Source organism: Sphingobium ummariense RL-3 (assembly GCF_000447205.1).
Classification (GTDB): domain Bacteria; phylum Pseudomonadota; class Alphaproteobacteria; order Sphingomonadales; family Sphingomonadaceae; genus Sphingobium; species Sphingobium ummariense.
The window spans coordinates 57,223-113,202 of record NZ_AUWY01000112.1 but is presented as its reverse complement, the minus strand read 5'-3'; the positions used below and the strand labels follow the sequence as shown (position 1 = coordinate 113,202).

57 protein-coding genes (2 of these 57 cut by a window edge) are annotated in these 55,980 nt (G+C 66.4%); 40 read left to right on the top strand and 17 right to left on the bottom strand.

Features of this window, described 5'->3' with window-relative positions; genetic code table 11:
* Both hemE and M529_RS41155 read left to right on the top strand, forming a co-directional pair.
* Nucleotides 1-581 carry the 3' portion of a uroporphyrinogen decarboxylase gene (gene hemE, locus M529_RS41160; RefSeq protein ID WP_021319067.1) on the top strand. It extends 481 nt beyond the left edge of the window, so 581 of the gene's 1,062 nt are visible here — the last part of the coding sequence; the start codon falls outside the window, past its left edge; its stop codon occupies nt 579-581.
* Nucleotides 581-1,021 carry a CopD family protein gene (locus M529_RS41155; protein WP_021319066.1) on the top strand — a complete coding sequence of 147 codons (441 nt, stop codon included), beginning with the start codon at nt 581-583 and terminating at the stop codon, nt 1,019-1,021. The genes hemE and M529_RS41155 overlap by 1 nt, the downstream gene beginning before the upstream one ends.
* Here M529_RS41155 and panC read toward each other — a convergent pair.
* Entirely contained in the window at nt 1,018-1,863 is an 846-nt protein-coding gene (gene panC, locus M529_RS41150; RefSeq protein ID WP_021319065.1) for a pantoate--beta-alanine ligase, read from the bottom strand. The two genes, M529_RS41155 and panC, sit on opposite strands and share 4 nt — an antisense overlap.
* Nucleotides 1,864-1,973: 110 nt before the next feature.
* On the opposite strand from panC, the gene M529_RS41145 reads away from it, so the two are divergent.
* From M529_RS41145 to M529_RS41105, 9 genes are all read left to right on the top strand, one after another.
* On the top strand, nt 1,974-2,777 hold the full coding sequence (locus M529_RS41145) for a division plane positioning ATPase MipZ (protein WP_021319064.1): 804 nt from the start codon (nt 1,974-1,976) through the stop codon (nt 2,775-2,777).
* On the top strand, nt 2,777-3,220 hold the full coding sequence (locus M529_RS41140; protein WP_021319063.1) for a J domain-containing protein: 444 nt from the start codon (nt 2,777-2,779) through the stop codon (nt 3,218-3,220). Before M529_RS41145 ends, M529_RS41140 begins: the two co-directional genes overlap by 1 nt.
* A 29-nt stretch (nt 3,221-3,249) precedes the next feature.
* Entirely contained in the window at nt 3,250-4,629 is a 1,380-nt protein-coding gene (gene pgmG, locus M529_RS41135; protein ID WP_021319062.1) for a phosphoglucomutase/phosphomannomutase PgmG, read from the top strand.
* A 427-nt stretch (nt 4,630-5,056) separates the two neighbouring features.
* Nucleotides 5,057-6,358, top strand: a complete 1,302-nt coding sequence (locus tag M529_RS41130; protein WP_021319061.1) for an OmpP1/FadL family transporter — start codon at nt 5,057-5,059, stop codon at nt 6,356-6,358.
* Nucleotides 6,359-6,410: 52 nt separating this feature from the next.
* Nucleotides 6,411-7,571, top strand: a complete 1,161-nt coding sequence (ispG, locus tag M529_RS41125) for a flavodoxin-dependent (E)-4-hydroxy-3-methylbut-2-enyl-diphosphate synthase (protein ID WP_021319060.1) — start codon at nt 6,411-6,413, stop codon at nt 7,569-7,571.
* Complete coding sequence (locus M529_RS41120; protein ID WP_021319059.1) at nt 7,568-7,837, top strand: hypothetical protein; 270 nt, start codon at nt 7,568-7,570, stop codon at nt 7,835-7,837. The genes ispG and M529_RS41120 overlap by 4 nt, the downstream gene beginning before the upstream one ends.
* Before the next feature lie 41 nt (nt 7,838-7,878).
* Nucleotides 7,879-8,817 carry a DMT family transporter gene (locus M529_RS41115; RefSeq protein ID WP_021319058.1) on the top strand — a complete coding sequence of 313 codons (939 nt, stop codon included), beginning with the start codon at nt 7,879-7,881 and terminating at the stop codon, nt 8,815-8,817.
* Nucleotides 8,814-9,290, top strand: a complete 477-nt coding sequence (locus M529_RS41110) for a GNAT family N-acetyltransferase (RefSeq protein ID WP_021319057.1) — start codon at nt 8,814-8,816, stop codon at nt 9,288-9,290. Before M529_RS41115 ends, M529_RS41110 begins: the two co-directional genes overlap by 4 nt.
* 263 nt (nt 9,291-9,553) lie before the next feature.
* Complete coding sequence (locus M529_RS41105) at nt 9,554-11,881, top strand: DNA translocase FtsK (protein WP_021319055.1); 2,328 nt, start codon at nt 9,554-9,556, stop codon at nt 11,879-11,881.
* A gap of 167 nt (nt 11,882-12,048) precedes the next feature.
* On the opposite strand, the gene M529_RS41100 is transcribed toward M529_RS41105, so the two are convergent.
* Nucleotides 12,049-13,089, bottom strand: a complete 1,041-nt coding sequence (locus tag M529_RS41100) for a hypothetical protein (protein ID WP_021319054.1) — start codon at nt 13,087-13,089, stop codon at nt 12,049-12,051.
* A gap of 86 nt (nt 13,090-13,175) precedes the next feature.
* On the opposite strand from M529_RS41100, the gene M529_RS41095 reads away from it, so the two are divergent.
* The 3 genes from M529_RS41095 (at nt 13,176) to M529_RS41085 (ending at nt 18,225) form a co-directional block, all read left to right on the top strand.
* Entirely contained in the window at nt 13,176-14,480 is a 1,305-nt protein-coding gene (locus M529_RS41095) for an aspartyl/asparaginyl beta-hydroxylase domain-containing protein (protein ID WP_021319053.1), read from the top strand.
* Between the two features lie 72 nt (nt 14,481-14,552).
* On the top strand, nt 14,553-14,810 hold the full coding sequence (locus M529_RS41090) for a hypothetical protein (RefSeq protein WP_021319052.1): 258 nt from the start codon (nt 14,553-14,555) through the stop codon (nt 14,808-14,810).
* A 412-nt stretch (nt 14,811-15,222) separates the two neighbouring features.
* Nucleotides 15,223-18,225: a TonB-dependent receptor plug domain-containing protein gene (locus M529_RS41085; protein ID WP_031295213.1), complete on the top strand. Its 3,003-nt coding sequence runs from the start codon at nt 15,223-15,225 to the stop codon at nt 18,223-18,225.
* 83 nt (nt 18,226-18,308) lie between these two features.
* Here M529_RS41085 and clpB read toward each other — a convergent pair whose 3' ends face one another.
* Nucleotides 18,309-20,888, bottom strand: coding sequence for an ATP-dependent chaperone ClpB (gene clpB, locus M529_RS41080; RefSeq protein ID WP_021319050.1), 2,580 nt, complete (start codon nt 20,886-20,888; stop codon nt 18,309-18,311).
* A 139-nt stretch (nt 20,889-21,027) separates the two neighbouring features.
* Nucleotides 21,028-22,689, bottom strand: coding sequence for a M28 family metallopeptidase (locus tag M529_RS41075; protein ID WP_031295212.1), 1,662 nt, complete (start codon nt 22,687-22,689; stop codon nt 21,028-21,030).
* A gap of 165 nt (nt 22,690-22,854) precedes the next feature.
* Between M529_RS41075 and M529_RS41070 the strand changes: the two genes are divergently transcribed.
* Nucleotides 22,855-25,731, top strand: coding sequence for a M16 family metallopeptidase (locus tag M529_RS41070; RefSeq protein WP_021319048.1), 2,877 nt, complete (start codon nt 22,855-22,857; stop codon nt 25,729-25,731).
* Nucleotides 25,732-25,759: 28 nt separating this feature from the next.
* On the top strand, nt 25,760-26,062 hold the full coding sequence (locus M529_RS41065) for a hypothetical protein (RefSeq protein WP_031295210.1): 303 nt from the start codon (nt 25,760-25,762) through the stop codon (nt 26,060-26,062).
* 129 nt (nt 26,063-26,191) lie between these two features.
* On the opposite strand, the gene pal is transcribed toward M529_RS41065, so the two are convergent.
* The 6 genes from pal to M529_RS41035 form a co-directional block, all read right to left on the bottom strand.
* Complete coding sequence (gene pal / locus M529_RS41060; RefSeq protein ID WP_021319046.1) at nt 26,192-26,707, bottom strand: peptidoglycan-associated lipoprotein Pal; 516 nt, start codon at nt 26,705-26,707, stop codon at nt 26,192-26,194.
* A 117-nt stretch (nt 26,708-26,824) separates the two neighbouring features.
* Nucleotides 26,825-28,159 carry a Tol-Pal system beta propeller repeat protein TolB gene (tolB, locus tag M529_RS41055; protein WP_021319045.1) on the bottom strand — a complete coding sequence of 445 codons (1,335 nt, stop codon included), beginning with the start codon at nt 28,157-28,159 and terminating at the stop codon, nt 26,825-26,827.
* On the bottom strand, nt 28,156-29,121 hold the full coding sequence (locus M529_RS41050) for a cell envelope integrity/translocation protein TolA (protein WP_021319044.1): 966 nt from the start codon (nt 29,119-29,121) through the stop codon (nt 28,156-28,158). The genes tolB and M529_RS41050 overlap by 4 nt, the downstream gene beginning before the upstream one ends.
* Nucleotides 29,122-29,139: 18 nt before the next feature.
* On the bottom strand, nt 29,140-29,598 hold the full coding sequence (gene tolR / locus M529_RS41045) for a protein TolR (RefSeq protein WP_031295209.1): 459 nt from the start codon (nt 29,596-29,598) through the stop codon (nt 29,140-29,142).
* Between the two features lie 35 nt (nt 29,599-29,633).
* Nucleotides 29,634-30,341 (bottom strand): protein TolQ, encoded by a 708-nt coding sequence (tolQ, locus tag M529_RS41040; protein WP_021319042.1) that lies wholly within the window; start codon nt 30,339-30,341, stop codon nt 29,634-29,636.
* Entirely contained in the window at nt 30,338-30,808 is a 471-nt protein-coding gene (locus M529_RS41035) for a YbgC/FadM family acyl-CoA thioesterase (RefSeq protein ID WP_021319041.1), read from the bottom strand. The genes tolQ and M529_RS41035 overlap by 4 nt, the downstream gene beginning before the upstream one ends.
* A gap of 158 nt (nt 30,809-30,966) precedes the next feature.
* Between M529_RS41035 and M529_RS41030 the strand changes: the two genes are divergently transcribed.
* Nucleotides 30,967-31,845: a 3-hydroxyacyl-CoA dehydrogenase NAD-binding domain-containing protein gene (locus M529_RS41030; protein WP_021319040.1), complete on the top strand. Its 879-nt coding sequence runs from the start codon at nt 30,967-30,969 to the stop codon at nt 31,843-31,845.
* 7 nt (nt 31,846-31,852) lie between these two features.
* On the opposite strand, the gene pspF is transcribed toward M529_RS41030, so the two are convergent.
* Nucleotides 31,853-32,878, bottom strand: coding sequence for a phage shock protein operon transcriptional activator (pspF, locus tag M529_RS41025; protein WP_021319039.1), 1,026 nt, complete (start codon nt 32,876-32,878; stop codon nt 31,853-31,855).
* 184 nt (nt 32,879-33,062) lie between these two features.
* Here pspF and M529_RS50015 point away from each other — a divergent pair, with 184 nt between their 5' ends.
* From M529_RS50015 to M529_RS40980, 10 genes are all read left to right on the top strand, one after another.
* Nucleotides 33,063-33,239 (top strand): hypothetical protein, encoded by a 177-nt coding sequence (locus tag M529_RS50015; protein WP_021319038.1) that lies wholly within the window; start codon nt 33,063-33,065, stop codon nt 33,237-33,239.
* Between the two features lie 79 nt (nt 33,240-33,318).
* Nucleotides 33,319-33,987 (top strand): phage shock protein PspA, encoded by a 669-nt coding sequence (gene pspA / locus M529_RS41020; protein ID WP_021319037.1) that lies wholly within the window; start codon nt 33,319-33,321, stop codon nt 33,985-33,987.
* A gap of 4 nt (nt 33,988-33,991) precedes the next feature.
* Entirely contained in the window at nt 33,992-34,258 is a 267-nt protein-coding gene (gene pspB / locus M529_RS41015; RefSeq protein WP_021319036.1) for an envelope stress response membrane protein PspB, read from the top strand.
* Nucleotide 34,259: 1 nt separating this feature from the next.
* Nucleotides 34,260-34,640, top strand: coding sequence for an envelope stress response membrane protein PspC (pspC, locus tag M529_RS41010; protein ID WP_021319035.1), 381 nt, complete (start codon nt 34,260-34,262; stop codon nt 34,638-34,640).
* 36 nt (nt 34,641-34,676) lie between these two features.
* Entirely contained in the window at nt 34,677-34,967 is a 291-nt protein-coding gene (locus M529_RS41005; RefSeq protein ID WP_021319034.1) for a hypothetical protein, read from the top strand.
* Nucleotides 34,968-34,995: 28 nt separating this feature from the next.
* Nucleotides 34,996-35,340: a hypothetical protein gene (locus M529_RS41000; protein WP_021319033.1), complete on the top strand. Its 345-nt coding sequence runs from the start codon at nt 34,996-34,998 to the stop codon at nt 35,338-35,340.
* 30 nt (nt 35,341-35,370) lie between these two features.
* Nucleotides 35,371-35,622: a hypothetical protein gene (locus tag M529_RS40995; RefSeq protein WP_021319032.1), complete on the top strand. Its 252-nt coding sequence runs from the start codon at nt 35,371-35,373 to the stop codon at nt 35,620-35,622.
* A gap of 42 nt (nt 35,623-35,664) precedes the next feature.
* Complete coding sequence (locus tag M529_RS40990) at nt 35,665-35,898, top strand: hypothetical protein (RefSeq protein WP_021319031.1); 234 nt, start codon at nt 35,665-35,667, stop codon at nt 35,896-35,898.
* Nucleotides 35,899-35,946: 48 nt separating this feature from the next.
* Entirely contained in the window at nt 35,947-36,360 is a 414-nt protein-coding gene (locus M529_RS40985) for a SufE family protein (RefSeq protein ID WP_021319030.1), read from the top strand.
* Nucleotides 36,361-36,413: 53 nt separating this feature from the next.
* Entirely contained in the window at nt 36,414-36,911 is a 498-nt protein-coding gene (locus tag M529_RS40980) for a hypothetical protein (protein ID WP_021319029.1), read from the top strand.
* A gap of 73 nt (nt 36,912-36,984) precedes the next feature.
* Here the strand turns inward: M529_RS40980 and ggt are convergent, their stop codons facing one another.
* Nucleotides 36,985-38,688, bottom strand: a complete 1,704-nt coding sequence (ggt, locus tag M529_RS40975; protein ID WP_021319028.1) for a gamma-glutamyltransferase — start codon at nt 38,686-38,688, stop codon at nt 36,985-36,987.
* 72 nt (nt 38,689-38,760) lie between these two features.
* The gene (locus M529_RS40970) at nt 38,761-39,798 is read right to left on the bottom strand and encodes a quinone-dependent dihydroorotate dehydrogenase (protein WP_021319027.1); all 1,038 of its coding nucleotides are present in this window, start codon (nt 39,796-39,798) and stop codon (nt 38,761-38,763) included.
* A 355-nt stretch (nt 39,799-40,153) separates the two neighbouring features.
* Here M529_RS40970 and M529_RS40965 point away from each other — a divergent pair, with 355 nt between their 5' ends.
* The 12 genes from M529_RS40965 to M529_RS50605 all read left to right on the top strand — a co-directional run bounded on the left by M529_RS40965 (nt 40,154) and on the right by M529_RS50605 (nt 48,718).
* Nucleotides 40,154-41,098: a helix-turn-helix domain-containing protein gene (locus M529_RS40965; protein ID WP_021319026.1), complete on the top strand. Its 945-nt coding sequence runs from the start codon at nt 40,154-40,156 to the stop codon at nt 41,096-41,098.
* Nucleotides 41,099-41,199: 101 nt separating this feature from the next.
* A complete protein-coding gene (locus tag M529_RS40960) occupies nt 41,200-41,664 on the top strand; it encodes an RrF2 family transcriptional regulator (RefSeq protein WP_021319025.1) in 465 nt (154 codons plus the stop codon).
* On the top strand, nt 41,661-43,160 hold the full coding sequence (gene sufB / locus M529_RS40955) for a Fe-S cluster assembly protein SufB (RefSeq protein ID WP_021319024.1): 1,500 nt from the start codon (nt 41,661-41,663) through the stop codon (nt 43,158-43,160). The genes M529_RS40960 and sufB overlap by 4 nt, the downstream gene beginning before the upstream one ends.
* 133 nt (nt 43,161-43,293) lie before the next feature.
* Nucleotides 43,294-43,470 carry a hypothetical protein gene (locus M529_RS49790; RefSeq protein ID WP_021319023.1) on the top strand — a complete coding sequence of 59 codons (177 nt, stop codon included), beginning with the start codon at nt 43,294-43,296 and terminating at the stop codon, nt 43,468-43,470.
* 13 nt (nt 43,471-43,483) lie between these two features.
* A complete protein-coding gene (locus M529_RS40950) occupies nt 43,484-43,939 on the top strand; it encodes a hypothetical protein (protein WP_021319022.1) in 456 nt (151 codons plus the stop codon).
* 168 nt (nt 43,940-44,107) lie between these two features.
* Nucleotides 44,108-44,851 carry a Fe-S cluster assembly ATPase SufC gene (sufC, locus tag M529_RS40945; RefSeq protein WP_021319020.1) on the top strand — a complete coding sequence of 248 codons (744 nt, stop codon included), beginning with the start codon at nt 44,108-44,110 and terminating at the stop codon, nt 44,849-44,851.
* A gap of 88 nt (nt 44,852-44,939) precedes the next feature.
* Nucleotides 44,940-45,692, top strand: a complete 753-nt coding sequence (locus M529_RS40940; RefSeq protein ID WP_021319019.1) for a SufD family Fe-S cluster assembly protein — start codon at nt 44,940-44,942, stop codon at nt 45,690-45,692.
* Nucleotides 45,689-46,915, top strand: coding sequence for a cysteine desulfurase (locus M529_RS40935; protein ID WP_031295208.1), 1,227 nt, complete (start codon nt 45,689-45,691; stop codon nt 46,913-46,915). Before M529_RS40940 ends, M529_RS40935 begins: the two co-directional genes overlap by 4 nt.
* Nucleotides 46,912-47,379 (top strand): SUF system Fe-S cluster assembly protein, encoded by a 468-nt coding sequence (locus M529_RS40930; RefSeq protein ID WP_021319017.1) that lies wholly within the window; start codon nt 46,912-46,914, stop codon nt 47,377-47,379. Before M529_RS40935 ends, M529_RS40930 begins: the two co-directional genes overlap by 4 nt.
* Complete coding sequence (locus M529_RS40925; RefSeq protein WP_021319016.1) at nt 47,379-47,738, top strand: HesB/IscA family protein; 360 nt, start codon at nt 47,379-47,381, stop codon at nt 47,736-47,738. The genes M529_RS40930 and M529_RS40925 overlap by 1 nt, the downstream gene beginning before the upstream one ends.
* Before the next feature lie 15 nt (nt 47,739-47,753).
* The gene (locus M529_RS40920) at nt 47,754-48,569 is read left to right on the top strand and encodes a Rossmann-fold NAD(P)-binding domain-containing protein (protein WP_021319015.1); all 816 of its coding nucleotides are present in this window, start codon (nt 47,754-47,756) and stop codon (nt 48,567-48,569) included.
* Nucleotides 48,570-48,592: 23 nt separating this feature from the next.
* The gene (locus tag M529_RS50605; protein ID WP_021319014.1) at nt 48,593-48,718 is read left to right on the top strand and encodes a hypothetical protein; all 126 of its coding nucleotides are present in this window, start codon (nt 48,593-48,595) and stop codon (nt 48,716-48,718) included.
* A 59-nt stretch (nt 48,719-48,777) separates the two neighbouring features.
* On the opposite strand, the gene recQ is transcribed toward M529_RS50605, so the two are convergent.
* Nucleotides 48,778-50,550, bottom strand: a complete 1,773-nt coding sequence (gene recQ / locus M529_RS40915; protein WP_021319013.1) for a DNA helicase RecQ — start codon at nt 50,548-50,550, stop codon at nt 48,778-48,780.
* A 50-nt stretch (nt 50,551-50,600) separates the two neighbouring features.
* On the bottom strand, nt 50,601-50,858 hold the full coding sequence (locus M529_RS40910) for a hypothetical protein (protein ID WP_408021301.1): 258 nt from the start codon (nt 50,856-50,858) through the stop codon (nt 50,601-50,603).
* Nucleotides 50,859-50,964: 106 nt separating this feature from the next.
* Between M529_RS40910 and M529_RS40905 the strand changes: the two genes are divergently transcribed.
* On the top strand, nt 50,965-52,089 hold the full coding sequence (locus tag M529_RS40905) for a serine hydrolase domain-containing protein (RefSeq protein ID WP_021319011.1): 1,125 nt from the start codon (nt 50,965-50,967) through the stop codon (nt 52,087-52,089).
* Nucleotides 52,090-52,097: 8 nt separating this feature from the next.
* On the opposite strand, the gene putA is transcribed toward M529_RS40905, so the two are convergent.
* Both putA and M529_RS40895 read right to left on the bottom strand, forming a co-directional pair.
* A complete protein-coding gene (gene putA / locus M529_RS40900) occupies nt 52,098-55,691 on the bottom strand; it encodes a trifunctional transcriptional regulator/proline dehydrogenase/L-glutamate gamma-semialdehyde dehydrogenase (RefSeq protein WP_021319010.1) in 3,594 nt (1,197 codons plus the stop codon).
* 137 nt (nt 55,692-55,828) lie between these two features.
* A protein-coding gene (locus tag M529_RS40895; RefSeq protein WP_021319009.1) for a DUF1801 domain-containing protein crosses the window boundary here: on the bottom strand, nt 55,829-55,980 show its 3' portion. The gene runs 256 nt beyond the window's last position; the window shows 152 of its 408 coding nt (coding positions 257-408); the start codon falls outside the window, past its right edge; the stop codon is at nt 55,829-55,831.

Genomic DNA, 55,980 nt, shown 5'->3' with positions numbered 1-55,980 from the left:
CGGGTCAGGGCAGCAAGGACCAGGGCGCCGCCCGCCGCCTTGCCTATGGCGATCCGGCCCGCTTCGGCGCGATCATCGACGCCATCGTCGACGCGACCGTCACCTATCTCTGCGGCCAGATCGATGCGGGCGTGGAGGCAGTGCAGCTTTTCGACAGCTGGGCCGGCAGCCTTTCGCCGCTCCAGTTCGAGCGATGGGTGATCGAGCCCAATGCCCGGATCGTCCGTAAGCTCAAGGCGCTGCACCCCGATATTCCGGTGATCGGCTTTCCCAAGGGCGCGGGCGCGAAGCTCGCCGCTTATGCCCGCGGCACAGGCGTCGATGCGGTCGGCGTCGATGAGACCGTCGATCCGCACTGGGCGCACCAGGTCCTGCCGAAAGGGCTTCCGGTGCAGGGCAACCTCGACCCGCTCGCCCTGATCGCGGGCGGCGACGCGATGCGGCAGGCGGTGGACTCGATCCGCGGCGCCTTCGCCGGCCGGCCGCATATTTTCAACCTCGGCCATGGCATCCTGCCCGACACCCCCATTGACCATGTCGACGCGCTCATTAGCTATGTGCGGCAGAGGGAGATTCCGTGATGCCCTGGCTCGGTGCCGCCTATCTCTGGGTAAAGGCCGCCCATGTGATCTTCGTCATCTTCCTGATGGCGGGCCTGTTCATGATGCCGCGCTTCTTCGTCTATCATCAGGAAACCGTGCCCGGCTCGCCCGAGGACAAACGCTGGATCGAGCGGGAGGCGCGGCTGCTCAAGATCATCCTCAACCCGTCGCTGACGCTGGTGTGGGTCTTCGGCCTGATGCTGATGGTGGAGATTGGCGCCTGGCATTTCGGCTGGTTCCACCTGAAGCTGCTCTTCGTCCTCGCCCTCTCGGGCTATCATGGCTGGATTGCGGGCTATGTGAAGAAGCTGGCAAAGGGCGAGCGCCCGCTCACCGACCGACAGCTGCGGCTGCTGAACGAGATTCCGGGCGTCGCCGCCGCGGTGATCGTCATCGCGGTGATCGTAAAGCCCTTCTAGGCCGGATCGACCGCGATATTGTCGATCAGCCGCGTGCGGCCGATCTTCGCCGCGCCCAGCAGCCGTGCCGGCCGGTCGAGGACGGTCATCGGCTCAAGCGTCGCGGCATCGCACAGCGTCACATAGTCGATCGGATCGAAGCCGTGCGCCGCCAGCATCGCGATCGCCTTGGCGATCGCGGCCTCGACCGTTCCGCCCTTTTCCATCTGCCGCTTCGCTTCGCCGAGCGCCCGCGGCAATGCCAGCGCTTCCCGGCGCTCTTCCTCGCTCAGATAGGCGTTGCGGGAAGAGAGGGCGAGCCCGTCTTCGGCGCGCTGGGTCGGCACGCCGACGATCCTCAAGTCCATGTCGAGATCGGCGACCATGCGGCGGATCACTGCGAGCTGCTGATAATCCTTCTCCCCGAACAGCGCGACGTCGGGCCGGACCTGGTTCAGCAGCTTGATGACGACCGTCGCCACGCCGTCGAAATGTCCGGGCCGCGCCGCGCCGTCCAGCCCCTCGCTCACGCCGGAAACGGAAACAGTGGTGGCAAAGCCCGCCGGGTACATGACATCCACGCTCGGCGCCCAGAGGATATCCACACCAGCGGCCTGCAGCATTTGCGCATCCTTCGCCTCGCGCCGCGGATAGGCGTCCAGATCCTCGTTCGGACCGAACTGCTTGGGGTTGACGAAGATCGACACCGCCACATGCTTGGCATGGCGCCGCGCCTCCTCCACCAGTGCCATATGCCCGTCATGCAGCGCCCCCATGGTGGGCACCAGCGCCAGAGGATTTCCGTCGCTTCGGATGGCGTCGAGCGCGGCCCGCAGCGCGGGCAGGTCACGGAGGGTTTGCACGGGAGGAAGGGCTCCGATAAGGGCATCTCGAAAAGGGGACGATCGCTAAGGCACGGCGCGGCCTGGCGGTCAAGAATCAATGCGACAAGCAACGGGGTACTTACGGTCCGATGGCGAACGCCCAACCGCATCATATCGTCTTCGCCAATGAGAAGGGCGGCACCGGCAAGTCGACGACTGCCGTGCACACGGCGGTCGCGCTCGCAACGCTCGGCCACCGCGTCGGCCTGCTCGACCTCGATCCCCGTCAGCGCACCGTTACCCGCTATATGGAAAACCGTGCCGAAACCGCACGCCGGCGCGGCATTGACCTCGCCATGCCCGACTATGCGGTGCTGAAGGGCGACAGCCTCGAGGCGCTGGAGGCCGAAGCGGCGGCGGTCGGCGAGGGCCGGGATTTCCTGATCGTCGATACGCCCGGCCGCGACGACGTGTTCGCCCGCCACATGGCGACCCGCGCCCACACGCTGGTCACGCCGATGAACGACAGCTTCGTCGATTTCGACCTGATCGGCCAGGTCGATGCCGAAACCTTCAAGGTCCGCCGCCTGTCTTTCTATTCGGAACTGATCTTCGAGGCGCGCAAGACCCGCGCGAAGGCGGACGGCGTGTCGATCGACTGGGTGGTGCTGCGCAACCGCGTCCAGCACCATGACGCCCGCAACAAGAAGCGGGTGGGCGACGCGCTGATGGAACTGTCGCGCCGCGTCGGTTTCCGGGTCATCCCCGGCCTTTCGGAACGAGTCATCTATCGCGAACTCTTCCCCTCGGGCCTCACCCTGCTCGACAAGGGCCAACTCGGCGATCTCGGCATCAGCCATGTCGCCGCGCGGCAGGAACTGCGCGAGATGGTCTCGGGCCTCGCCTTGCCGTCGCGTGCCGATGTCGCGACGATGGACATGATCGGCGCCTGATGGGATTGCTCGCCCTGCTACTGGCCGGCCTTGCGGGCTGGCTCATCTGGACGGGACGGCTGCAACGCATGAGTGCAAGGGACGGCATGGCTTGGGGCGCTGCGCTGGTGGGCGCGGTGCTGGCGGCAAAGGGCAAGCCGATGCTCGGCGCGCCGCTGGTCATCGGCGCCGCCTTCTTCCTCGCGACGCAGGGCAGGGGTCGGAGCAAGCCGAGGCGGAAAGCCGTCGCTCCCCCGGAAAATACCCGTATCGTGGAGGCGCGCGCGCTGCTTGGCCTGCCCGTCGACGCCGATGCCCAGGCGATCCGCGCCGCGCATCGGCGGCTGATTGCCTCGGTTCATCCTGACAGGGGTGGAACCGAGGCGTTGGCCGCCCAGATCAACGCCGCGCGCGACCTGCTGCTTGCCGAACTGGCGGTGCGCGACGGGACCGGCCCGGGCTGACGGGACGGAATGACGGGGGAGGAGACAGCATGGCCCATCGCTTCGATCCCAGCCTTCTGCGCGAATATGACATGCGCGGCATTGTCGGCCGGACCCTGGGAGAGGCGGACGCCCATGCGCTGGGGCGCAGCTTCGGCACGATCGTCCGCCGGGGTGGCGGCGCGGGGGTGGCGGTCGGCTATGACGGGCGGCTGAGTTCTCCGCAGCTCGAATCCGCGCTCGTCGCCGGGCTGGTGGAAAGCGGCGTCCAGGTTCTGCGGATCGGCCTTGGTCCCACGCCGATGCTCTATTATGCCGAGGCGGTGCTGCAGGTCGATGGCGGCATTCAGGTGACCGGCAGCCATAATCCCGGCGATCACAACGGCTTCAAGCTGGTGCACCAGCACAGTCCCTTTTTCGGCGAGGACATCCAGCGCCTTGGCGCGATGGCGGCGACCGGCGACTGGCTGGAAGGGCAGGGGCGCGTCGAGCGCGTCGACATTCTCGACCGCTATGCGGCGCGTCTGGTGCAGGGTTTCGACGGCGCCGCCTACCGGATCGCCTGGGACGCCGGGAACGGCGCGGCCGGGCCGGTGGTCGAGGAGCTCGCGAAGCTGCTGCCGGGTGAGCATCACCTGCTCTTCACCGATGTGGACGGTCATTTTCCCCATCATCATCCCGATCCCAGCGAGGAACGGAACCTTGCCGATCTGCGCGCTGTGGTCGCGGACAAGAAGCTCGATTTCGGCGTGGCCTTCGACGGGGATGGCGACCGGATCGGCGTCGTCGACGCGAAGGGGCGCATCCTCTGGGGCGATCAGATCCTGGCGATTCTCGTCGAGCCGGTGCTGCGCGACCGGCCCGGCGCCAGCATTGTGGCCGATGTGAAGACCAGCCGGATGGTTTTCGACCGGATCACCGCGCTGGGAGGAGACCCGGTGATGTGGAAGACTGGACACAGCCACATCAAGTCCAGAATGAAGCAGATCGGCAGCCCGCTGGGCGGCGAGATGACCGGGCACCTGTTCTTCGCGGACGATTATTACGGCTTTGACGACGGGCTTTACGCCGCGGTGCGCCTGATCCGTGCGGCCACCCGGCTCGGCCGCAGCGTCACCGCCTTGCGCGACGAATTGCCGGATCTCTTCAACACCCCGGAACTGCGCTTTCCTGTGCCCGAACAGCGCAAATTCGCCGTGATGGAAGAGGTTCGCGCCAGGCTGCTCGCGTCGGGTGAGGATGTGGACATGACGGATGGTGTACGCGTCACGACGGAGGCGGGATGGTGGTTGCTTCGGGCTTCCCATACGCAGGCGATGCTGGTGGCGCGGGCCGAGGGGCACAGCCCTCAGGCGCTTGCGACGCTGGTGGCGCGAATCGAATCCTGCCTTGCTGATTCGGCGATTCGGATGGGCGATCCGGTCGATTGAACCGCTCGAAGGCCATCAATGATGATAGCGCTAACAGTTTTCTGATTTCATTTTCCCTTACGGAAAGCTTACGATTCCGTGACGATTGCGTTTCATGCAATCATGGGTGTCCGTTTCGCATTTGCGGCGTGGGACGCTGCACCGCAAAAGGAACGGGCCTTTCAGGCATCCTCTCCTAAAAACTTCCAAAGCCGTCCACCAGGACGGCTTTTTTTTGTCAACTGTGGCATATCCGCACAGGGCTTCCCTGCCGTAGCGTCCATGGGTCGATAACCATGGTGTAGCGCTCCCTGGGCGGGCCTTGGCGTTTCCGGAACACTGGATTTTAACCCTGTCGGGGCATAGTTCCGCGGCTCCAAGGGCCTGATAACGCGTTCTGTACGCGCCTTCCGGCCCGAACAGCAAAAGAACAAGCAGAGGATCTGCCATGCCCCTTCGTCGTCGCCTTCTTGCCAGTCTGACCTTTTCCGCCGCGCTCGCAGCGCCGTTCCCTGCCCTCGCGGGCGGCTTCTACCTGCAGGAACAGTCGCCCAAGGAAACTGGCCGCGCGCTGTCCGGTGGCGCCGCTGCAGCAGACGACCCGTCAACGATCTACTTCAATCCCGCGGCGATGACGGAACTTCCGGGCATCCAGACATCGGTCGGTGGCGTTGCACTCATGGCGTTCGCGCACCAGTCCAATCGCGGCACCACCCGCACCGTGCCGGGCCTTCCCGTTCAGGTGCCTGTTTCGGGAGGCGATGGCGGCCAGCCGTTCGAAAGCGTCATTCCCATTCCCAGCGGCTATGTCAGCGCGCAGATCACCGACCGGCTCTGGCTGGGCCTGGGAGTCAACGCGCCCTTCGGCCTGAAGCTCGAATATGACGACGATTTCTTCGGCCGTTACGACTCGCTCTATACCGACCTCAAGACCTACAATATCCAGCCGTCGGCTGCCTACCGCGTCACCGACAATCTCTCGATCGGCGGCGGCGTCGACGTTCAATATGTGAAGGTGACGCTGACCAACGCCCTGCCGCAGCTGTCCCCGCTGTTGGCGGACGGCCATGCAAAGGTGGAGGGCGACGACTGGTCGGTCGGCTGGAACGCGGGCATCTTCTACACCACCGGCGACACGCATTTCGGCGTTCACTATCGGTCCGGCATCAAGCACCACCTGACGGGCACGCAGACCATCTCGGGCCTCGCTGGTCCACTGGCTGCAGCCAACGGCTCCGTGGACGCGACCGCGCCGCTCGACCTCCCCGACATCGTCACCGTCAGCATGACCCACAGCCTGACGCCCAAGCTGCGCGCGATGCTGACCGGGCGTTGGTACAACTGGTCGAAGTTCAAGGCGATCGCGATCACGCCGGAGGTCGGCTCCCCGTCGATCAAGGAGCTGGACTATCATGATAGCTACAGCTTCAGCGCCGGCGCCGAATATGATGTCAGCCCGGCCCTGACCGTGCGCGCCGGCACGATGTTCGACCGCACGCCGACCAACAACCAGCTGCTCACCACCCGGGTGCCGGACGGCGACCGCGTCTGGCTGTCGGGCGGCGCGACCTGGAACATCTCGCCGGCGTTCGCGCTCAACCTGTCCTACGCCCACACCTTCGTGGAAAAGGCCAACATCATCCGCCCGGACAGCTATTTCCCGGCGCCCGCGACCGTCACGGCGACGACCCGTGCCCTGACCACCGGCAATGCGGACCAGGTCGCCGCATCCTTCACCGCGCGCTTCTAACCGGACGCGGGAAGGACTATAGGGGGCTCCGTAGCCAACGGAGCCCCTTTTCATGTCCGATCACAATCCCGGCCTGCGTCCCTGGCGGGACATCGCCCGCCGCCAGAGCCGCCAGATCATGGTCGGCAACGTCCCCGTCGGCGGCGGCGCGCCCGTCACGGTGCAGACCATGACCAACACGCCGACTCATGATGTGCGTGCGACGATCGACCAGATCCGCCGCTGCGAGGAGGTGGGCGTGGACATCATCCGCGTCTCCTGTCCCGACGAGGAATCGACCGCGGCCCTGAAGCAGATCGTCCGCGCCGCCCGCGTGCCGATCGTCGCCGACATCCATTTCCACTATAAGCGCGCGCTCGAAGCCGCCGATGCGGGCGCGGCCTGCCTGCGCATCAACCCCGGCAACATCGGCAGCGAGGCGCGCGTCAAGGAAGTGGTGGACGCGGCCAAGGCGAACGGCTGCTCGATCCGCATCGGCGTGAATGCTGGCAGCCTGGAAAAGGATCTGCTCGAAAAATATGGCGAGCCTTGTCCCGAAGCGCTGGTCGAGAGCGCGCTCGACCATATCAAGCTGCTCCAGGACCAGGATTTCCACGAATATAAGGTCGCGGTGAAGGCCAGCGACGTGTTCCTCGCGGTCGCCGCCTATATGCAGCTCGCCGAAGCGGTCGACTGTCCGCTCCACCTCGGCATCACCGAGGCGGGCGGCCTGATCGGCGGTACGGTCAAGAGCGCGATCGGCATCGGCAACCTGCTCTGGGCCGGCATCGGCGACACCATCCGCGTCTCTCTCTCCGCCGAACCGGAAGAGGAAGTGCGGGTCGGCTACGAGATCCTGAAGTCGCTGGGCATCCGCACCCGCGGGGTCAAGGTCATCTCCTGCCCCAGCTGCGCGCGCCAGGGCTTCGACGTCATCCGCACCGTTCAGGCGCTGGAACAGCGGCTCCAGCATATCCACACGCCCCTGTCGCTCTCGGTGCTCGGCTGCGTCGTCAACGGCCCGGGCGAAGCGCGCGAGACCGACATCGGCCTGACCGGCGGCGGCGCGGGCAAGCACATGGTCTATCTTTCCGGCCTCACCGACCACACCGTCCAGGATGAAGGGATGATCGACCATATCGTCGCTCTCGTCGAAGCCAAGGCGGCGGAGATCGAGGCGGCGAAGCTGGAAGCGGAGTCGACCGACGCCGGGCAGGCCGAGGCGGCGGAATGACGGAGACGCAGGACAAGGTAGCTGGCGATAGCCGCCTTGGCACCGACCTCCAGGCAGCGAAGGCCACGGGCGTAAAGGCGACGGGAGCATCGGCCCTCGGTGCTGGCGCTATGGGTGCCATGGCCCTCGGCGCGCTTGCCCTCGGTGCGCTCGCGATTGGCGCCTTGGCGATCGGCCGCCTGCGTATCGGCACCGCGCGCGTCGCCCGGCTGGAGATCGGAGAGCTGGTGATCGGTCGCATGACCGGGGCGAAGATCGACGGATGATGGTCCCGGCCTCAATCCCTCCTCTGCGCTAAGAGAGGGGCATGCTACCCGAAACCTCCCGCGCTTATTTCGCGCTTCCCTTCGCCGTCTGCTGCCTCGGCGTGGCACTGTTCTCCGTCATGGACGCGGCGATGAAGGGTCTCAGCCTCTCCATCGGTCTCTTCAACGCGCTGTTCTGGCGCGCCGTGGTCGGATCGCTGCTGGGGCTTGCGCTGATGCTGGCCCTCCGCCAGCGCTGGCCGACCCTTGCAGTGTTTCGCCTCCATCTGTTGCGCGGCCTGGTCGTCGCGGCGATGGCGAGCCTCTTCTTCTGGGCGATCATGCGCCTGCCGCTGGCGGAGGCGATCGCGCTGTCCTTCATCGCGCCGCTGATCGCGCTCTACCTCGCCGCGTTGCTGCTCGGGGAAAAGGTCGGGCGGCAGGCGATCGGCGCATCGCTCCTCGGTTTGATCGGCGTCGCCATCATCCTGTCGGGCCGGATGCGTGGCACCTATGATATCGATGCGCTGCTGGGCGCTCTGGCCGTGCTGCTCTCGGCGGTGCTGTTCGCCTGGAATCTCATTCTCCAGCGCCGGCAGGCGCAGATGGCCTCTCCCGTGGAGGTCGCCTTCTTCCAGCATCTGGTGATGCTCGGCGTCTTCACCATGGCCGCCGTTACCGTCGCGCTCATCCCTGGAATCGGCGATCTGCGCCCGGTTATTCCCCGCCATTCCGCCTGGCTCCTCGTGGCTCTGGCTGCCATTCTTGCCTTCGCCTCGCTCACCGCCTTGGCCTGGGCCTATGCCCGGGCAGAGGCGCAGCGCCTGATCCCGGTCGAATACAGCGCCTTCGTCTGGGCGGCCATTATGGGCTGGCTGGCATTTGACGAAGAACTGACGCTGACCACAGTGGCTGGCGCGGCGCTGATCGTCGCCGGCTGCCTGGTGGCGGCGCGGGCGCGACCGGCGGAACCGCCCCATGTCGAAGCAGGAGCCCTATGACCCTCATCATCCGCGAGGCGGTTCCCGCCGACATCGCCGCCATCCACGGCTTCATCCTGGCGCTCGCCGACTATGAAAAGCTTGCGCATGAGGTGAAGGCCGACCGTGCGACCTTGGAGAAATATCTCTTCGGCCCACGCCCCATGGCCGAAGTCCTGATTGCTGAACGAGAGGAGGGACCGATCGGCTTTGCCCTCTTCTTCCATAATTTCTCGACCTTCGAAGGGCGACCGGGCCTCTATCTGGAGGATCTGTTCGTGGTGCCGGAAGCGCGCGGCTCGGGCGCGGGCAAGGCGCTGCTCCGCCGCTTGGCGCAGATCGCGTTGGATCGCGACTGCGCGCGCCTCGAATGGTGGGTGCTGGACTGGAACGCGCCGTCCATCGCCTTCTACCGGTCCATCGGAGCCCGGCCTATGGACGAATGGACGGTGCAGCGCGTCGATGGCGACGCCCTGCGCGCGCTCGCGGCCTAGTTGCGGTCGTGCAGGCTGTCCTGGATGCTGACGATCAGCAGGACGGCGCCGAAGATTCCCAGGCAGACGGCAACCATCCACGGATAATATTGAGCGATCATCGTGGCTCTCCTTTCCCGGCCCTTGTGCCGGCAGGGAGGCGCTGCCTGCCATAAGGGATGTTACGGACCGGGCCCGAAACGGCTCGTCGGGCGGACTCTTGACGCGGACTCCCCCCCGGGGGCATTGTGCCGAAACGGAACATTTGGGGGACAAGGAACGTCATGGCCGTCAGCCGTGGAGCCAAGCGCACGCCGGAATGGCGCGAGATGCTGAAACGCAGCCTGATCCGCAGCGGTGCGCTGATCAGCGCGATCGCGCTGATGCTCGTCACCCTGTTCCTCGCGCTCGCCCTGCTCAGCTACACGCCCAGCGATCCCTCGCTCATGACCGTGGCGGGCGATGGGGTGCGCAACATCATGGGCGCGCCGGGCGCATGGACCGCCGATTTCCTGCTGCTTCTCCTTGGCGTTCCCGTGGCCCTTCTGCTGCCGCTGATGGCGATCACCGCGCGCCGCCTCTGGGGCGATCAGGACATGGCGGGGTGGAAGGGGCAGTTCGGCAAGTGCGTGCTGGGCATCGCCTTCATCGGCATCGCGCTCGCCCTGTTCCAGCCCGATCCGCTGGTCGGCCTGCCGTCCGGCTGGGGCGGCATGGTGGGCCTCGCCAGCGCCAAGGGATTCTACAGTCTGGTCGCGCGCGCGCCCGGCGCGGCGCAGGGCTGGATTTCCGGCACCGCCGTGCTGCTGGCGCTGATCGCCGGCCTCTTCGTCTGGTATCGCAGCCTGGCGCTCGACAGGCCGATCTTCACCCTACGCCGGCCTTCGCTGCCCCGGCTCAGCCTTCCCCGCCCCCGACTGGCCTTCGCCGGTGCCGCCGCGTCCGGGCAGGAGGATGAGGAGGATGGTGAGGCTCCCGAACGCGTGAACGGCCCCCGCAGGCAGGTATCGAGCGAACCCAAGCCGCCCATCACCATCCAGGCGCCCAAGCCCGCCCCGGCGCAGCGGCAGATGGCGCCGGTCAGCCAGGACGATCTGTTCGGCAACAGCTCGCTGCCCTCGCCCGACCTGCTGAACCCGATCCCCACGAACCAGGGGACGAAGATCGACAAGGCCGCACTGGAGCGCAACGCCCGCCTGCTGGAAAGCGTGCTCGACGACTTCCATGTGAAGGGCAATATTGTCGAGGTCCGCCCCGGCCCGGTCGTTACCATGTACGAACTGGAGCCGGCGCCGGGCATCAAGGCGAGCCGGGTGATCGCGCTGGCCGACGACATCGCCCGCAACATGTCGGCGCTCTCGGCGCGCGTCGCGACCATTCCCGGCCGCACCGTCATCGGCATCGAGCTGCCCAACGCCCATCGCGAAGGCGTGTCCTTCCGCGAGCTCATCACGTCCGAGCAGTTCGGCCAGGAAGCGACCCTGCCGATCATCCTGGGCAAGAACATCTCGGGCGAACCGATCATCGCCGACCTGGCGCCCATGCCCCACCTTCTGATCGCGGGCACCACTGGGTCGGGCAAGTCGGTGGGCCTCAACGCGATGATCCTGTCGCTGCTCTACCGCATGACGCCGGACCAGCTGCGCCTCATCATGATCGACCCCAAGATGCTGGAACTGTCGACCTATGACGACATCCCGCATCTCCTCTCGCCGGTGGTGACGGAGCCGAGCAAGGCCGTCCGCGCGCTCAAATGGGCGGTCGAGCAGATGGAGGATCGCTATCGCATGATGGCGTCGATCTCCGTTCGCAACCTCGCCAACTATAATGAGAAGGTCCGCGCCGCGAAGGCGAAGGGCAAGCCGCTCGGCCGCCGCGTCCAGACCGGCTACGACCCGGAAACCGGCAAGCCGATCTACGAGGAGGAGCAGCTCGACTTCCAGCCGCTGCCGCAGATCGTGGTGGTGGTGGACGAGCTCGCCGACCTCATGATGACCGCGGGCAAGGAGGTGGAATTCCTGATCCAGCGCCTCGCCCAGAAGGCGCGCGCGGCCGGCATCCACCTCATCCTTGCGACGCAGCGTCCCTCGGTCGACGTCATCACCGGCGTCATCAAGGCGAACCTGCCGACCCGCATCAGCTTCTTCGTCACGTCGAAGATCGACAGCCGCACCATCCTGGGCGAACAGGGCGCCGAGCAGCTGCTGGGCAAGGGCGACATGCTCTACATGCACGGCGGCAAGGGGTTGACCCGCGTTCACGGTCCCTTCGTCTCGGACGACGAAGTGCGCATGGTCGCCGACCATTGGCGTGCGCAGGGCAAGCCCGACTATATCGCCGCTGTCACAGAGGAACCAGAGGACGGCAGCTTTGCGCTCGACGGCGTCGACCTGGGCGACGACAGCCCCGATGCCCAGCTGTTCCGCAAGGCCTGCCAGCTCGTCTTCGAGAATCAGAAGGCCTCGACCAGCTGGCTGCAACGGCAGCTCCGCGTCGGCTACAATTCGGCCGCGCGGCTCATCGAACGGATGGAGGAGGAAGGGCTGGTCGGCCCGCCCAACCATGTCGGCCGCCGCGAAGTGCTGCGCGACGAGAACGGGAATCCGCTCTGAGCCAGCCTTTCATCATGACGATTGCGTAACATGCAATCGTTTTGCAACGCTTCGCATTTGCGGCCTGGGCCGCGCTCCGCCAAAGAGAGCGGGCCTTTCAGGCATCCTCTCCTAAACTCATCAAGGGCTGGCCTCCGGGCCGGCCCATTTTTTTGAGCGATCGACCGTCAGGCTGCAAGCGGATGGGGAAGCGCCATGGGAATGCCCACATTGCCTGCCAGCACGGCTGCCCAGGCGGCGACCTTTTCCAGTTCCTCGGCGTGGAGCGTCTTGCCGCGCCGGGCTTCTTCGGCGCGCTGGCCTTGAGCGAAGTCGCCCCCTGTCTTGGCGTCGCGCGTGAAAATCGGACCGTTAGCGATCGTCTCGACAGCCGTCCTGTCGAGCGGCAAGCCGAAAAGGCGCGCCAGCCCGGCCAGCGATCCAGCCGGGTCAGCAATCAGCCTTTCGCTGTCCAGGGTTGCGATCTGCCGGGAACCCAGCTGCTCCGCGATTCGATGGAACTGCGCCTGCTGCGCCAGCCAGCCGACCGCCGCCACCTGAAGGTCGGTGAGGCCGAGATAATCGGCAGGCGCGATGCCGAGGTCGACCATCCCTTCGCGCAGCAGCTTCTGCAGCAGGTCGCGTACCCACAGCCGCCCCCACATGCCCTTGCGCGCGATCGACGCGAGATAATCCTCCAGCGGCGCGTGCAGCAGCAGCGCGCGGGCGTCGGGACGCATCGCCATCATCGCCGGGATCAGCGGATTGACGACGTTGGAAGGTTTGACCACCACCGCCTCGCCCGGGCCGAACGGGCGGGCGAGCAGGCGGAGCGTCTGGTCTAGCACCAGCGCCGCCTCCGGCCCCTTCGCGCCGCGATGCCGCCAACCGACGATATCGTTGAGGATCACAGGCTCCTTGAGCCCCATGGAAACGCCGGGAATATCGAAGGCCGCGGCGAGCAGGGTCGAGCAGCAATAGGCCGAGTGGAACAGGAAATGCACCGGCGCGGGGGCTGGCGCCTGGGCGAGCGCATCCTCCCGCCGCAGCACCAGCGGGCGGAGGTCGGATCCCAGATATTCATCGGTCAGGAAAGGCAGGTCCGCATGCCGGGCGCGGGGCAGCGGAACCATGTGGATGGCATCTTGGCCCGGATCATAGCGGTGCGCCAGCCATTCGGCGCTGGCCATCACAGCCTTGATCGCCGGGGACGGCGGGACGGTCTGCATGCGACCAAGCCTTCGCACGCAGCCGCGCCCCTTACAAGCATTGTTCCTTAGTGCCCGCGCCTCCGGCTTTGTGCTAGCGAGTCGCCATGACGGTATCGAAACAGGACAAGGCATATCAGGATCGGGCGCGCGCGGCGGCGCTGTTGCAGCAGGCGGCGTCGGCGCGGCAGCGCGGCCGCGATGACGATGCGTCGGCGCTCCTGCGCGATGCGCTGCGATTGTACCCGGGCGAGCCGCAGGCGCTCAATATGCTGGGCATGATCGCGCTGGGGCAGCAGGATTTTGCGGAGGCGCGCCGCCATTTCCGGGCGGCTGCCGCGGCCGACCCGCGCGAACCGGCACTGTGGCTCAATGCCGCCTCGGCGGAGCGCGGCCTGGGCGATGCGGAGGGAGAACGCGACGCGCTGCAACGAGCGATCGACATCGACCAGCGCAATTTCATGGCGCAGCTGCGCATGGCCCAGCTCCAGCAACGCGTGGATGAGCGCCAGGCGGCGGCGGACAGCTGGGGGAAGGTGCTGGCGCTGTCCGCGGTCCTGCCGGAAATTCCGGCGCAACTGGCCGAGACGCTGGCCGGCGCACGCCGTTTCGTGGCCGATCAAAGGGCGCAGTTCGCTGCCTATATCGAACAGGGCGTTGCGGAGGAAATGGATGCGGCCGACGCCTTGGCCCGTCGCCGTTTCCAGGCCTGTCTCGAGCGGGAGTTCGGCCGCCGGTCGATCTATGCCAATCAATGCTCGGGCCTTCATTATCCCTTTCTGCCCGCCGACGAATTTTTCGACCGCGCCCATTTCCCCTGGATGGCCGAACTGGAAGGGAAGACCGACGCAATCCGTGCCGAGTTCCTGGCGCTGATTGACAGGGGCGATGCTCCGGTCCGTCCCTATGTCCGGCTGGACGCAGGGACGCCCGACAACAAATGGACGGCGCTGGACGGATCGCTCGACTGGGGCGCGGCCTTCCTGTGGGAATATGGCGTTCGCAATCCCGCCGTGTGCGACGCCTGCCCGCAGACCGTGGCGGCACTGGAGGCGCTGCCGCGCGCTGACATTCCGGGGCGCGCACCGTCGGCCTTCTTCTCGCTGCTGAAACCCCACAGCCGCATTCCGCCGCATACGGGGGTCACCAACACCCGGGCGATCATTCACCTGCCGTTGGTCGTGCCGCCGGGCTGTTTTTTCCGCGTCGGCGGTGAAACACGGGCCTGGCGTGAAGGGGAAGCCTGGGCTTTCGACGACACCATCGAACATGAAGCCTGGAACGACAGCGATCATTTGCGCGTGGTGCTGATCTTCGACGTCTGGAACCCGCATTTGTCGCTTGCCGAGCAGCGGTTATTGAAGCAATTCTACGCGACTGCCGATGCCGGCAAGGCACAGAAGGCATTTTGACATAGCGCGGTCCTGGAATGCTGTCGGAAGGAGAGACGGGCGGCCTGATCCAGCGATCGATGGAGACATGAAATGAAGACGATCAAGGCCGCACTGGTGGCAGGACTTTTTCTTTCGGCCTATCCCGCCTTGGCGGAGGACAAGCCGAAGCTCAACCGGAACGATCCCAATGCGGTGCGGTGCCGGCAGCTGGAAGTCACCGGGTCGCTGGTGCGCAAGGAACGGATCTGCAAGACCAATGCCGAATGGCGTGCGATCAGCGAGCAGCAAAATCGCGATGCTGACGACATCATCTCGCGTAACCGGGCGGGCATGAACCCTAACGGATAATCCGCACGCGGCACATTATGCTTGCCAGAAAAAAACCGCGTCTCATCCGGGGCGCGGTTTTCTTTTATGCGATGCCGGCAGCAATGCCCAAAGTTGTGCGCCGAGGCAGGGCCTTTTGGAAGATCGAAGCAGAGGCTATTTCTCATACTAGAACATTGCTGGAACGCAAACGGACTGCCGTGTCCTCTGCACGGACCGTCTAAACAACATCTTGAAAAATATTTCATTTTCTCCCCGCAACGGTGTGGAGTCCCGGTCACAGTTTTTACACAATCTGTAAGACATGATTGCTGACTGCTTTACATTCGCATGACAGCTTCGCACCAGTGCGACCCAGCGCGTCATGCGCCAATCGCTGGCGGCGAAGGGCGAAAGGGTCCCTTCCGGCCGGATAGAAAAAGGGGTCAGGCTTGTGAAAACATCATCCATCACCGCATTTTTGCGTGCGGGCGTTGCGCCCGCCATTCTCGGCTTCGCGCTGCTTCAGGCGCCCGCCTTCGCGCAGGACGTCTCGCCGCAGGCAGCGGGCGACGCCGCTGAAAACGATACCATCATCGTCACCGGCTCGATCATCCGCCGCGCGGATGCCGAAACACCCTCGCCCGTCACCGTGGTGACCATCGACAACCTCGACAAGCGCGGCGTCAGCACGGTGCAGGAAGGCCTGCAGCGTATCGCCTCCAACAACGGTCCGGCGCTCACCAACAGCTTCTCGGCCAACGGTGCCTTCGCGGCTGGCGCATCGGCCGTGTCGCTCCGCGGCCTGTCGACCAACTCCACCCTTGTGCTGTTCGACGGCATGCGCGCCGCCTATTATCCGCTGTCCGATGACGGCACGCGCAACTTCGTCGATCTCAACACCATTCCCGACGACATCATCGACCATGTCGAAGTGCTGCGCGACGGCGCATCGTCCAGCTACGGCGCGGATGCGATCGCGGGCGTCGTCAACATTATCACGAAGAAGAACTTCAAGGGCGTCAGCGGCCGGGCGGAAACCGGCATCTCCAGCCGCGGCGACGGTGCGCAGTACCGCCTGTCGCTGACCGCGGGCACCGGCGACCTGGAGGAGAATGGCTACAACGCCTATGTCAGCGGCTTCTATTACAACAGCAAGCAGCTGAAGAACAAGGATCGCCCCTATCCGTTCAACACCGACGACTATCGCCGGATCTGCAACGACGGCACTTGCGGTCCGAACAACATCGTCGACGGCCTGGACGGCGACAATGCCTATCCCGGCTTCAGCGATGTCGTCACCAACACCGGCAGCACATTGTTTGTGCGTCCCGCCAGCGCGCTCACCGGCACGCAGAGCGGCCGCTATCAGATCCTGAATCCGGACCTGGGCTGCAACCGCAGCACGCCCTATGGTCTGACGCCGGGCGAACTGGCGGACAATCCGGCTGCCCCGACCACGGTGTGCCAGGAAGACCTTACCAACAACTACGGCGTCATCAATCCGGACATCGAACGCTATGGCCTGTCCGGCCGCATCACCGCCCGGGTGGGTGATTCGGCGGAGGCCTATGCGGAATTCAACTTCCTGCAGACCAAGGTGGCCTATGATGGCCTGCCGACCACGATCCGTGGCAATGCGCCCGCGCCCTTCTATTTTCCGCGCTACAGCACCTCAGCCAATATCGCTTATTATGGCGGCAACACCGTGTTGCAGCTGCCGGTCTATGTCTGCCCGCGCGGCACGACCGTCGCCTGCACCGCGGCGAACGGCACGCTGAATCCCAACAACCCCTTCGCCGCGCAGGGCCAGACCGCCGCGATCATCGGCCGCCTGCCCAATTCGATCGAGCATGACGAATCGCGCACCCGCGCCTATCGCGGTGCACTGGGAATCAAGGGTCCCATCAACGACAACTGGACCTATGACGTCAACGCGACGGCGATGCACATGGACCTGCGCCGCAAGTCGGACGGCTATGTCTATATCCAGCATCTGCTGGACGTGATCGCCGACGGCAGCTTCAACTTCGTCAACCCGGCGGCCAACAGCCAAGACGTGCTGGATTATCTGATGCCGACCGCCCAGGCGACGTCGACGTCGGACTTGGTGCAGACCCAGGCGAACGTCAGCGGCAGCCTGATGGACCTGCCGGGCGGCCCGCTGCAGGTCGGCGTCGGCGTGTCCTTCCGCTATGAGGCGATCGATTCCCCGAGCATCAACTCCGACTTTAATGGCGGGACGGAGCGCTATTATCGCCTCAACGGGTTCGCCGTGAAGGGCAGCCGCCGGGTCTATTCGGCCTTCGCGGAAGTGAACGCGCCGATCCTCGACCAGCTCGAAGTCAACGCCTCGGGTCGTTATGATCGCTATTCGGGCGGTACCGACAACTTCTCGCCCAAGATCGGCGTGAAGGTGAAGCCGATCCGGCAGGTGATGCTGCGCGGTACCTACTCGAAGGGCTTCCGCATCCCGAGCTTCGGCGAGGCCAATGCGACCTTCCCGACGACCGGCTATGTTTCCAACACCGCCAGCATCTTCAACGACCAGTATCTGGCGCAATATGGCTGCACCGTCGCGACCTTCGCGTCCTGCCCTGCCTATATCCGCAACGGCACCTATGGCCAGACGTCGGTTGGCAATCCGGACCTGAAGCCCGAAAAGTCGCGCAGCTTCACCGCCGGTATCCTGGTCGAGCCGATCCGGGGCCTCAGCTTCACGGTCGACTATTACAACATCAAGAAGACCAACGCGATCACCACCGCGAACAACGCGCCGGCGATCGACGCCTATTATGCGGGCCAGGACATCCCGGCGGGCTACACCGTCATTCCGGACGCGCCCGATACCGCCAATCCGGGCGCTCTGCCGCGCATCGCCTTCGTCCAGTCGGGCTTCATCAACGCCAATACGATCAAGTCGGAAGGCCTTGACTTCGGCGCCAATGCCGATCTCGCGATCACCGACGGCATCCGCTGGCAGAGCTCGCTGGAGGCCAGCTACATCATGAAGCTGGAAACCCGCTTCCCCGACGGTTCGGTGGAGCGCTATGATGGCACGCTCGGCAACTTCAACCTGACCGCCGGTTCCGGTACGCCGAAATGGCGCGGTACCCTGCTGAACACGCTGGACTTCGGCTCCTTCGCGATCAGCAACACCGTCAACTTCTTCGGCGGCTACGACCTGTCGGCGACCGACCAGGGCACCGGCTACAAGGATTGCGGCCTGAACGACGGATCGCTGCCCTGCCGGGTCAAGGACTACATCACCTTCGACCTCAACGCCCAGGTTCGCGTGAACGATAGCTTCACCCTCTATGCGAACATGCTCAACATGTTCGACAAGCTGCCGCGCATCGACACGGTCACCTATGGCGCCCATGCCTACAACCCCGTCCAGGGCGGCGAGGGCATACTGGGCCGCTATTTCCGCGTCGGCGTGAAGGTCAACTACTGATCATCCCACCCTTGCCGGGATGATCAGTCTGTGAGCGCTCCTTCGAAAGAGGAGCGCTCATTTTTTTCTTTTTCGGGCGAGGATCAGTTTACGCGAAGGGTCAGCGATCCGTCGCCATCTTCGACCCGGACGGTCGACCCGTCCGGCACCGCGCCGCGCAGGATCAGGTCGGCGAGCGGGTCCTGCAGATAGCGCTGCACGGCCCTTTTCAGGGGTCTCGCACCATAGACCGGGTCGTAGCCCACCCGCCCCAGCCACGCCCTTGCGCCGTCCGTCAGGTCGAGCGTCACCTTGCGGTCCTTCAGCAGCTTCTGCACCCGGCCGACCTGGATGTCGACGATCGGGCCCATATGCTCGGCGCCCAGACGATGGAACAGGATGATCTCGTCCAGGCGATTGAGGAACTCCGGCCGGAAATGGGCGCGGACGACGTCCATCACCTGATCCTCGACCTTCTCGACCGGCTCGCCGTCGGCCAGGCCGGCGATATACTGGCTGCCGAGGTTGGAGGTCAGCACGATGATCGTGTTGGTGAAGTCGACCGTGCGGCCCTGCCCGTCGGTCAGGCGGCCGTCGTCGAGCACCTGCAGCAGCACGTTGAACACGTCGCCATGCGCCTTCTCCACCTCGTCGAACAACACGACCTGATAGGGACGGCGGCGGACAGCTTCGGTCAGCACGCCGCCTTCCTCATAGCCGACATAGCCCGGAGGCGCGCCGATCAGGCGGGCGACGCTGTGCTTCTCCATGAACTCGCTCATGTCGATGCGCACCATCGCGCTGTCGTCGTCGAACAGGAAGCCGGCGAGCGCCTTGGTCAGCTCGGTCTTGCCGACGCCCGTGGGGCCGAGGAAGAGGAACGACCCAAGCGGTCGGTTGGGGTCCTGTAGCCCGGCGCGGCTGCGGCGCACGGCGGTGGCGACGGCCTTGACCGCGTCGGCCTGACCGATCACGCGCTTGCCGAGTTCCGCCTCCATATTGAGCAGCTTCTCGCGCTCGCCCTCCAGCATCCGGTCGACCGGAATGCCGGTCCAGCGGGAAACGACGGCGGCGATGTCCTCGGCCGTCACCTCCTCGCGCAGCATCGCGCCCTTGGAGACGGACTGCGCCTCCTCCAGCTGCCTTTCCAGGGTCGGGATCGTGCCATATTGCAGCTCGCCCGCCTTGGCATATTCGCCGCTGCGCTGCGCCTGCTCCAGCTGGATGCGCGCGGCGTCGAGCTGTTCCTTCAGCTTCGCCTCGCCCGCGATCTTGTCCTTCTCCGCCTGCCAGCGCTGGGTCAGCTCCGCCGACTGCTGCTCCAGATTGGCCAGGTCGCCCTCCAGCGCGGTGAGCCGGTCCTTCGACGCCTGGTCGCTTTCCTTCTTCAGCGCTTCGCGCTCGATCTGGAGCTGCATGATGCGGCGGTCCAGATTCTCGATCTCCTCGGGCTTGCTCTCCACTTCCATGCGGATGCGGCTTGCCGCCTCGTCCATCAGGTCGATGGCCTTGTCGGGCAGGAAGCGGTCGGTGATGTAACGGTTGGACAGCGTCGCGGCGGACACGATCGCGCCATCGGTGATGCGCACGCCATGGTGCGTCTCGTACTTGTCCTTGATCCCGCGCAGGATGGAGATGGTGTCCTCCACCGTGGGTTCGCCGACGAACACCGGCTGGAACCGCCGCTGGAGCGCGGGGTCCTTCTCCACATATTTGCGATATTCGTCGAGCGTGGTCGCGCCGATGCAGTGCAGCTCGCCCCGCGCCAGTGCGGGTTTCAGCAGGTTGCCCGCGTCCATCGCGCCTTCCGACTTGCCCGCGCCGATCAGCGTGTGCATCTCGTCGATGAAGAGGACGATCTGGCCTTCGCCGGCCTTGACCTCGTCGAGCACGCCCTTCAAACGCTCCTCGAACTCGCCGCGATATTTGGCCCCCGCGATCAGGCTGCCCATGTCGAGCGCCATCAGCGTGCGGTCCTTCAGCGTATCGGGTACGTCGCCATTGGCGATGCGCAGCGCCAGCCCCTCGGCGATGGCGGTCTTGCCCACGCCGGGGTCCCCGATCAGCACGGGGTTGTTCTTGGTGCGGCGGGCCAGAATCTGGATGGTGCGGCGGATCTCCTCGTCGCGGCCGATCACCGGGTCGAGCTTGCCGTCCTTCGCCGCCTGCGTCAGGTCACGTGCGAACTTCTTGAGCGCGTCATAGCGGTCCTCCGCGCCCGCCGTATCGGCGGTGCGGCCTTGGCGGAGCTGGTTGATCGCGGCGTTGAGCGCCTCCGCCTTCACGCCGGCCGCGGCGAGCGCCCTGCCCGCCGTCGTGGTGGTGGCAAGGGTCAGTGCCAGCAGCAGCCGCTCGACCGTGACGAAGCTGTCGCCGGCCTTCTGTGCCACCTGCTCTGCGCTGTCGAGCACGCGCACGGCGTCATTGTCGAGGCCGGGGGTCTGCTGCGCGCCGCTGCCGGAGACGGCCGGGATCTTCGCCAGCGCCGCATCCGTTTCGCGCACAGCCGTCTCGGCCGATCCGCCCGCCGCCTTGATCAGGCCCGTGGCCATACCCTGCTGATCCTCCAGCAGGGCTTTCAGCAGATGCTCTGGGCTGATCCGCTGGTGGTTCATGCGGATCGCCACGGTCTGCGCGGATTGCAGGAACCCCTTGGCGCGGTCGGTGAACTTTTCGAGATTCATGGCAACCCTCTGGAATGAAACTGGCCCGGATATAGTGTTGCGAAAAAGCAACACAAGAGCCTCAGTTCAATCCGCAATTTACCCTATGAACGGACTCCGCAAATAGGGCGTTCCCGATGCAGGAACGGGCGGCAAATGCCTAACGCGCCGCCTTTACCGCTCCGGCCGCGAAGATGTCGCCGAAGAAATCGCCTTGATACCATGCCGGCGGCGTGTCGCTGTCCGCCATGGCACGGGTGATCCGGTAATTGGCCTCAGCGAAGCGGGCGCCCGCATCCCAGTCGATCTTCTGGCTCATGTCGTCCCCGGGGTGGTGATAATTGCCGCCCAGGAACTCGCCCCAGGCCTTCTCGCCGCCATTGGCGAAGCCGGTGGCCAGGAACACGGCGGGCACGCCCTGCTTCACGAACATATAATGGTCGGACCGCACAAAAATCGTTTCCTGCGGCATCGGATCGGGCGAAAGCCTGACGTTCATCGGCGCGACCGCCTTCGCCACGATCGGGCCCAGGGTCGAATGGTCGGCGCCAAAGGCGATGACGTCGGTGAAGGGATAGAGCAGCAGCGGCATGTCCAGGTCGACATTGCCGACGATCTGCTTCACCGGGACGGCGGGGTGGCGCGCGAAATAGTCGGCGCCCAGAAGGCCCTTCTCCTCCCCCGTGGAGGCGAGGAAGATGATCGAGCGCCGTGGCTTCACCGGCGCCTGCGCCATCGCCCGCGCGACTTCCAGCATGGTGGCGATGCCCGCCGCATTGTCGAGCGCACCGTTGTTGATGCGGTCGGTTTCGGGCGTGTCTCCCGGCTTGGCGGGCGTGACACCGATATGGTCCAGATGCGCGGACAGGACGACATACTGGTCCTTCAGCGCCGGGTCGCTGCCAGGCAGGATGCCCACGACATTGGGGCTGGTGACGCGCTCGCTCCGGCTTTCGATCTTGATGCGCACGCTGGCCTTGAGCGGGAAGCCCTTCGGCTTGCCACCCGCCTTGTCCGCCTGCTTGCGGATGGCCGCGATCGTCGTCGGCGCGCCGGCGAACACGGCGTCCACCGCCGGCTCGTTGAGCGAGGCGGAGGCGCGGATACCCGGCGCTTCGTCAAAGGGCTTGCCGTCGACGCCGACCCATGTGAAGTCGGGCTCGTCGGCGAAATGGACCATGCGGCTCCACGGGCGCGCCTTCATCGACTGGATCGTGCCGACCGACAGCATGCCGATCGCGCCGTGCGCCTGCGCCGCCTGCGCCTTGGTTGCGGACAGGTGCGCGCCCTCCTCGCTGGGCAGCCCCTTGGGATAGCCGCGCAGCGCGACGACGATCTTCCCCCTGACATCCAGACCGGCATAGTCGTTGAGGCCGAAGCGCGCATTCTCGATGCCATAGCCGACGAAGACCAGCGGTGCGGAAACATCCAGCGCAGGCTCGGCGGTGTTCATGCTCACGAGGACGTCGGTCCCGTGCGCCCAGGTCTTCCCGCCCGCCGGGCCGGTGACCGTCAACGTGCCCGGCGTGGCGGTGCGCTCGGTCTTCTGGAAGCCGATCCTCTGGTACCAGCCGCCCTTGCCTTCCTTGGTGTCGCCGCCCGGCTTGAGGCCCATACCCTCGAACTGGCTCGCGACATAGCGTGCCGCGATCTCATGCTCCTCGCTGCCGGTGTCGCGGCCCTTCAGCAGATCGTCGGACAGGAAATCGACATGGGCGCGCACCGCCGCGGCGGAGAAGACCGGTTCTGCCGGTGACTGGGCCGGCAGCGCGGCCGGCAGGAGTAGGGCGGCGATCGCTGCGAGCGCAACGGGGCGTTTCATGGGGGAGGCGCTTTCGTCGAAGGTCTGGAATCGAATTTTCTTGCCGGGCACCCCGCGCCTTGTCCAGCGCAATGCGTATTGCGCCGCTAAAACGCCCCGCTATGGTGCGGGCATGGCGGGCGGAGTCCTTCATGCCCGCGTGGTCCTGTTTCTCATGAGGCCCCGATGACCCTCTCTTCCTTCTCCCGCCGGCTTCCGCTTCTGCTCGGCCTGTCGGCGCTTGCGTTGCTGCCCGTGACCCAGGCGATCGCGGCAGCGCCCGCCTCCACGGCGGTGGCGGCGCCCGCACCGCTCTCCAGCCTCGTGTCGGCGGTGAATATTCCCTATGAGGAATTCCGGCTGAAGAACGGCCTGCGGGTCATCGTCCACACCGACCGGAAGGCGCCGGTCGTCGGCGTGTCGATCTGGTACCATGTCGGGTCGCGCTTCGAGCCCGCGGGCAAGACCGGCTTCGCCCACCTGTTCGAGCACATCATGTTCTATGGTTCGGAAAACGCCGACGGCCCCTTCTTCGGCCGGCTGGAGGATATCGGCGCGACCGACTGGAACGGCACCACCTGGTTCGACCGCACCAACTATTTCGAGACGGTGCCGACCGGCGCGCTCGACCGCGCGCTGTTCCTGGAATCGGACCGCATGGGCCATCTGCTCGGCGCGGTGACGCAGGTGAAGCTCGATACCCAGCGCGGCGTCGTCCAGAACGAGAAGCGCATGGGCGAGAACGAGCCCTATGGTCTCGTCGAATATGCGCAGCTCGCCGCGCTGCTGCCGGAGGGGCACCCCTATCGCCATTCGACCATCGGCTCGATGGCGGATCTCAACGCTGCCAGCCTTGCCGACGTGCAGAGCTGGTTCAAGACGCACTACGGCCCCAACAACGCCGTGCTGGTGCTGGCGGGCGACATCGACGTGCCCACGGCGAAGGCGAAGGTGGAGCGCTGGTTCGGCAACATTCCGGCTGGCCCCGCGCCCACCGATGTCGATGCCAGCGTGCCGACGCTCGACAAGGATGTCGACAAGCTGATGCACGACAATGTCGCCGCCACCCGGCTTTATCGCAACTGGATCGTGCCCGGCGTCAACTCGGACGAGCTGACGCAGCTCGACATCGCCATGTCGGTGTTCGGTGGTCTAGGCTCCTCGCGCCTCTACAATACGCTGGTCCGCGACGAGAAGGTGGCGGTCGGCGTCAAGGCCAGCATCCAGCCCTTCGAGAAGCTCTCCATGGCGGAGATCACTGTGGACGTGAAGCCGGGCGTCGATCCGGTCGCGGTGGGCAAGCGGCTCGATGCACTGCTCGCCGACTATCTCGCCAAGGGACCGACCGCCGACGAGGTGCTGCGCGCCGCGACGCAGCAGGTGTCCGGCACCATTTCCGGTCTGGAGAAGGTCGGCGGCTTTTCCGGCAAGGCGGTAACCTTGGCGGAAGGCGCGGTCTATTCGAACGACCCGGGCAAGTACAAGAAGGACCTGTCCGCCTATGCCGCCGCCACGCCGCAGTCGGTGAGCGCGGCAGCGCGCAAATGGTTCGGCCGGCCTGTGCTCCGCCTCACGGTCGCGCCGGGCGAGCGTTCGGCCGCGGACAATGCACTGGCTGGCAACACGGCGACGCACAGGCCCGCCTTCTTCCGCGATCCAGACGCGCCCGCGCCGGCCGCCGCGACGCCGCCGGCGCCCACGAAGATCGCCGAGCCCGCGATCGAGCCCGTCGCCGACCTTGATTTCCCGAAGGTCGAGCATGCGACGCTCAGCAACGGCATTCCGGTCGTCTTCACCCGTCGCGACGCGGTGCCGACCGTGCGCGTATCGGTCGCCTTCGACGCGGGGAACGCTGCCGACGACAAGGCGAAGCTGGGCACCGCCGCGCTCACCACCGCGCTGCTGGACGAAGGCACGAAGACGCGCAGCTCGCTCCAGATTTCGGAAGAGCAGGAGCGGCTGGGCGCGGCGGTCAGCGCCGCCAACAGCATGGACCGCACTACCGTCGGCCTCTATGCGCTCAAGCCCAATCTCGACGCCTCGCTGGGGCTGCTGTCCGACATCGTACGCAACCCCGCCTTTGCCCCGACGGAGGTCGAGCGTCTGCGTGGCCAGCTGCTGACCCGCATCGCTGCGGAGAAGACCGAGCCGATGCCGATCGCCCAGCGCCTGCTGCCGCCGCTGCTCTACGGCAAGGCGCATCCCTATGGCATCCCCTTCACCGGCTCCGGCACGGAGACGGGCGTCAAGGCGGTGACGCGCGACGATCTCGTCGCCTTCCACGAAGCCTGGATGCGGCCCGACAACGCCAAGATCTTCGCCACCGGCGACACGACGCTGGCCGAGCTGATGCCGCTGCTGGAAAAGCGCTTCGGCGACTGGAAGGCGCCGGCGCGGGCCAAGGGCGCCAAGCTGTTCCGGATGGACCGAATGCTGCGGCCCTCGCGCATCGTGCTGGTGGACAAGCCGCAAAGCCCGCAGTCGATGATCCTGGCGGGCGTGCTGACCAACAAGGCCGGCACCGACAATCCGGTGACCTTGCTGACGGCAAACGAGGTGCTGGGCGGCAGCACCACTTCCCGCCTCATCATGGACCTGCGCGAGACCAAGGGCTGGGCCTATTATGCCGGCACTGCACTGCCGGGCGTGAAGGAAACCATCCCGCTGCTCGTCTATGCCCCGGTGCAGACCGACAAGACCGGCGAATCGATCATCGCGGCACGCAAGGACATCACGGATTTCCTGACCGCCAAGGGCACCACCGAAACGGAGCGCAACCAGACCATCAACAGCCAGATCCTCTCGCTGCCCGGCAGCTTCGAGACGTCGTCCGATCTGCTGGCGGCGATGATGCGCAACGACCTGATCGGCCGGCCGGACGATTATTATGCGCGTCTTCCTGCCATCTATCGCGCGATGACCGCCGCCGATTTCGACAAGGCCGCGCGCGAGGCGATCGCTGCCGACCGGCTGATCTGGGTCGTGGTGGGCGATGCGAAGCTGGTGCGGCCGCAGCTTGACGCGGTCGGCCTTCCGGTGGAAACGGGTACGCTTGCAGACTAACGCGAACGTAAACGTAAGGAGAATGGATATGGCTGGAGTGGACGGCGCCTATGATTGCGTCGCAAAGACGCCGATGGGCGACCAAAACGGCGTGCTGACCGTGATCAGCGCGGGCGAGACCTTCCACGGTACTTTCGCCGGGATGCTGGGCTCGCTCGACGTCAAGGACGGCAAGGTCGACGGCAACCACCTGACGTGGAAGATGGACATGACCGTGCCCATGCCGATGACGCTGGAATGCGAGGCGGAAGTGACGGGCGACACGATCAGCGGCACGATGCAGCTTGGTGCCTTCGGCGCGGCGGGCTTTTCGGGTACGCGGCGGGGGTGAAGTCGGCTCCCCTTCCGCTGGGGAGCTGGAGTGTGAGCCAATGTGGGGAAGGCCAATTCTGGCCATTTCACTTCGTCATCCCGGCTCAGGGCCGGGATGACGATGCGTTCGTCTTATAAGACCAAACCCTCAGTACTGGATCGTCACCGTCACCGCGCGGCGGTTCTGCGCCCAGGCGGCTTCGTCCGATCCCAGCGCGGCGGGGCGTTCCTTGCCATAGCTGACGGTCGTGATGCGGCCGGGATCGACGCCCAGCGAGGCGAGATAGTTCTTCGCCGCATTGGCGCGGCGCTCGCCCAGCGCGATGTTGTAGTCGCGAGTGCCGCGCTCGTCACAATGGCCCTCGATCGTCACGCGAACGCTGGGGTTCTGCTGCAGCCAGGCCGCCTGGCTCTGCAGCGTCGCCTGGTCCTCGGCATCGATGTCATACTGGTCGAGGGCGAAGAAGACGCGGTCCGAAGACACCGAAGCAATGAAGTCCTCCTGGCTGCCCTTGACCGGGCCGCTCGACGGCACGCCGCCGGTGCCGGTAGATGGAGCGGCCGTTCCGCCGGGGGCGGGGGGCAGCTCTGCCGGTGGCTTCTTCGAACAGGCCGCGAGCGCGACGATGGCTGTCGCCATCAACAGGGGCCGGGAAAGTTTCATCACAGTCTCCTTGATCGTGCCGGTGTACCGCCCGGAAATGCAGGGCAGGCTTGGTGAAGTTCGTTACGCTGTCAAGACGAAAGGGTTCCGTCGAGGCGGGGATTAATCCCCGCCCTTTCACGGCAGCAGCGGACCCCAGGCCGGATCAGAGCCGCTGAGCGGTGTCGGGATCCGCCGTTCGTTCACGCCGGTCAGGTCGACTTGCCAGACTTGGCTGTTGCCTTCCCGGCCAGGCGTCGTGCGGAAGAACTGCAGCACGCGGCCGTTGGGCGACCAGGTCGGCTGCTCGTCCTGCCAGCCGTTGGTCAGGATGCGCTCATTGTCGCCGGTCGGCGTCATCACCGCGATCTTGAAGTCGCCCGACAGTTTGGTGAAGGCAATCAGGTCGCCGCGCGGGCTCCATTCGGGCGTCGCATAACGGCCCCCGCCATGGCTGATCCGCTGCTGGTTGGAGCCATCCGCGTTCATCACATAGATTTGCTGCCCACCCGAACGATCGCTCTCGAACACGATGCGGCTGCCGTCGGGCGAATAGCTGCCTCCCACATCGATGCCGGGCGACGTGGTGAGCCGCACCGGCGTGCCGCCGCTCGCGGACACGCGATAGATGTCGGTATTGCCCGCCACCGCCATGGAAAAGAGGATGTTGCGGCCGTCCGGCGACCAGCGCGGCGCGAAGGTCGGGTTGTTGCTTTCCGTCACCAGCCGCTGGCTGCCGGTGCCGATGTCGTAGACATAGATTCGCACCCGGCTGTTGAGATAGCTCACATAGACGATCGACTTGTAGTCGGGCGAGAAGCGGGGCGTCAGCGCGATCGACTGGCCGTTGGTGATGAATCGGTGGTTGGCGCCGTCCGAATCCATGATGGCCAGCCGCTTGGTCCGGTTCCCCTTGGGGCCGCTTTCGGCGATATAGGCGATGCGGCTGTCGAAGAAGGGGCTCTCGCCCGACAGGCGCGCGTATATCGCGTCGGCGCATTTATGCGCGGCGCGGCGCCAGTCGCGCGGGGCGACGACATAGCCCTGCCGCGTCAGCTCCTGCTTCAGCGCCACGTCATAGAGATAGCAGCCGACGGTGATGTCCGCCTCTCCCCCGGTGGTGCGCACGAAGCCGTGCACCAGCGCCTGATAGGCGCCCCATTTCTCGAACTGCGGAAAGGTGACCTCCGGGAAGGCGATGGCCGGCAGGCCGGCGGGGCCGGAGGGTTCGAACAGCCCCGATCCCTTGAGGTCGGATGCGATCACCTCAGCGATCTTGCGGCCGAGTTCGCCCGAAGAGCCGGCGGGGGTCGATACTTCCTGCTGCGCCGGCATCGGCGGCACGGCGATCTTGAGGTTGGCGTCGATGTCTCCGGTCACATCGACGGACAACTGCGCCAGGGAGGGCGCGGCGGCGAAAGCCAGCAGGGCGGCGGCGGCCGTCGAAAGGCGGCGCAACAGGGTCGTCTTCATCGGTTCAGCCTCGCGTCAAAGCGGAGTGGCCGCAGCCATTTCCACTGTTCGTAATATTCGGGGGGTAAATTCCTGAAGGGCGACGCCAGTTTCACGGCCTGGATCGCGCGTTCGGCGTGCAGCTTCGCCTGGGGGCGGTTGCTGGCGGTGACGCCGAGCTGGTCGATGATCTCCGGCGTGCCGATCACGCGCCCGCTCTGGTCCAGCCGGACCTCCAGCAGGGTGACGAGCTGGTCCGCGTCGGCGCCCGATGGGGGGCGCCAGTGCGGCTTCAACTGGCGACGAATCTCCGCGTCGAGCGCGGCCTTCTGCTGCGTGCCCATGGCGGCGGCGGGCGGCGGCGCGGGCTTACGCGGTGCGTCGGCATTGGTGTCGATGCCCTTGAGGAAATCCTTGCCCAGCAGGGAGCCCTTCGGTTTCTCCGCCTTGCCCTGGCCGGAGGCACGCGCCGGCGCATCGGTCTTGGGCTTGGCGGTCGACTTGGTGGGCGCGGCCGCGGCGGCCTTGGTCTTCTCCGGCGCGGGCTTGGCCTTGGGGGCGGGCTTCTCGGGGGCCGGCTTGGGCTTGGCGGGCGCTTTCGCCACCTCCTTCTTCGCTGGTGCAGGCTTTGGCGCTGGCGCGGGCTTGGGTGGCGCCGGTTTCGCGACCTCCTTGGGCGGTGTCGGCTTGGGCTGCGGCTTGGGCGGGGCGGCGACAGGCTCCGGCTGCGGTTCCGGTTCCGGCGCGGGCGCGGCGTCCTCGGTCGGCCCCTTCTCCGGCGCGACGCTCGGCGGCGGCGGCTCCGTCGAGATACGCGGCGCGGTGGACTTGAGCGCGACCTCGTCCACCAGGCTGACGTCCATCGGCGGCGAATTGAGCTTCAGAGGGTTGGGCGTCGCCAGGAAACCGGCGGACAGCAGCCCGAACAGCAGGACATGTCCCGCCGTCGCGACGCCCAGGCCGATCTTTTCCGCGCGATCCATATGGCTGGCCTATGGTCCCTAGTCTGAACCGGCGCTGACATCGTCGGCGCCGGTGGAAACCAGCGCGACCTTGTTCAGCCCGGCGCGGTTCAGCTCACCCATGACGCGCATGACGCGGCCATAGTCGAGCGCGGTGTCAGCACGCAGGAAGATCTGCGGCGGTTCCGGCTTGCCTGCATTGGCGGACACGATCTCGGCCAGCCGGTCGGGCAGGTCGGCGTCGCTCACCTGGTCCTCGTCGATGAAGAGGCCGCCGTCGCGGTCGATCGACACGATCGTCGGCTTGGCGTCCTGGTCCAGGCCCTTGGCGCGGGTTTCGGGCAGGTTGACCGGGACGCCGGTCACCAGCAGCGGCGCCGTCACCATGAAGATGATGAGCAGCACCAGCATCACATCGACCAGCGGCGTGACGTTGATGTCCGCCATCGGCGCGCGTCCGCGTCCGCGGCGGCCGGAAGGAGGGCCGGACATCGCCATTTAGCGCGCTCCCCGATCGGCAGCGATACTCAGGATCATCGCTGCGCCTCCAGTTCGCGGCTCAACGTGGTGTAGAAACCATCGGCGAACCGGGTGAGGCCCGCTTCCAGCCGGTTGATGCCGTGGCTGAAACGGTTGTAGGCGATCACCGCCGGGATCGCTGCGAACAGGCCGATGGCGGTGGCGAACAGCGCCTCCGCAATGCCCGGCGCCACGACCGCGAGGCTGCTGTTCTGCGCCGCCGCGATGCCGGTGAACGCGCGCATGATGCCCCAGACGGTGCCGAACAGGCCGACGAAGGGCGCCACCGATCCCACGGTCGCCAGGATGTTCAGCCGGTCGGCCAGCTGGTCCACTTCCGCCGCGATGCTGCTCGACATGGCGGTGGACAGGCGGTCGCGCGTCCCTTCCCGGTCGATCACCTTCTGCGCGGTGGAGCGGCGCCATTCGGTGACGCCGGCGGCCATCACGCGGGCGGCCGGAAATTCCGCCTTGCCGCGCGCCTCGTAGAAACGGTCGATATCTTCCGCCTTCCAGAAGTCCTGCTCGAAGGCGCGGCTCTTCCGGCTCGCCCCGCGCAGGGTGAAGCTGAAGCCGATGATGATCGCCCAGGTCCAGATGCTGGCGAGCAGCAGGCCCAGCATCACCACCTTCACGACGATGTCGGCCTGCAGGAACAGGGCGAGCGGCGATATGGTCGCGGCGTCGGTCATGACGCCCATATCGGGCATGGAAAGGCTCATGGGTGGATGTCTTCCCCTCTCAACAGGCGGCTGAAAATGTCGGTCCAGGCTTTGGGCTGCCGTTGCGGGCGGCCGCCCGGCGTCAGATAGGCAACAGAGACCTCGCCCTGCGTCAAGACTTCCTCGCCGCGCATGACTGTCTGATGAATGGAACAGGTCGCGGCGCCCACGGCAGCGACGCGGCTCACCACCATCAGGTCGTCGTCCAGCCGGGCGGGGCGGCGGTAGCGGATGGAAAGTTCGGTGACGGCATAGACGCCCTCGCCCCCTTCATGGCCCGCCCGCTGGTCGATGCCGGCGATACGCAGCATGTCGGACCGGGCGCGCTCCATGTAGCGCAGATAGTTGGCGTGATAGACCAGGCCCGACAGATCGGTATCCTCGAAATAGATGCGCAAGGGGAAATGGTGCATGGCGGCGATGAACCGCCCGGTGGCGGGCGCTGGCAACGGGTCGGACACGGGCATGCGGCGCCTTTTAACCATCATGGCGTGGGCACGCAAAGGCCGAAATTCCCGCAATCGCCTTCACTCGGCCATGTGGACCGATCCGCTCGCCGCCTATGGCGCCGGGGACGCGCCATCGTTAGGGGGAAGGGCAACATGATTCAGGCGGAGGATGAGCGATGACGGAATTGACGACCGTGGGCGTGATCGGCGCAGGCCAGATGGGCGCGGGCATCGCGCAGGTGGCGGCGCAGGCGGGCTATCGGGTGATCCTGTCGGACATCGACCTTCCCCGCGCGGAAAAGGGCAGGGACGGCATCGCGCGGCTCCTGGCCCGGGGCGTGGAGAAGGGCAAGATCGATCAGGCCGACGCCGATGCCGCGCTGGCGCGCATCTGCCCGGTGGGCGAAGTCGCGCCGCTGGGCGAAGCGCAGCTGGTGATCGAGGCGGCGACCGAGCGGGAGGATATCAAGCGCGGCATCTTCGCCAATGTCGGGCCGCTGCTGGCGGGCGACGCCATCCTCGCCACCAACACCTCCTCCATCCCGATCACCAGGCTCGCGCAGGCGGCGCCTGATGCCGGCCGCTTCGTCGGGGTCCATTTCTTCAACCCGGTGCCGGTGATGGGTCTGATCGAGATCATCCGCGGCCTCGCCACCGCGCCGGAAACGGTCGATGCGATCGAAGCCTTCGCGGTGCGCCTCGGCAAGCAGGTGGTGCACGCCTTCGACGCGCCCGGCTTCATCGTCAACCGCATCCTCATGCCGATGCTGAACGAGGCCTGCTTCGCGCTGGGTGAGGGCGTCGCCAATGTGAAGGACATCGACACCGCCATCCAGCTCGGCCTCAACCACCCGATGGGTCCGCTGACGCTGGCCGATTTCGTGGGCCTCGATACCTGCCTGGAGATCTGCAAGGTGCTGCACGGCTCAACCGGCGATCCCAAGTTCCGCCCGGCGCCGCTGCTCGTCAAATATGTCGAGGCGGGCTGGTACGGCCGCAAGACCGGGCGGGGCTTCTACGACTATTCGGGACCGGAGCCGGTGCCGACGCGCTGAGGCGATCTCAGCCGGCGCTCAGTCCGTGCTTCTTCATGCAATGCCGCAGCTGGTCGTAGCTGAGGCCCAGCCCTTTGGCCGTCGCGCGCTGGTTGTAGCGATAGCGTTCCAGCGCGGCGCGAACGATCGCCGCTTCATGGGCATCCACCGCCGCCTTGAGGTCGGTGACGGCATGGGCCTCGGCTGAGGGCGCGGCAGGTACGGCCGCTGCCGGCTCGGCCCGCGCTGCATCGGTACGCGGCATCAGCGCGCGCGGCTTCCAGGGCGAGGCGAAGGGATCGAACACCAGGCCGGCGATGGGTCGGTTCGGATCGTCCCAACGATAGACCGCGCGTTCCACCACATTGCGCAGCTCGCGGACGTTGCCGGGCCAGTCATGCCCCTCCAGCTCGGCCATGCACGCGGCCGAAAAGCCCGGCCATTGCGGCCAGTTGATCTCCGCCGCCATCCGCCGCCCGAAATGGTCCGCCAGCACCGCGACGTCGCCCTCGCGGGCGCGCAGCGGCGGCAGGGTGATGACCTCGAAGGACAGGCGGTCCAGCAGGTCGGGGCGGAATCGTCCCGCATCGGCGGCGGCGGGCAGATCCTCGTTGGTGGCGGCGACGATGCGGACATCGACCGTCAGCGGCCGCGACGCGCCGATCCGCGTCACCTCGCCATATTCGATGACACGCAGCAGCCGCTCCTGCGCCGCCATGGACAGCGTCCCCAGCTCGTCCAGGAACAGCGTCCCGCCGTCCGCTTCCTCGAACCGGCCTGCCCGCGCGCGGGCCGCACCGGTGAAGGCGCCCTGTTCATGGCCGAACAGCTCCGCCTCGATCAGCGTCTCGGGCAGGGCGGCGCAGTTCATGACGATCAGCGGCCCGTCCCAGCGCGGTGACAGGCGATGGAGGCGCTCGGCGATCAGCTCCTTGCCGGTGCCGCGCTCGCCGATCACCAGCACCGGCCGGTTCAGTTCGGCCGCCCGTCCGGCCTGCTCCATGGCGTCGAGGAAGGCGAAGGACTGGCCGACGAATTGGGTATTTTTCTCCATTCCCAACTTATGGTGAAATTTCCCACCTCTCGGCAAGCGAAATGAATATCTACCGACCGATTTCATGACGAAAACGGCAGAAATCCGCCATTCGCGAGAATTGGCACGCCCCCTGCAAAGCTATGGGCAATCCGCAGATACAGAGCGGAACCATGTGAAGGCCAAGGTTCAGGGAGTAGAAGACATGCACAAGGACAACCGCCATCAGGCCCGTGCCATCGGCCAGGCATTCTCGGTCGGCATCGCCGCCGCGCTGTTCGGATCGACCATGATCCTTTCGGCCGTCGGTCCCGCCCGGGCGAATGCCAATCCGGTGCTCGCGGCCCAGGAAACACCCGCGACCCTGCGCTATCTGGCGTAAGGCCGCAGCACCGGCCGGGGCGGGAAACCCCCTCTCGCCCGCCCCGGCCCTTTAAGCGAAGATCAGGAGTGAAGTTCAGATGGGTATTTTCTCCCGCACCCGCGACATCATCGCCGCCAATGTCACCGACCTGCTCGACCGGGCCGAAGACCCGGCGAAGATGATCCGCATGATCATCCTCGAAATGGAGGAGACGCTGGTCGAGGTGCGCGCGTCCGCCGCCCGCACGATCGCCGACCAGAAGGAGATGCGCCGTCATATCGGCAAGCTCCAGGCGCTGCAGGACAGCTGGACCGAAAAGGCGCAGCTGGCGCTCAGCAAGGACCGCGAGGACTTGGCCAAGGCCGCCCTCGTCGAAAGGCAGAAGGCGGCCGACATGGCCGAGCATCTCTCTCACGAGATCGAGGTGCTGGACGATGCGCTGAAGGCGTCCGAGGAGGACATCGCCAAGCTGCAGGCCAAGCTGCGCGAAGCGCGCGCCCGGCAGAACAGCCTGGTCACCCGCATCCAGAGCGCCGAGAACCGCCTGCGCGTCCGCGAAGCCTATGCCGGCGAGAAGGTGAACGAAGCTTTCGCCCGCTTCGACATGCTGGAGCGCCGCGTGGACCTGGCCGAAGGGCGCGCCGACGCCATGGGCCTGGGCCAGCAGCCCAAGACGCTGGAGGAGGAGATCGCAGAGCTGCAGTCCGCCGACAAGGTCGATGCCGAGCTCGCGGCGCTGAAGGCCAGCATGAACAAGGGAGAGTGACGCCATGGAGGATGTTTTTGTCCCGATCGCCGTGGTCGGCATGCTGTTCATCGGCATGCCCTGGCTGATCTTCCACTATGTGACCAAGTGGAAGCAGGCGCCCAAGATCACGGACGAGGACGAGCGGCTGCTGGACGAGCTTCACCTGCTCGCCCGGCGGCTGGAGGAAAGGCTGCAGACGGTGGAGCGCATCGTCGCCGCCGACAATCCCGACTTCCGCCCTGCCCGTCCCGCCCATGACGACAATTACGAATTCGACCGGAGGAACTGAGATGAGCGCCCGCCGCACCAAATTCTATCTCGACAAGCAGAACGGCAAGTGGATGGGCGTATGCGCCGGCATCGCCGACTATACCGGGATCGACGTGGTCTGGGTCCGGGTCGGCGCGGTGCTGGTGACCCTGATGGGTGCCTTCCCGTGGTCGCTGATCGCCTATTTCGCCGCCGCCTATTTCGCCGACAAGAAGCCCGCGGGCCTCTATGCCGATCGGGACGACGAGAAATTCTGGCAAGGCGTGCGCACCAACCCGACGCGCTCCACCCGCGACGTCCGGTCCAAGTTCCGCGACATCGACCGGCGCCTCGCCGACATCGAACTCTACTACACCAGCCGCAACACCCGCCTCGCCGACGAGATCGAGCGCCTGCGCTGACCGGCCGGCAGGGGTACAACAGGGAGTGACAGGATCATGAGCTTCGGAGGACACAGCTTCATCGTCGCGATCGTCGCCCTTTCGGTGGGCGCCTGGGTGGTCACCACCTGGCTGCGGGTGAAGCACGGCTATCCGCTGACCGACGACAATGGGAACACCGTTCATCGAACCGATCCCGACGCCGGTCGAAAAATCGACCTTCTTTCAAGTGAAAACGAAAAGCTGATTGGCCGCATCAGCCGCCTCGAAGAACGAATCGCAGTCCTCGAACGGATCGCCACCGATCCCGCCGCCCGGACCGCGCAGGAAATCGACGCGCTGCGCTGACGCGGACCAGGCAAGGGGAGTTTAGGACATGAACAAGACCGACATGGTAGACGCCTTCGTCATGCCCAACCTGCCTTGGATCATCGGCGGAGGGCTTCTGATCGGCGCCATGGCGATCGGCGGATGGATCTTCACCACATGGCTCCGCGTCCGCCACGGCTACCCGCTGGAAAACAGCTGGGGGAAGGCGGTCTATCCGCAGAAGAATGAGGAGATGGTGGAGCGCATCCGGCTGCTGAGCCAGGAGAACGCCCAGCTCCGCGCCGAGATCGGGTCGATGAAGGACCGACTGATTGTGGTTGAGCGCATCGTCACTGACGGCAGCCACCATCTGTCCCACGAGATCGAAAGGCTGCGCGGCCCGGCCAACTGATGGCCTCGCGCGCCCAAAGGGAGGAATAGCATGAACCCGTTCGAAATGGTCGTCGCCATCGTCGCGATCACCGCCATCGCCAGCGTTATCCGCGCCAAATATGGTGTGGTGCGCCGCCACAAGGGCGAGGACTTCGTCCGCCCCGGCCCAGATCCGGAAACGGAGCGGTTGCGCGCCGAGCTCAAGGCGCTGAAGGACCGGGTCGCCGTGTTGGAACGGCTCGCCACCGACAGCAGCACGGCGTTGGACCGTGAATTCGAAAAGCTCAGGGACCGCGACTGAGGAAAGCGGCGCGGGCCCGACCGAACCCCAGGGAGGCAGACAATGCAGGACCCCTATCTCTACATAACCATGGCTGCGGCTGGCCTTGTGGGCCTGTCCATCGTTGCCGCCGCGGCGCTGCGCGGCTGGAACGGCTGGCTCGAACTCAAGCGTGCGGAGCTCACCCGCCGCAGCGACGATGCCACCCCGCCCTCCACTGCTACGCGGATCGAGGTTGCTGACCTCAAGGAACGCATCCGCAAGCTGGAAGCCATCGCCGCAGGCGTGGACCTCTGACGGGAAAAGCGGGTTCCGCCGCCCGCTTTTGCCCCTATATGGGCGGCCATGACACCGACGCCCGCCCTTGCCGACCTTACCGAAGAATATGAATTTCTCGACGCGGACGATCGCTACCGTCTGCTGATCGACCTGGGGCGCGGGCTGGAACCCATGCCCGACGCGCTCAAGACCGATGCGACGCTGGTGCGCGGCTGTTCCGCGGCGGTCTGGGTCTATCCGACGATGCGGGAGGACGGGCGGCTGCATTTCCTGGCCGATTCCAACGCCGCGATCACCAAGGGGATCATCGCGCTGGTGCTGCTGACCGTGCAGGACGGGATGCCGGCGGAGATCGCGGGAGCTGATATCGAGGGCGCCCTCGCTCCCTTCGATCTGCGCAACCAGCTCAGCTCGAACCGCACTCAGGGCATTCCGAACATGATCGCCCTGATCCGCGAGACTGCGGCGCGCTACGCCTGAGGAAACCTGGATCAAGGTCGGTGCGTTCTTCTTCATCGAAGGAGAATGCGACTATGCGTCACGCGATCACCCTGGTTGGGCTGGGGCTGCTCGCCGCCTGCTCGTCGGGCGGCAAGGATGAGCCTACCCAGCGCCAACAGATCGGCCAAGTCTGGAAATATGAAGGGGCGACTGACGGCGGCAAGCCCAAACTCGCCTATATCGGCAGCGCCAACACGGTGCAGACGATGACCGCGGCTGACACCTTCTCGGTGCTGCTGGTCCAGCCGATGGACAATGGCGAGAAGACAGTGACGGTGAAGCTGGTCGGCGCGCCCTTCCGGTGCGACCTGTCGGACTGCGCGGTGACGACGGCGACCGACGACGGCAAACAACATCGTTGGAAGGGGCGGATGACCGACACCAATGACGGCATCGAGATCATGCCCTCGCAGAACGCCTATGAAGCGATCGCAAAGGCGAAGACGCTGAAGGTCAACCTTGCGGTCGGACCGAAGGACCAGACCTTCCCGTTCCAGTTCGATGTCGCCGGACTCGATCTGAAGGGGTAGACTTCCGTTGGCCCTGAGCTTGTCGAAGGGCTCCTCTTCCTCTTCAGGCTCAGCCCGAACGGGGGGGCGACGTTTATTCCTGCAACGATACTCCCGGGCTGCGCGGGTCGGCGGCGCCGACCCAGTGGCCATCCGCCGTCCGCTCGGCGGCGTTCGCCTTCAGGCCGAAGCGGGAGATGGAAACCCTGTGACCCAGCTTCTCCAGCGGCGCCTTCATCGCCTCCACGGAGGTGCCCTGCTCCAGCACCAGTCCATCGCTGTTGAAATATTCGAAGCCCAGCGCGATCGAGTCCTGCGCCGACAGGCCCCAGTCGAAATGAGCGATCAGCGCCTTGGCGACCTGCATGATGATCGTCTTGCCACCCGCCGCGCCGACGGTGAAGACAGGCGTTCCCGCGGCGTCATAGACAATGGTCGGCGACATGGAGGATAGCGGCCGCTTGCCCGGCTCCACCCGGTTGGCGACCGGCGCGCCGTCCCTCTCCGGCGTGAAGCTGAAGTCGGTCAACTCGTTGTTGAGGATCACGCCATTGGCGACGAGCTGGCTGCCGAAGAAGCTTTCGATGGTGGAGGTCCAGGCGGTGATGTCGCCGTTGCGATCGACCGCAACGAAATGGCTGGTGCCGGATTCGGGTTGGGGCAGCGCGGCGGTGCGCGGCGCTGCGCCCGGCGGATCGCCAGCCGGATGATCGCTCAGCGCATGGCCAAGGGAGATGAGCGCGGAGCGGCGCTTGAGATAGGCCGGGTCGATCAGCCCCGCGATCGGCACTGACACGAAATCGGCGTCGCCCAGATATTTCTCGCGGTCGGCATAGGCCAGCTGCATCGCCTCGCCGATGACGTGCCACGACCGGGGATCGTCCTTGCCCCATGTCGCGAGCGGGAAGCGCTCCACCATGCCCAGTATCTGGAGCACCGTGACGCCGCCTGCCGAGGCCGGCCCCATGCCGCAGACGGTATAGACGCGATAATGGCCGCAGATCGGTTTGCGCGGCTTGGCCTGGTAGCCGGCCAGGTCGGCCTCGGTCATCGGGACCGGGTTCCTGGGCGCGTTGGTCACCGTCTGGGCGATCGCCTTGGCATTCTCGCCGGTGTAGAAGGCGTCGGGTCCTTCGGCCGCCACCCGGCGGAACAGTGCGGCAAGCGGCGGATTCTTCAGCACCGTGCCGATCGGCGCGGGCTTGCCATCGACCCAGAAATACTTCTGGATCTCCGGGAAGTCGGTCCACACGGGCGCCAGAGCCTTCAGGGCCGTGTCGAGCCGCTGGCGCACCTCGAACCCGCCCTCCGCCAGGCGAATGGCGGGCTGGAACAGGTCGGCCCAGGGCAGCTTGCCCCATTTGTCGTGCGCCGCCTTGGCGAGGCGCAGATTGCCCGGCACCCCGACCGAATAGCCGCCCGGTACCGCCTGGCGGAAAGGCATCGGCTTTCCATCGGGTCCCAGGAAGCGGTCGGGCCGTGCCGCCGCTGGCGCCGTCTCGCGCCCGTCGATCGATTCGAGCACCCCCGTCCGCCCGTCATGGTGCAGGATGAAGCCGCCGCCGCCGATGCCGCTGTTGTGCGGCTCCACCACGTTCAGCGCCAGCATCATCGCGATGGCGGCGTCGGTGGCGCTGCCGCCCTTGCGCAGCATTTCCTGCCCGGCCTCGGCGGCGCGGGGGTCGGCGGCGGACACGGTGGCGTTGAGCGCGATCGGCTCGCGCGCGAGGGCCGGCGCGGAGACAGCGAGAGACAGGAGGGCGAAGGGGGCCATCAGGCCGGCAAGGCGGGACGTCATGGAGCGCACCCTACCGTCTGCGTTGCGCATCGCAACCGTTTGCGTCGATCCAGTCATGCCGGTCTGGACGGTTCAGGCGTCGATACCCACCAGATCGCCGACATGGGCAAAACCGTCGCGGCGCATCAGCGCCTTCAGCCCCTCATTGATCCGGCGGGGCAGGAACGGCCCTTCATAGACCAGCGCGCTGTAGAGCTGGATCAGGCAGGCGCCCGCACGCAGCCGGGCATAGGCCTGCTCCGCGCTGGCGATGCCGCCCACGCCGATCAGCGGCACGCGGTCGCCCAGCGCGCGCCGGAAATCGCGCAGCCGCGCCAGCGCCAGATCGTGCAGCGGCGCGCCGGAAAGGCCGCCGCTCTCCCCGGCCAGCGCCGACCGCAGGGGGGGACGGGAAATGGTGGTGTTGGACACGATCAGCGCGTCGACGCCGTGGTCCAGGCAGGCGGCGGCAATGTCCTCAACGTCGGCAGGCTCCAGATCCGGCGCAACCTTCAGGAAGATGGGCGTCCGGTCGGCGCCCCGGGCGGCCATGACCGCGCCCAGCAGCTGGTCGAGCGCCGCGCGATCCTGCAACGCGCGCAGCCCCGGCGTGTTGGGGGAGGAGATGTTGACCGTCAGATAATCGGCCAGCGGCGCCATGCAGGTGACCCCGGTCGCATAGTCGGCGATCCGGTCCGTCGCATCCTTGTTGGCGCCGATATTGATGCCGATCGGCGGGCCATCCGGCCGCCGCCGCTTGGCGATCCGTTCCGCGGCGGCGGCCTGCCCGCCATTGTTGAAACCCATGCGGTTGATCACCGCGCGGTCCTCCACCAGCCGGAAAAGCCGGGGTTGCGGATTGCCCGGCTGGGGCAGCGGGGTCAGCGTGCCGAGCTCGGCAAAGCCGAAGCCCAGGCCGTGCATCTTGTGCGCGACCAACCCTTCCTTGTCATAGCCGGCGGCAAGGCCGACCGGATTGGGGAAGCGCAACCCGGCGACGGTCTGCGCCAGCATCGGGTCGGGATCCGGGGCAGAGGGAGTCGGCATCGCCCGCAACAGCGCGACCGACAGATGATGCGCGCGCTCGGCTTCCAGCGCGAAGAAAAGCGGGCGGATCAGGCGGTAGGACATGGCGGCGCTATGCCAGCAGGCCCGCCGGGCGTCGAGTCGCTGTGGCGCGGAATCCACAAATTGGACAGTCGTGACATTTCATGGCCAAAAATCCGCTCGATACATTCGATTTGGCCCCTTCGATGTCCGATCCGTCCAATAAAGTTTCTCCGATTCGGGCGTAAGGCGCTCGTGCGACCCGAAGGCTCCTAGGCCCTTGGCCAAAGAGACCTTTTCCTGACCTGGCGGACATTTCCGCCGGGTCGTTTTTTTGTCCTTATAGTGCTCCGGCGGGAGTAAAGACCCGGCTGCAGCAGCATTTTTCTTGCGCTGCCTACCACTTCGCGCCTATTTCCCGTTCCGGGGAAAGAAAAACATGGGGTCGTCTAGCATTGGCGCGGCTGCGGGGGCGGCCGGTATCGCTGTCCCGGACACGCAGGGTCCGCTCTCTTATTCGGTCGATGCTGCGCAGGGGCCTGTGCGGCTACGCTATTTCGCGCCTCCTCCAAAGTTGCGGCGCCATTTCGGCTCGCTCTATATTTTCTCCGTTTCGGCAGATCGTTACGCAGACATGACCCGCGCGGATGTGCCGCAGTTGCGGCTCATGCTCGCGGGCGATGGGCGCTATCATCTGCACGGCGGGGCGGTGGCGCCCACGCCCGACGTCTGCCTGCTGGGACCCACCTTGGGTGCGACCCGGTTCGAACTGGACCGGCCTTCGCAGGTCGTGGGCATATCGCTGCTGCCCGCCGGATGGATATCGCTGCATGGCGGCGATGCCAGTGCTCTGGCCGACAGCCTGTGCGATCTCGCAGCGGAGCGCGACGCGGCCTATGCCGGCTTGCTGGCCGATCTGCGGGCGGAGGAGGATGGCGACGCCATGGCCGATCTGTGCTGGATGTTCCTGCAGGATCGGGTGAAGCCGCTGGACGCCGCCACCTGGCACCTGCTCGAATCCATCGACGCCTGGCTGATGGACGAAGGATCGCCGCGGATCGAGGTGCTGGCGGAAATGACCGGCCTCTCGCCGCGCCAGCTCGCCCGGCTCACCAACAGATATTATGGCGCGCCGCCCAAGCTGCTGGCGCGCAAATATCGCGCGCTGCGCTGTTCCGCCCGGATCGCGCTGGACCGGGAAAGCTGGCAGACGCTATGCGACGATGGCGGCTTCTACGACCAGTCGCATTTCATCCGGGAGATCAAGCATTTCATCGGCCTGACCCCGCACCAGCTGATGACCGAGCCGTCCGCCGTGGCGCAGCTCACCTTGTTGCGCCGGTCGCTGGGCGGCGACGTGGCGGTGCTCAACCGCCTCAGCTGACCTGGAAGGCAAGAAGGGCAATTAGCCCTTGATTCCCAAGGCGCAGGGGACCACATGCGCAATCGGATTGATTCGATCCGATTTGAGAGTGGTTCGCAACAATGCGCCTGTCCAGCTTCGCAGACTATGCCGTCGTGCTGATGTCGGCCGCCGCGCGCCATTGCGGCGCCACCAAGATGAACGCGACGACGCTGAGCGCGGAAACCGGTATCCCGCTGCCCACCGCGCAGAAGCTGGTGAGCCGTCTGTCGGCGGCTGGGCTTCTCGAATCGAGCCGGGGCACCGGCGGCGGCGTGCGGCTGACCCGCCCGCCCGCCGCGATCACCCTGGCCGACGTGGTGGAGGCGGTGGAAGGCCCCATCGCCATGACCGCCTGCGCCGAAATGGGCGCGCATGACTGTTCGCTGGAGCAGGACTGCCGCATCCGCCCGCATATGAACGCGGCCAACCACGCGATCCGCTCGGCGTTGGCGGGCGTGACCATCGCCAGCCTGGCGCGTGACGTCGCGCCGCCTTCTTTCGCCCCCCGCGAAGTCGAAAAGCCCGTTGCAGAGCAGACCATATGACCGAAGAAACCATCACCACCACCCGTAACCTCGAAGCGCATGAGGCCGCGCAGCGCGCCTCCACCTACGAGCATGGCTGGTCTTCGGCCATCGAGCAGGACTTCGCCCCCAAGGGCCTGAACGAAGACACCGTCCGCTTCATCTCGGCCAAGAAGGGTGAGCCCGAATGGCTGCTCGACTGGCGGCTGAAGGCCTTCCGCCTGTGGCAGACGATGGAGGCGCCCGACTGGGCCAAGCTGAACGTCCCGCCGATCGACTATCAGGATGCCTATTATTATGCGGAGCCGAAGAAAAAGGCCGAGCTGAACAGCCTCGACGAGCTGGATCCCGAAATCCGCGCGACCTACGAGAAGCTCGGCATTCCGATCGCCGAGCAGGAAGTGCTCGCCGGGGTGAAGGGGGCGGGCATGCCCGCCCGCAAGGTCGCGGTCGACGCCGTGTTCGACAGCGTGTCCGTCGCAACCACCTTCCGCAAGGAGCTGGAGGAGGCAGGCGTCATCTTCCGCTCCATTTCCGAAGCGGTGCGCGAATTTCCCGACCTGGTGAAGAAGTGGCTGGGGAAGGTCGTGCCGATGCACGACAATTATTTCGCCACTTTGAATTGCGCAGTCTTTTCCGACGGCACCTTCGTCTATGTGCCCAAGGGGGTGCGCTGCCCGATGGAGCTTTCCACCTATTTCCGCATCAATGCGGAGAATACGGGGCAGTTCGAGCGCACGCTGATCGTCGCTGACGAAGGGAGCTACGTCTCCTATCTCGAAGGCTGCACCGCGCCGATGCGCGACGAGAACCAGCTGCATGCCGCCGTGGTGGAACTGGTCGCGCTCGACGATGCGGAGATCAAATATTCGACCGTCCAGAACTGGTATCCCGGTGACGAGAACGGGAAGGGCGGCATCTACAATTTCGTGACCAAGCGCGCGCTCTGCCAGGGCCGCAACAGCAAGGTCAGCTGGACCCAGGTCGAAACAGGCTCCGCCATCACCTGGAAATATCCCAGCTGCGTGCTGAATGGCGAGAACAGCGTCGGCGAGTTTTATTCCGTGGCACTGACCAACAACATGCAGCAGGCCGATACCGGCACCAAGATGATCCACAATGGCAAGGGGTCGCGCTCGACCATCGTGTCGAAGGGGATCAGTGCGGGACGTTCGAACAACACCTATCGCGGACTGGTGCGCGTGGCCCCCGGCGCGGAGGGCGTGCGCAACTTCACCCAGTGCGACAGCCTGCTGCTGGGCGACCAGTGCGGTGCCCACACCGTCCCTTATATCGAAGTGCGCAACCCCTCCGCGCAGATCGAGCATGAGGCGACGACCAGCAAGATCAGCGACGACCAGCTATTCTATGCGATGCAGCGCGGGCTGGACCAGGAAGCCGCCGTCAGCCTGATCGTCAACGGCTTCGCGCGTGAAGTGCTGCAGCAACTGCCGATGGAATTCGCGGTGGAAGCGCAGAAGCTGCTGGGCATCAGCCTGGAGGGGAGCGTGGGGTGACCTTCGCCCGCACCTCCCACGTCATGCCGGACTTGATCCGGCATCCCGCTTCTGTCTGCGCGACAGCCGAAGGCAGCGGAACCCCGGATCAAGTCCGGGGTGACAAGTCGTGACAAGGATTGAGCTTGCCGAAATGCTTGAGCGCTTCGTTGATAATGCGCCAAATTGCGGCGAGTGGGAATGGGACAACTTTACGTCTGTGAAAGCAAGTCCCGAACTGGAGCCATTCCGTCAACGCCTATTGGAACAGGGTGACGGCTGGATGGATCTTGATGAGATTCGCGAGCTCATCGCTGAACTGAAAAGTTGAAGGACCGAGAATTTTGAGCGACGAAGACGATATCCAGGATGCCCTCGCCGATTTCGCGGAGGATGTCGGCAATGGCCAGGCATGGACCGCCGCGATCCGCATCCTGACCGAGGATTATGAGCTGGAGGAGGGCGAGCTTCAGGCGCGCGCCGTCAAGGATTTCGGCGACCTCGATGCCTATCAGGCGGAATGCCGCGCCGCGCTGGAAAAGGGCGACGCCGCCTTCACCGAGCGGCTGAGGAGCGACAAGGCGTTTCACAAGGCCAAGGCGCCCAATCTCGCCCGCATGGGACCGGTGACCGAATTCGTGACCGGCCTGCTGGAAAAGGGCGCGCCCGAGCCCGGCGCCGACTGGTGGCCCTATATGCCGATCAAGCGCCATATCGACACGCTGTTCCCGGCACCCGGCGATGTGCGCGACATGGCCTTCTGGACCGCGCGGACGCTCCAGCGCACGCATAAGGACTGAGGGATATGCTGGGTGCCAGCTTCATCCTCCCCTGGCAGGGGAGGTGGCAGGCCGAAGGCCTGACGGAGGGCTATTTCGCTATCGTGAGCGGGACACCCCTCCACCACTATTTGGTCCTCCTCCCCTTGCGGGGGAGGAATTTTGGAAATTCAGCGCCGGGAATGGCTCATGCTTGAAATCGACAATCTCTCCAATGAAATCGACGGCAAGGCGATCCTGAAGGGCCTGTCGCTCAGCATCAACGCGGGTGAGGTCCATGCGATCATGGGGCCGAACGGCGCGGGCAAGTCGACCCTCGCCTACACGCTGGGCGGCCGGCCCGGCTATGAAGTGACCGGCGGCGAGGCCTCATTCGACGGTGTGAACTTGTTCAGCTTGGAGCCGCACGAGCGCGCCGCCGCCGGGCTTTTCCTGGGTTTCCAGTATCCGGTCGAGATCCCTGGCGTCTCCAATCTCCAGTTCCTGCGCGAAAGCCTGAACAGCCAGCGCAAGGCGCGGGGAGAGGAGCCGCTGTCCGGTGGCGCCTTCATCAAGCTGGCGAAGGAAAAGGCCGCGCTGCTCGGCCTCGACATGGAGATGCTCAAGCGCCCGGTGAACGTCGGCTTTTCCGGCGGTGAGAAGAAGCGCGCCGAAATGGTGCAGATGGGGATTCTCGATCCGAAGCTGGCGATCCTGGACGAGACCGACTCCGGCCTCGACATCGACGCGCTCAAGGTCGTGGGTGCGGGCATCAACGCGATCATGCGCAGGCCCGACAAGGCTGTGCTGCTTATCACCCATTACCAGCGCCTGCTCGACTATGTGAAGCCGGATTTCGTCCACGTCCTCGCCAAAGGCCGGATCGTGAAGTCGGGCGGCCCCGAACTGGCGCTGGAACTGGAACGCGAAGGCTATGCCGAGGTGGTGGCGTGAGCCTGATTCTTTCTCTTCGCGTCTCCGCGTCTCCGCGTGAACGAAATTTTCTCACGCGGAGACACAGAGACGCGGAGGAGGTTCGCCCATGACAGCGCTCGCCTTGCCCACCCGCAAGCAGGAAGAATGGCGCTACAGTGACCTGGATGCCGTCGCTTCCGTCTGGCCGCTCCCTGCCCCCGCGCGCATCGCCATCCAGCCGGGCGCTTCGGAGGCCTATCATCTGATCCAGAACGCGGCCGAAGGCGCGGCCGCCATTCATGATTATGTGATCGACATCGCGGACGGGGCGCGGCTCGATTTCCACCTGCTCAACATCGGCGGGAAGCTCGGCCGGGTGACGTTCGACGTGACGCTCGGCCGGGACAGCCATTTCGAGCTCGGCGGCGCGATCATCGGCGGCGGCGACCAGACACTGGAGATCGTCACCAAGGTCACCCATGCGCAACCCGACGCCACCAGCGGCCAGACGATCCGCTCGATCCTGGGCCAGCGCGCCACCGGCAGCTATTTGGGCAGCATCAACGTCGCCCGCGACGCGCAGCGCACCGATGCTTTCCAGTCGGTGAAGGCCATGCTGCTGGACCGAACCGCCACGGCCAATGCCAAGCCGGAGCTGGAAATCTTCGCCGACGACGTGAAATGCGCCCACGGCGCGACCGTGGGCGAGCTGGACAGGCAGGCCCTGTTCTACATGGCGAGCCGTGGCATGGACCCGGCGACCGCCAAGACCCTGCTCCTCCGCTCCTTCGTTGCCGGCGTATTCGACGGCGTGCCGGACGAAGCGGTGAAGGACAGGCTGGAGGCGGCCGCGCTCGCCAAGCTGGAGACGCTGGTATGACCGTTTCTTCCCCACCGTTGCTCGAAGCGAACGGAAGGTTGGACCTCCGATCCGATTTCCCCGGCGTGCGCGACTGGCACTATCTCGACAGCGCCGCCACCGCGCAGAAGCCGCAGGCGGTCATCGACGCCATCGCCCGCGCCTATGGCGAGGACTATGCGACGGTCCATCGCGGCGTCTATGCGCGTTCGGCGAACATGACGCTCGCCTATGAGGCGGCGCGGCGGAAGGTGGCCCTGTTCGTCAATGCCCGGTCCGAGGCCGAGATCGTCTATGTGCGCGGCGCGACCGAGGGCATCAACCTCGTCGCCCAATGCTGGGCGGGCACGCAGCTCGAGGCCGGCGACCGCATCCTGCTTTCGACGCTGGAGCATCACAGCAACATCGTGCCGTGGCAGATCGCGGCGGAGAAGGTCGGCGCCGCCATCGACGTGGTGCCGCTGACCGTCGACCACAGGATCGACCTCGACGCCATGCAGGCGATGATCACGCCCCGGCACAGGATGGTGGCGCTTGCCCATGTGTCGAACGTGCTCGGCAGCGTACTGGATTGCCGCCGCGCCGCCGACATCGCGCATTCCGGCGGTGCGAAGATCCTGATCGACGGCTGCCAGGCGGTGCCGCGGCTCGGCGTCGACGTGCAGGCGCTCGACTGCGACTTCTACGTCTTCTCGGCGCACAAGCTCTACGGCCCGACCGGCATCGGCGTGCTGTGGGCGCGGACAGAGCTGCTCGACGCCATGCCCCCCTATCAGGGCGGCGGTTCGATGATCGACAAGGTGACCTTCGAGAAGACCACCTACGCCCCGCCGCCGACCCGGTTCGAGGCGGGGACGCCCCATATCGTCGGTGTGGTCGGTTTAGCCGCCGCGATCGACTATGTGGAGGGCATCGGGCTGGACGCGATCCACGCCCATGAATGCGCGCTGGTCGGCCGGGCGCGCGCCGCGCTGGAGAGCCTGAACAGCGTGCGGCTCTTCGGCCCGGAGGATTCGGCCGGCATTCTCTCCTTCGAGGTGGAGGGGGTGCATCCGCACGATGTCGGCACCATATTGGACGAAACGGGCGTCGCCATCCGCGCCGGGCACCATTGCGCCCAGCCGCTGATGCGGCATCTGGGCGTCGAGGCGACCGCGCGGGCCAGCTTCGGCATCTACAGCGACCAGAGCGACGTGGATGCGCTGGTCGAAGGACTGGAACGGGTAAGGAAGATCTTCGGATGAACGAAGAGCGCAAGATCATGGTCGAGGAAGTGGCGGCGGTGGACGCCCCGCCCAGGGCGCGTGTCGAGGATGCGGCCGAGCAGCCGCTGGCGCGTAAGCGTGACTATCTGGAAGGCTTCCTTTCGGCCGCGCCGGCACCCCAGCCCGCGGGCGAGCCGGGCGGCGACCTGTATGAAGCGATCATCGATGCGCTGAAGGAAATCTACGATCCGGAAATCCCGGTGAACATCTACGACCTCGGCCTCGTCTACGGCGTCGACGTGGCGGAGGGCGGCCATGCCGTCGTCACCATGACCCTGACCACGCCGCACTGCCCGGTCGCCGAATCCATGCCGGGCGAGGTCGAACTGCGCGTCGGCGCGGTGCCGGGCGTCGGCGATGTGGAGGTGAACCTCGTCTGGGACCCGCCCTGGGACCCGCAGAAGATGAGCGACGAGGCCAAGCTCGAACTGGGAATGCTGTGATGACCACGGAAACCAAGACCCGCGCCCGCCCCGCCGCCGTCATCCTGACGCCGAGCGCGGAAGCGCGCATCGCTGAACTGATGGCCGGAGCGCCCGAAGGCGCCATCGGCGTCAAGCTCTCGACTCCGCGTCGTGGCTGTTCGGGCCTGGCCTATTCGGTCGATTATGTGACGCAGGAAGCGGCCTTCGACGAAAAGATCGTGACGCCCGGCGGCACCTTCTACATCGACGGTGCGTCCGTGCTTTATCTGGTGGGTTCGACGATGGACTGGGTGGAGGACGACTTCACCGCCGGCTTCGTCTTCAACAATCCCAATGCCAAGGGCAGCTGCGGCTGCGGCGAGAGCTTTACCGTCTAGGACGGGAGGTCCGTCATGGCCCATATGCTGATCCTGGGCATGGGCTATACCGCCGCGCGTCTTACAGACCGGCTGCGGGGCGAAGGCTGGCATGTGACCGGGGTCAGGCGCTCGGCCGATGCCCGATCGCTGGCCTTCGATGATGAAGCCGCCGTCCGCGCCGCCATCGCCCGGGCCACGCACATCCTCTCCTCCATCCCGCCGGAGGGGGAGGGCGATCCCGTCCTGGTCCGCTATGGCGACTCCCTCGCCGCCGCCCCCGCCCTCTGGACCGGCTATCTCTCCTCCACCGGCGTCTATGGCGACACCGGCGGCGCCTGGGTTGACGAGGCAAGCCCGGTCGGCACGGGGCGCCGCTCCGCCCGCGCCGCGGCCGATCTTGCCTGGGGGGCGTTGCGTGCCGACATGCGCCGCTTCCGCCTGCCGGGGATCTATGGTCCAGGCCGCTCGGCGATCGAACGCGTGCGCGACGGGAAGGCGCATCGCATCGACCTTCCGGGCCAGGTCTTCAGCCGTGTCCATGTCGACGACATCGTCGCGGGCGTGATCGCCTCCTTCGATGGGCCGCCGGGCATCTACAACCTCGCCGACGACCTGCCCGCGCCGCAAAATGCGGTGATAGAGGCGGCCTGCGACCTGCTCGCCCTACCGCATCCGCCACTGCTCGCTCTGGAGGATGCCGCCCTTTCCCCTGCCGCGCGCGCCTTCTACGCCGAAAATCGCCGGGTCGCGAACGGCCGGGCGAAACGCCTGCTCGGCTGGAACCCACGCCATCCCACCTTCCGCGAAGGGCTGGCGGCGTGCCTCACCGCAACGATAACACCTTCTTAACCATGTTTGGCCGATGGAGGGGCATGCCGCTTCATCGGGACATCAGCATGGACAGCTTCGACAAGACCTTCGCCGCTCTCAGCGACCGCATGCGCGGCCTTGCCGTTCCAGATCGTTGTTTCGAGGGAGCCCCGCCATCGCCGTCCTGATCGAGCGCGTGAATGCAGCGCGCCTGCGCTACGAGCCGCGCCTGCGCCGCTGACGCCTTCTAGATAAACGGCCGGATCGCAGCCAGGAAGGCGTCGCCATAGGCGTCGAGCTTGCGCTGGCCAACGCCGCTGACGGTGGCCAGCTCGGCCAGCGAGGCCGGGCGCTGCTCGGCCATTTCCCGCAGCGTCGAATCATGGAAGATCACATAGGGCGCTACGCCCGCCTCCTGCGCCAGCTCGCGGCGACAGGCACGCAGCGCGTCGAACAGCGGATCGCCGACCGGATTGGCCTCGCTGCCGTTACGGGCGCTGCGGCGGCGAGGCTCGCGCTTCGGTGGCAGGACGATGCGCACCTCCTCCTCGCCGCGCAGGATCGGGCGGGCGTTGGGGCCGAGCATCAGCCCGCCATGCTCGGTCGTTTCCAGCGCGTCGCGTACCAGCAGGGCGCGTGACACAGGGCGGAGCAGGGCCGTCTCTTCCCCGGTCACGATGCCGTGGACGGAGATGCGGTCATGCCCGCGCTCGCGGATGCGGTCGGTGACGGCGCCGGTCAGCACCGCCTCGATATGGCCCGTGCCGAAGCTCTGGCCGGTGCGGTACACGGCGGACAGATATTTGCGCGCCGTCTCGGTCGCGTCGATGCTGTCGGGCGGCGCCAAGCAATTGTCGCAATTGCCGCAGGTGGCTGGCGGGCTTTCGCCGAAATGGCGCAGCAGGATGGCGCGGCGGCAGGTGCCGGTCTCGACCAGCGCGCCCAGCGCGGCGATGCGGGCGCGCTCGCCCTGCTGGCGGGTGGGTTCCAGCTCGCCGATGCGCTGGCGGGCACGCGCGAAGTCCTCCGCGCCCCAGAAGAGATGCGCGGCGGCAGGCTCTCCATCGCGGCCGGCGCGGCCCGATTCCTGATAATAGCCCTCGATCGACTTGGGCAGGCCGGCATGGGCGACGAAACGCACGTCGGGCTTGTCGATCCCCATGCCGAAGGCGATGGTCGCCACCATCACCATGTCCTCGCTGGCGATGAAGGCGGCCTGGTTGGCGGCGCGCTGCTGCGGCTCCAGCCCGGCATGGTAGATGCGCACCGGGCGGCCGGTACGCTCCAGCCCCTCGGCCAGCTTCTCGGTCGCGGCGCGGGTCTGCGCATAGACGATGCCGGGACCCGGACTGGCGGCGACGAGGTCGGCGAGCTGGCGCGGCAAGCCATCACGCGCATGGACGGCATAGCGGATATTGGGCCGGTCGAACCCGGCGATCACCATCCCGTCGCGCGGGATGCCGAGCTGCACCAGGATATCCTCCCGCGTATGCGCATCGGCGGTCGCGGTCAGCGCCAGGCGCGGCACGTCCGGAAACTCGTCCAGCAGCGGGCGCAGCAGGCGATAGTCGGGTCGGAAGTCGTGGCCCCATTCGGACACGCAATGCGCTTCGTCGATCGCAAAGAGCGCGACCCGCGCCGATCGCAGGAGGCTGCGGAATCCCTCGCCCGAGGCGCGCTCCGGCGCGACATAGAGCAGGTCGAGATCGCCGCCCCGGAGCCGGTCCTGCGTCTCGCGCCAGTCGGCATCGACACTGGTCAGGCTGGCGGCGCGGATGCCGACCGCCTGCGCCGCGCGAAGCTGGTCGTGCATCAGCGCGATCAGCGGCGACACGACCACGCAGCAGCCGTCGAGCGCGACGGCGGGCAACTGGTAGCAGAGCGACTTGCCGGCGCCGGTCGGCATGATCGCCAGCGTGGGCCGCCCCTCCATGATGCGGCCGACGACCTGCTCCTGCACGCCGCGGAACGCAGGAAAGCCGAACACGTCGTGGAGCAGCGCGGGGATGTCGGGACGCATGGCAGGCGCTGTAGCGGGTGGCCGGCGCGGGGACCAGTCCGGCGGGGGCGTTATTTCGCCGGGTCGAGCAGGCAGCCCCAGCCCGGACGATAGCGCGCCGTCCGGGTGGCGAGCAGCGGAACGCTGGCCTTCACCGCCTTCGCCTCAGGCTCGTCTGCCAGGGTGACGATCGCCATGCCCGGCTCCTTGTCGGACTGGCAGCTGCCCATCGGTCGCCCTTCCACATAGCGGCAGGAACAGGCGACGCGCGCGCCATAGGCGGCGCCGAGTCGCGCCCGGCCGACGAGCGCCGGCCAGTGCCAGGCCAGCAGCGCTGCCAGTATCAGCGCTGCGATGGCCGCCGCCACTCCTATCGTCCTCCGCCGTGCGGACATGGCTCCCCTTTTTCGAATCCCGTGCTAAGGGCGCCGGCTTATGAAGCCCGACAGACGAATCGTAAAGCGCCTTGGCATCGCCCTGTGCGCGGTGGCTGCGCTCGCGACCGTCGGGATGTTGAGTGGACGCGCGGCATCGCCCGATCCGGTTTATCGCGTGGCGGCCGATGCGGCGGTGAGCGAGAGCTCGCTGCGCGCCGCGATCGACCCGCTGTTCGACGATGGCGAGATGGGGGAAACCCGCGCCCTGGTCGTGATGCGAGGCGGCCGGATCGTGGCCGAACGCTATGCGCCCGGCTTCGCGCCGGAAACGAAGCTGCTGTCCTGGTCGATTGCCAAGAGCGTGACGGCAGTGCTCGCGGGGCTGATGGTGTCCGACGGGCGGCTGGCGCTGGACGCGCCGGTGCCGGTCGAGGCCTGGAGCCAGCCCGGCGATCCGCGCGGCCGTATCACCCTGCGGCAATTGCTGCAGATGACCTCGGGCCTCGACCATCTCGAGGATGCCGAGCCCGTGCAGGCAGGCGATACGCCGCGCATGCTGTTCACCGACGGCGCGCAGGACATGGCGGCCTTTGCCGAGGCCAAGCCGGTGGCGCACCCGCCCGGGACGGTCTTTTCCTACAGCACGGGCAGCAGCCTCATCCTGTCGGGACTGATGGGGCGGATGCTGACCAACAGCGCCGACCCGGCCGCGCGGCAGCGGGCGATGCAGACCTTCATCGACGGGCGGCTGGTGGTGCCGGCGGGGCTTTCCAGCCTGACGGTCGAATATGACCGGGCGGGGACGATGATCGGCGGCAGCTTCATGCACATGACCGCCCGGGACTATGCGCGTTTCGGCGAACTACTGCGCAACCACGGCCGGGGCCCGAACGGGCACCAGGTCGTGCCGGAAAAATGGATCGATTTCATGCGCACCCCGTCGGCGCGCAACCCGGCCTATGGTGCGCACCTCTGGCTCAACCGCGCGTCGGAGGAAAGCGCGCTGATGCCGGGCCAGGCGCCCGACAGCCTGTTCGGCTGCGTCGGGCATAACGGGCAATATGTGCTCGTATCGCCCGGCCAGCGGCTGACCGTGGTGCGGATCGGCATGTCGCCGAAGAAGGAACAGCGCGCGGCGGTCAGGATGGCTCTGGCGAAGCTGATCGGGATGTTCCCCGCCTAGCTACTCCGTCAGCCGATCATCATCAGGCTCGCATTTCCGCCGGCCGCGGTGGTATTGATCGAGGTCGAGACTTCCTCCAGCAAGAGGTCGATGGGGTAAAAGCCCGTGCAGCCGGTCGGAACGGCGTGCAGCGGGACGATGGGGCCGTCCGCGCTGGCAAGCTCCTGCGCCAGCGCCGTGATGCGTTCCGGACCACCCTCGGCCAGCGCGACGGCGACGGGTTCGGCCTGCGTCGTGAACGACCCCGCGATCGCGGGAGGCAGGTCCATGGGCAGCGGCATGCCGCGCAGCAGCCCGCGATTGCCGGTCGCCAGCACCGCCGCCATCTGGTCGAACAGGCCCTGCCGCGTGGCGGGCTGCATCAGCACGGTACCGCGCGGATGCAGAGCATAGAGATTGCGTTCGCCCACCGGCCCCGGCAGCGTGCGCTCAATGGCCAGCGCCGAACGGTCGCCATAGGCGCGGGCCACGGCGGCCGCCTCGCTCTCGCCCTGCGCGTCCAGCCAGTCGGCGAAGGCATTGATCGGCGAACCCAGATGACCTACGCCCGTGACGAAGCCGGATGCCTGCTGCACCAGCCGGCCGAGATAGAGCGGTCCGCCCGCCTTTGGGCCGGTGCCCGAAAGGCCGCGCCCGCCAAATGGCTGCACGCCGACGATGGCGCCGATGACATTGCGGTTGATATAGAGATTGCCTGCCTTCACGCGCGCCGTGACATGGGCGACGGTTTCGTCCAGCCGGGTGTGCAGGCCAAAGGTCAGGCCATAGCCGGTGGCGTTGATCGCGTCGATCAGCGCATCGAGCGCCTCGCGACGATAGCGCAGCACGTGCAGCACCGGGCCGAACACCTCCCGCTTCAGGTCGGCTATGGAGTCGATCTCTATGATGGTCGGCGGGACGAAGGTGCCGTGCGCGCATTCGGGCGTCAGCGCCTGTTGCTCGACCTTGCGGCCCAGCGCCCGCATCGCGCCGATATGGGCATTGATGGTCGCCTGCGCTTCGGCGGTGATGACCGGGCCGATGTCGACGGCCAGGCGGTCGGTGCGGCCGATGCGCAATTCTTTGAGCGCGCCCTTCAGCATCGTCAACGTCCGGTCGGCGACGTCCTCCTGCAGGCAGAGGATGCGCAGCGCCGAGCAGCGCTGGCCCGCGCTGTCGAAGGCGGAGGCGAGCACGTCCGCCACCACCTGCTCCGCAAGGGCGGAGGAATCGACGATCATCGCATTCTGCCCACCGGTCTCGGCGACGAGGGGGATGGGCCTGCCCGCCGGTGACAGCCGCGCGGCGAGTTGCCGCTGGATCAGTCGGGCGACCTCGGTCGATCCGGTGAAGAGCACGCCCGCGGTCTGCGCCGCACCGACCAGCGCGGCGCCGATCGCGCCGTCGCCGGGGACCAGCTGCACCGCATCGGCGGCTATGCCGGCCTTGTGCAGCAGGCGCACCGCCTCGGCGGCGATCAGCGGGGTTTCCTCGGCCGGCTTGGCGAGAACCGGATTGCCCGCGGCGAGCGCAGCGGCGACCTGTCCGGTGAAGATGGCGAGCGGGAAGTTCCAGGGGCTGATGCAGACGACCGGACCGAGCGGGTGCTGGTCCTCGTCCAGGGTCGCGCGGGCCTGCTGCGCATAATAGCGCAGGAAATCGATCGCCTCGCGCACCTCCGCGATGGCGTTGGGCAGCGACTTGCCGGCCTCGCGGACGATGAGGCCCAGCAGGATCGGCATGCGCGCCTGCATCGCATCGGCGGCGCGGTCCAGCATCGCCGCCCGCTCGGCGACGGGCGTGTGCGGCCAGGCACTGGCGGTGGCGCGCTCCATGGCGGCCAGGGCCCGCTCGGGCGACGCCTCGTGGACGGTGCCGACCACGTCGCGATGGTCGGCGGGGTTGAGGACAGGACGCGCCGTCCCTTCTTCCCCGGCGCTCCAGGCGATGCCCGCGCTTTCCCGCAACGCCAGCGCCAGTGTGGCCAGCGCAGTCTCGTCGCTGAGGTCGATGCCATTCGAATTGCGGCGGTCGGGATAGAGATCGGCGGGCAGGGCGATCTGGTCATGGCGTGCGCCGGGCCGGGGCATGGCGCGCACCACCTCCACCGGGTCGGCGATCAGATCCTCGACCGGCACGGCAGGATCGGCGATCCGGTGGACGAAGGAGGAATTGGCGCCATTTTCCAGCAGGCGGCGGACGAGATAGGCGAGCAGCGTCTCGTGCGTGCCGACGGGCGCATAGATGCGGCACGGGCGGTTCAGCTTGTCGGCGCCGACCACCTGTTCGTAGAGTGGCTCGCCCATGCCGTGCAGGCACTGGAACTCATAGTCTCCAACCGCGAAATCCGGCCCGGCGAGATGATGGATTGTCGCCAGAGTCTGCGCATTGTGGGTCGCGAATTGCGGGAACACCGCGTCACGCGCCGCCAGTAGCTTCCGGGCGCAGGCGATATAGGCCACATCGGTGTGGACCTTGCGCGTATAAACCGGAAAGTCGGTCAGGCCATCGACCTGCGCCCGCTTGATCTCCGCATCCCAATAAGCGCCCTTGACCAGGCGCAGCATGATGCGGCGGCCCGCGCGGCGGGCGAGGTCCACGATCCAGTCGATGACGAAGGGGCAGCGCTTGCCATAGCCCTGCACCACGAAGCCAAGCCCGTTCCAGCCCGCAAGATCGGGATCGAGCGCCAGGCTTTCGAGCAGGTCGAGCGACAGCTCCAGCCGATCGGCCTCCTCGGCGTCGATGTTGAGGCCGATGTCGTACTGCCGGGACAGCAGCGCCAGGCGCTTCACCGCGGGCAGCAACTCGGCCATGATCCGGTCCACCTGCGCGCGGCTGTAGCGGGGATGAAGCGCGGATAGCTTGATGGAGATGCCCGGCCCCTCATACACGCCCCGGCCCGCCGAAGCCTTGCCGATGGCGTGGATCGCCTGCTCATAGTCGGCGAAATAGCGCGCCGCGTCGGCGGCCGTGGTTGCCGCCTCGCCCAGCATGTCATAGCTATAGCGGAAGCCCTTGGCCTCCTGCGCCTTCGCGCGCTTCAGCGCCTCGGCGATGGTCTCGCCGGTGACGAACTGTTCGCCCATCATCCGCATGGCGAGGTCGACGGCGCGGCGGATGACCGGCTCTCCCGCGCGGGCGACCAGGCGGGCGAGCGCGGCACCCAGTCCCTTGTCGTCCACGCTGCCGACCAGCTTGCCCGTGACCACCAGGCCCCAGGTCGCGGCGTTGACGAACAGCGACTTGCCGCCGCCCAGATGGCCGCTCCAGTCGCCGTCGGCGATCTTGTCGCGGATCAACGCGTCGCGCGTCGCGTCGTCCGGGATGCGCAGCAGCGCTTCGGCCAGGCACATCAGCGCCACGCCCTCCTGGCTGGAGAGCGAATATTCCTGCACCAGCCCCTCGACCCCGCTGCCCCTGCGTCCCGCGCGAAGCCGGGTGACGAGCGTCCGGGCAGTCTCGCGGATCGCGGCGCGCGTCTCCTCCGGCAGCGTCGCCGCCTCGATCAGCGGCCCAAGCGCTTCCGCCTCCTCGCGGCGATAGGCGGCGGTGATCGCCTGGCGCAGCGGCGAAGGCTGGCGGACGGGCGGGGCGAAGGCGGCGAAGGGCGGAGTCGTCATGGATCGCATTATAGGCGCCTCGCAAGGCGATTTCCGACTTTTCGGCGCGACGGTCTAGCCGGATCGGCCTCGTTTCAATCAACTTCCGGTCATATTGACCAGAGACGGGCCTAATCGGAGGCGGATGACCCGATCGGTCAGCACCGCTTCGGTGCCGAGCCTGAAAGGTTAAGGGCAACGGCCGCGCGAACCAGCGCTTTGAAGGCTGCCTCGTCGATCGTGTCGCCTTCGCGGATGTCGATCGCCCGGCGCGTTCCGCCGTCGAGGCTGGCGTTGAAGATGCCGGCGG

Excerpts from the sequence above, each read along its gene's own strand:
- pspC (WP_021319035.1), top strand. The coding sequence starts at position 34,260 with ATGAGCGCCCGCCGCACCAAATTCTATCTCGACAAGCAGAACGGCAAG.
- M529_RS40990 (WP_021319031.1), top strand. The coding sequence starts at position 35,665 with ATGCAGGACCCCTATCTCTACATAACCATGGCTGCGGCTGGCCTTGTG.
- M529_RS41000 (WP_021319033.1), top strand. The coding sequence starts at position 34,996 with ATGAACAAGACCGACATGGTAGACGCCTTCGTCATGCCCAACCTGCCT.
- M529_RS40960 (WP_021319025.1), top strand. The coding sequence starts at position 41,200 with ATGCGCCTGTCCAGCTTCGCAGACTATGCCGTCGTGCTGATGTCGGCC.
- M529_RS50015 (WP_021319038.1), top strand. The coding sequence starts at position 33,063 with ATGCACAAGGACAACCGCCATCAGGCCCGTGCCATCGGCCAGGCATTC.
- M529_RS41050 (WP_021319044.1), bottom strand. The coding sequence starts at position 29,121 with ATGGATCGCGCGGAAAAGATCGGCCTGGGCGTCGCGACGGCGGGACAT.
- M529_RS40930 (WP_021319017.1), top strand. The coding sequence starts at position 46,912 with ATGAACGAAGAGCGCAAGATCATGGTCGAGGAAGTGGCGGCGGTGGAC.
- M529_RS41005 (WP_021319034.1), top strand. The coding sequence starts at position 34,677 with ATGAGCTTCGGAGGACACAGCTTCATCGTCGCGATCGTCGCCCTTTCG.
- M529_RS40905 (WP_021319011.1), top strand. The coding sequence starts at position 50,965 with ATGAAGCCCGACAGACGAATCGTAAAGCGCCTTGGCATCGCCCTGTGC.
- tolQ (WP_021319042.1), bottom strand. The coding sequence starts at position 30,341 with ATGAGCCTTTCCATGCCCGATATGGGCGTCATGACCGACGCCGCGACC.
- tolR (WP_031295209.1), bottom strand. The coding sequence starts at position 29,598 with ATGGCGATGTCCGGCCCTCCTTCCGGCCGCCGCGGACGCGGACGCGCG.
- M529_RS41145 (WP_021319064.1), top strand. The coding sequence starts at position 1,974 with ATGGCGAACGCCCAACCGCATCATATCGTCTTCGCCAATGAGAAGGGC.
- pal (WP_021319046.1), bottom strand. The coding sequence starts at position 26,707 with ATGAAACTTTCCCGGCCCCTGTTGATGGCGACAGCCATCGTCGCGCTC.
- pgmG (WP_021319062.1), top strand. The coding sequence starts at position 3,250 with ATGGCCCATCGCTTCGATCCCAGCCTTCTGCGCGAATATGACATGCGC.
- M529_RS41035 (WP_021319041.1), bottom strand. The coding sequence starts at position 30,808 with ATGCCCGTGTCCGACCCGTTGCCAGCGCCCGCCACCGGGCGGTTCATC.
- clpB (WP_021319050.1), bottom strand. The coding sequence starts at position 20,888 with ATGAATCTCGAAAAGTTCACCGACCGCGCCAAGGGGTTCCTGCAATCC.
- sufC (WP_021319020.1), top strand. The coding sequence starts at position 44,108 with ATGCTTGAAATCGACAATCTCTCCAATGAAATCGACGGCAAGGCGATC.
- M529_RS41030 (WP_021319040.1), top strand. The coding sequence starts at position 30,967 with ATGACGGAATTGACGACCGTGGGCGTGATCGGCGCAGGCCAGATGGGC.
- M529_RS41065 (WP_031295210.1), top strand. The coding sequence starts at position 25,760 with ATGGCTGGAGTGGACGGCGCCTATGATTGCGTCGCAAAGACGCCGATG.
- ispG (WP_021319060.1), top strand. The coding sequence starts at position 6,411 with ATGTCCGATCACAATCCCGGCCTGCGTCCCTGGCGGGACATCGCCCGC.
- M529_RS41140 (WP_021319063.1), top strand. The coding sequence starts at position 2,777 with ATGGGATTGCTCGCCCTGCTACTGGCCGGCCTTGCGGGCTGGCTCATC.
- M529_RS40920 (WP_021319015.1), top strand. The coding sequence starts at position 47,754 with ATGGCCCATATGCTGATCCTGGGCATGGGCTATACCGCCGCGCGTCTT.
- pspB (WP_021319036.1), top strand. The coding sequence starts at position 33,992 with ATGGAGGATGTTTTTGTCCCGATCGCCGTGGTCGGCATGCTGTTCATC.
- pspF (WP_021319039.1), bottom strand. The coding sequence starts at position 32,878 with ATGGAGAAAAATACCCAATTCGTCGGCCAGTCCTTCGCCTTCCTCGAC.
- ggt (WP_021319028.1), bottom strand. The coding sequence starts at position 38,688 with ATGACGTCCCGCCTTGCCGGCCTGATGGCCCCCTTCGCCCTCCTGTCT.
- M529_RS41095 (WP_021319053.1), top strand. The coding sequence starts at position 13,176 with ATGACGGTATCGAAACAGGACAAGGCATATCAGGATCGGGCGCGCGCG.
- pspA (WP_021319037.1), top strand. The coding sequence starts at position 33,319 with ATGGGTATTTTCTCCCGCACCCGCGACATCATCGCCGCCAATGTCACC.
- M529_RS40970 (WP_021319027.1), bottom strand. The coding sequence starts at position 39,798 with ATGTCCTACCGCCTGATCCGCCCGCTTTTCTTCGCGCTGGAAGCCGAG.
- M529_RS41120 (WP_021319059.1), top strand. The coding sequence starts at position 7,568 with ATGACGGAGACGCAGGACAAGGTAGCTGGCGATAGCCGCCTTGGCACC.
- M529_RS40965 (WP_021319026.1), top strand. The coding sequence starts at position 40,154 with ATGGGGTCGTCTAGCATTGGCGCGGCTGCGGGGGCGGCCGGTATCGCT.
- M529_RS41155 (WP_021319066.1), top strand. The coding sequence starts at position 581 with ATGCCCTGGCTCGGTGCCGCCTATCTCTGGGTAAAGGCCGCCCATGTG.
- tolB (WP_021319045.1), bottom strand. The coding sequence starts at position 28,159 with ATGAAGACGACCCTGTTGCGCCGCCTTTCGACGGCCGCCGCCGCCCTG.
- M529_RS40995 (WP_021319032.1), top strand. The coding sequence starts at position 35,371 with ATGAACCCGTTCGAAATGGTCGTCGCCATCGTCGCGATCACCGCCATC.
- M529_RS41110 (WP_021319057.1), top strand. The coding sequence starts at position 8,814 with ATGACCCTCATCATCCGCGAGGCGGTTCCCGCCGACATCGCCGCCATC.
- M529_RS41115 (WP_021319058.1), top strand. The coding sequence starts at position 7,879 with ATGCTACCCGAAACCTCCCGCGCTTATTTCGCGCTTCCCTTCGCCGTC.
- M529_RS49790 (WP_021319023.1), top strand. The coding sequence starts at position 43,294 with ATGCTTGAGCGCTTCGTTGATAATGCGCCAAATTGCGGCGAGTGGGAA.
- putA (WP_021319010.1), bottom strand. The coding sequence starts at position 55,691 with ATGACGACTCCGCCCTTCGCCGCCTTCGCCCCGCCCGTCCGCCAGCCT.
- M529_RS40940 (WP_021319019.1), top strand. The coding sequence starts at position 44,940 with ATGACAGCGCTCGCCTTGCCCACCCGCAAGCAGGAAGAATGGCGCTAC.
- sufB (WP_021319024.1), top strand. The coding sequence starts at position 41,661 with ATGACCGAAGAAACCATCACCACCACCCGTAACCTCGAAGCGCATGAG.
- M529_RS40925 (WP_021319016.1), top strand. The coding sequence starts at position 47,379 with ATGACCACGGAAACCAAGACCCGCGCCCGCCCCGCCGCCGTCATCCTG.
- M529_RS40985 (WP_021319030.1), top strand. The coding sequence starts at position 35,947 with ATGACACCGACGCCCGCCCTTGCCGACCTTACCGAAGAATATGAATTT.
- M529_RS41105 (WP_021319055.1), top strand. The coding sequence starts at position 9,554 with ATGGCCGTCAGCCGTGGAGCCAAGCGCACGCCGGAATGGCGCGAGATG.
- recQ (WP_021319013.1), bottom strand. The coding sequence starts at position 50,550 with ATGCGTCCCGACATCCCCGCGCTGCTCCACGACGTGTTCGGCTTTCCT.
- M529_RS41070 (WP_021319048.1), top strand. The coding sequence starts at position 22,855 with ATGACCCTCTCTTCCTTCTCCCGCCGGCTTCCGCTTCTGCTCGGCCTG.
- M529_RS40980 (WP_021319029.1), top strand. The coding sequence starts at position 36,414 with ATGCGTCACGCGATCACCCTGGTTGGGCTGGGGCTGCTCGCCGCCTGC.
- M529_RS41100 (WP_021319054.1), bottom strand. The coding sequence starts at position 13,089 with ATGCAGACCGTCCCGCCGTCCCCGGCGATCAAGGCTGTGATGGCCAGC.
- M529_RS50605 (WP_021319014.1), top strand. The coding sequence starts at position 48,593 with ATGCCGCTTCATCGGGACATCAGCATGGACAGCTTCGACAAGACCTTC.
- M529_RS40935 (WP_031295208.1), top strand. The coding sequence starts at position 45,689 with ATGACCGTTTCTTCCCCACCGTTGCTCGAAGCGAACGGAAGGTTGGAC.
- M529_RS41090 (WP_021319052.1), top strand. The coding sequence starts at position 14,553 with ATGAAGACGATCAAGGCCGCACTGGTGGCAGGACTTTTTCTTTCGGCC.
- M529_RS41075 (WP_031295212.1), bottom strand. The coding sequence starts at position 22,689 with ATGAAACGCCCCGTTGCGCTCGCAGCGATCGCCGCCCTACTCCTGCCG.
- M529_RS41130 (WP_021319061.1), top strand. The coding sequence starts at position 5,057 with ATGCCCCTTCGTCGTCGCCTTCTTGCCAGTCTGACCTTTTCCGCCGCG.